The organism is Methanobacterium formicicum, from assembly GCF_029848115.1.
Lineage (GTDB): Archaea > Methanobacteriota > Methanobacteria > Methanobacteriales > Methanobacteriaceae > Methanobacterium > Methanobacterium formicicum.
Genome location: NZ_JARVXG010000051.1, coordinates 10,001 through 65,000, shown reverse-complemented (window position 1 = coordinate 65,000; position 55,000 = coordinate 10,001). Strand labels below are relative to the sequence as shown.

Annotated in this window: 66 protein-coding genes and 1 tRNA gene (2 of these 67 cut by a window edge); 58 read left to right on the top strand and 9 right to left on the bottom strand. The window is 37.7% G+C overall.

Features of this window, described 5'->3' with window-relative positions; all coding sequences use genetic code 11:
- The 3 genes from QC759_RS07620 to QC759_RS07610 all read left to right on the top strand — a co-directional run.
- Positions 1–42: the end of a site-specific integrase gene (locus QC759_RS07620; RefSeq protein WP_048072094.1), read on the top strand. It extends 1,128 nt beyond the left edge of the window; only the last 42 of its 1,170 coding nucleotides appear in the window; the start codon falls outside the window, past its left edge; the stop codon is at positions 40–42.
- Positions 43–132: 90 nt separating this feature from the next.
- Positions 133–1,179: a ParB/RepB/Spo0J family partition protein gene (locus QC759_RS07615; protein WP_048072093.1), complete on the top strand. Its 1,047-nt coding sequence runs from the start codon at positions 133–135 to the stop codon at positions 1,177–1,179.
- A 3-nt stretch (positions 1,180–1,182) separates the two neighbouring features.
- Positions 1,183–1,965, top strand: coding sequence for a hypothetical protein (locus QC759_RS07610; RefSeq protein ID WP_048072092.1), 783 nt, complete (start codon positions 1,183–1,185; stop codon positions 1,963–1,965).
- Positions 1,966–2,058: 93 nt separating this feature from the next.
- On the opposite strand, the gene QC759_RS07605 is transcribed toward QC759_RS07610, so the two are convergent.
- Positions 2,059–2,292, bottom strand: coding sequence for a hypothetical protein (locus QC759_RS07605; protein ID WP_048072091.1), 234 nt, complete (start codon positions 2,290–2,292; stop codon positions 2,059–2,061).
- Positions 2,293–2,660: 368 nt separating this feature from the next.
- On the opposite strand from QC759_RS07605, the gene QC759_RS07600 reads away from it, so the two are divergent.
- Positions 2,661–2,858: a hypothetical protein gene (locus QC759_RS07600; RefSeq protein ID WP_144405516.1), complete on the top strand. Its 198-nt coding sequence runs from the start codon at positions 2,661–2,663 to the stop codon at positions 2,856–2,858.
- A gap of 28 nt (positions 2,859–2,886) precedes the next feature.
- Here QC759_RS07600 and QC759_RS07595 read toward each other — a convergent pair whose 3' ends face one another.
- Positions 2,887–3,060, bottom strand: coding sequence for an AbrB/MazE/SpoVT family DNA-binding domain-containing protein (locus QC759_RS07595; protein WP_279845453.1), 174 nt, complete (start codon positions 3,058–3,060; stop codon positions 2,887–2,889).
- Between the two features lie 257 nt (positions 3,061–3,317).
- On the opposite strand from QC759_RS07595, the gene QC759_RS07590 reads away from it, so the two are divergent.
- The 31 genes from QC759_RS07590 (at position 3,318) to QC759_RS07440 (ending at position 22,400) form a co-directional block, all read left to right on the top strand.
- Positions 3,318–3,494 carry a hypothetical protein gene (locus QC759_RS07590; RefSeq protein WP_243687898.1) on the top strand — a complete coding sequence of 59 codons (177 nt, stop codon included), beginning with the start codon at positions 3,318–3,320 and terminating at the stop codon, positions 3,492–3,494.
- Positions 3,495–3,496: 2 nt separating this feature from the next.
- Positions 3,497–3,850 (top strand): hypothetical protein, encoded by a 354-nt coding sequence (locus QC759_RS07585; RefSeq protein ID WP_048072090.1) that lies wholly within the window; start codon positions 3,497–3,499, stop codon positions 3,848–3,850.
- Entirely contained in the window at positions 3,847–4,275 is a 429-nt protein-coding gene (locus QC759_RS07580; protein WP_048072089.1) for a hypothetical protein, read from the top strand. The genes QC759_RS07585 and QC759_RS07580 overlap by 4 nt, the downstream gene beginning before the upstream one ends.
- A gap of 1 nt (position 4,276) precedes the next feature.
- Positions 4,277–4,651 carry a hypothetical protein gene (locus QC759_RS07575; protein ID WP_048072088.1) on the top strand — a complete coding sequence of 125 codons (375 nt, stop codon included), beginning with the start codon at positions 4,277–4,279 and terminating at the stop codon, positions 4,649–4,651.
- A gap of 2 nt (positions 4,652–4,653) precedes the next feature.
- Positions 4,654–4,944 carry a hypothetical protein gene (locus tag QC759_RS07570; RefSeq protein WP_048072087.1) on the top strand — a complete coding sequence of 97 codons (291 nt, stop codon included), beginning with the start codon at positions 4,654–4,656 and terminating at the stop codon, positions 4,942–4,944.
- A 4-nt stretch (positions 4,945–4,948) separates the two neighbouring features.
- A complete protein-coding gene (locus tag QC759_RS07565; RefSeq protein WP_277896965.1) occupies positions 4,949–5,107 on the top strand; it encodes a hypothetical protein in 159 nt (52 codons plus the stop codon).
- 221 nt (positions 5,108–5,328) lie between these two features.
- Positions 5,329–6,096: a hypothetical protein gene (locus QC759_RS07560; protein ID WP_048072086.1), complete on the top strand. Its 768-nt coding sequence runs from the start codon at positions 5,329–5,331 to the stop codon at positions 6,094–6,096.
- 5 nt (positions 6,097–6,101) lie between these two features.
- On the top strand, positions 6,102–6,902 hold the full coding sequence (locus QC759_RS07555) for a hypothetical protein (RefSeq protein WP_048072085.1): 801 nt from the start codon (positions 6,102–6,104) through the stop codon (positions 6,900–6,902).
- A gap of 3 nt (positions 6,903–6,905) precedes the next feature.
- Entirely contained in the window at positions 6,906–7,346 is a 441-nt protein-coding gene (locus QC759_RS07550; protein WP_048072084.1) for a hypothetical protein, read from the top strand.
- A 387-nt stretch (positions 7,347–7,733) separates the two neighbouring features.
- Positions 7,734–9,179: a PAS domain-containing sensor histidine kinase gene (locus tag QC759_RS07545; protein WP_052659948.1), complete on the top strand. Its 1,446-nt coding sequence runs from the start codon at positions 7,734–7,736 to the stop codon at positions 9,177–9,179.
- A 134-nt stretch (positions 9,180–9,313) separates the two neighbouring features.
- Positions 9,314–9,766: a hypothetical protein gene (locus tag QC759_RS07540; RefSeq protein ID WP_048072082.1), complete on the top strand. Its 453-nt coding sequence runs from the start codon at positions 9,314–9,316 to the stop codon at positions 9,764–9,766.
- A gap of 92 nt (positions 9,767–9,858) precedes the next feature.
- Positions 9,859–10,302: a TFIIB-type zinc ribbon-containing protein gene (locus tag QC759_RS07535; protein ID WP_048072081.1), complete on the top strand. Its 444-nt coding sequence runs from the start codon at positions 9,859–9,861 to the stop codon at positions 10,300–10,302.
- A 489-nt stretch (positions 10,303–10,791) separates the two neighbouring features.
- Positions 10,792–11,022 carry a hypothetical protein gene (locus QC759_RS07530; protein ID WP_048072080.1) on the top strand — a complete coding sequence of 77 codons (231 nt, stop codon included), beginning with the start codon at positions 10,792–10,794 and terminating at the stop codon, positions 11,020–11,022.
- A gap of 24 nt (positions 11,023–11,046) precedes the next feature.
- The gene (locus QC759_RS07525) at positions 11,047–11,325 is read left to right on the top strand and encodes a hypothetical protein (protein WP_048072079.1); all 279 of its coding nucleotides are present in this window, start codon (positions 11,047–11,049) and stop codon (positions 11,323–11,325) included.
- A gap of 216 nt (positions 11,326–11,541) precedes the next feature.
- Positions 11,542–12,042: a DUF1700 domain-containing protein gene (locus QC759_RS07520; protein WP_048072078.1), complete on the top strand. Its 501-nt coding sequence runs from the start codon at positions 11,542–11,544 to the stop codon at positions 12,040–12,042.
- The gene (locus QC759_RS07515) at positions 11,984–13,198 is read left to right on the top strand and encodes a PBSX family phage terminase large subunit (RefSeq protein ID WP_048072077.1); all 1,215 of its coding nucleotides are present in this window, start codon (positions 11,984–11,986) and stop codon (positions 13,196–13,198) included. The genes QC759_RS07520 and QC759_RS07515 overlap by 59 nt, the downstream gene beginning before the upstream one ends.
- Before the next feature lie 17 nt (positions 13,199–13,215).
- Positions 13,216–14,454, top strand: coding sequence for a hypothetical protein (locus QC759_RS07510; protein WP_048072076.1), 1,239 nt, complete (start codon positions 13,216–13,218; stop codon positions 14,452–14,454).
- Positions 14,438–15,226 (top strand): hypothetical protein, encoded by a 789-nt coding sequence (locus tag QC759_RS07505; protein ID WP_144405514.1) that lies wholly within the window; start codon positions 14,438–14,440, stop codon positions 15,224–15,226. The genes QC759_RS07510 and QC759_RS07505 overlap by 17 nt, the downstream gene beginning before the upstream one ends.
- Positions 15,227–15,242: 16 nt before the next feature.
- Positions 15,243–15,554, top strand: coding sequence for a hypothetical protein (locus QC759_RS07500; protein WP_048072074.1), 312 nt, complete (start codon positions 15,243–15,245; stop codon positions 15,552–15,554).
- A gap of 29 nt (positions 15,555–15,583) precedes the next feature.
- Positions 15,584–15,656 (top strand) — tRNA-Asn (locus QC759_RS07495).
- 156 nt (positions 15,657–15,812) lie between these two features.
- On the top strand, positions 15,813–16,538 hold the full coding sequence (locus QC759_RS07490) for a hypothetical protein (protein ID WP_144405513.1): 726 nt from the start codon (positions 15,813–15,815) through the stop codon (positions 16,536–16,538).
- A gap of 18 nt (positions 16,539–16,556) precedes the next feature.
- A complete protein-coding gene (locus tag QC759_RS07485) occupies positions 16,557–17,078 on the top strand; it encodes a hypothetical protein (RefSeq protein ID WP_048072072.1) in 522 nt (173 codons plus the stop codon).
- 21 nt (positions 17,079–17,099) lie between these two features.
- Positions 17,100–18,035 carry a hypothetical protein gene (locus tag QC759_RS07480; RefSeq protein WP_048072071.1) on the top strand — a complete coding sequence of 312 codons (936 nt, stop codon included), beginning with the start codon at positions 17,100–17,102 and terminating at the stop codon, positions 18,033–18,035.
- A gap of 13 nt (positions 18,036–18,048) precedes the next feature.
- Positions 18,049–18,876 carry a hypothetical protein gene (locus tag QC759_RS07475; protein WP_048072070.1) on the top strand — a complete coding sequence of 276 codons (828 nt, stop codon included), beginning with the start codon at positions 18,049–18,051 and terminating at the stop codon, positions 18,874–18,876.
- Positions 18,877–18,897: 21 nt separating this feature from the next.
- Complete coding sequence (locus QC759_RS07470; protein WP_048072069.1) at positions 18,898–19,338, top strand: hypothetical protein; 441 nt, start codon at positions 18,898–18,900, stop codon at positions 19,336–19,338.
- Positions 19,339–19,355: 17 nt separating this feature from the next.
- Positions 19,356–19,580 (top strand): hypothetical protein, encoded by a 225-nt coding sequence (locus tag QC759_RS07465; RefSeq protein WP_048072068.1) that lies wholly within the window; start codon positions 19,356–19,358, stop codon positions 19,578–19,580.
- A complete protein-coding gene (locus tag QC759_RS07460) occupies positions 19,581–20,672 on the top strand; it encodes a hypothetical protein (RefSeq protein ID WP_048072067.1) in 1,092 nt (363 codons plus the stop codon).
- Between the two features lie 22 nt (positions 20,673–20,694).
- The gene (locus QC759_RS07455) at positions 20,695–21,294 is read left to right on the top strand and encodes a hypothetical protein (RefSeq protein WP_048072066.1); all 600 of its coding nucleotides are present in this window, start codon (positions 20,695–20,697) and stop codon (positions 21,292–21,294) included.
- A 28-nt stretch (positions 21,295–21,322) separates the two neighbouring features.
- Positions 21,323–21,553 carry a hypothetical protein gene (locus QC759_RS07450; protein WP_048072065.1) on the top strand — a complete coding sequence of 77 codons (231 nt, stop codon included), beginning with the start codon at positions 21,323–21,325 and terminating at the stop codon, positions 21,551–21,553.
- Positions 21,554–21,557: 4 nt separating this feature from the next.
- The gene (locus QC759_RS07445; protein ID WP_048072064.1) at positions 21,558–21,944 is read left to right on the top strand and encodes a hypothetical protein; all 387 of its coding nucleotides are present in this window, start codon (positions 21,558–21,560) and stop codon (positions 21,942–21,944) included.
- A gap of 24 nt (positions 21,945–21,968) precedes the next feature.
- On the top strand, positions 21,969–22,400 hold the full coding sequence (locus QC759_RS07440; protein ID WP_048072063.1) for a hypothetical protein: 432 nt from the start codon (positions 21,969–21,971) through the stop codon (positions 22,398–22,400).
- A gap of 19 nt (positions 22,401–22,419) precedes the next feature.
- On the opposite strand, the gene QC759_RS07435 is transcribed toward QC759_RS07440, so the two are convergent.
- Complete coding sequence (locus QC759_RS07435) at positions 22,420–22,659, bottom strand: DUF2188 domain-containing protein (protein WP_048072062.1); 240 nt, start codon at positions 22,657–22,659, stop codon at positions 22,420–22,422.
- A gap of 87 nt (positions 22,660–22,746) precedes the next feature.
- Here QC759_RS07435 and QC759_RS07430 point away from each other — a divergent pair, with 87 nt between their 5' ends.
- Genes QC759_RS07430 through QC759_RS07420 form a run of 3 tightly spaced genes read left to right on the top strand, consistent with a single transcriptional unit; the run spans position 22,747 to position 24,027 of the window.
- Entirely contained in the window at positions 22,747–23,298 is a 552-nt protein-coding gene (locus QC759_RS07430; RefSeq protein ID WP_048072061.1) for a hypothetical protein, read from the top strand.
- A 36-nt stretch (positions 23,299–23,334) separates the two neighbouring features.
- Positions 23,335–23,649 carry a hypothetical protein gene (locus tag QC759_RS07425; RefSeq protein WP_144405512.1) on the top strand — a complete coding sequence of 105 codons (315 nt, stop codon included), beginning with the start codon at positions 23,335–23,337 and terminating at the stop codon, positions 23,647–23,649.
- A 6-nt stretch (positions 23,650–23,655) separates the two neighbouring features.
- Positions 23,656–24,027 carry a DUF2283 domain-containing protein gene (locus QC759_RS07420; RefSeq protein ID WP_052659947.1) on the top strand — a complete coding sequence of 124 codons (372 nt, stop codon included), beginning with the start codon at positions 23,656–23,658 and terminating at the stop codon, positions 24,025–24,027.
- A 149-nt stretch (positions 24,028–24,176) separates the two neighbouring features.
- Here the strand turns inward: QC759_RS07420 and QC759_RS07415 are convergent, their stop codons facing one another.
- The 3 genes from QC759_RS07415 to QC759_RS07405 form a co-directional block, all read right to left on the bottom strand.
- On the bottom strand, positions 24,177–24,464 hold the full coding sequence (locus QC759_RS07415) for a DUF8108 domain-containing protein (protein WP_048072059.1): 288 nt from the start codon (positions 24,462–24,464) through the stop codon (positions 24,177–24,179).
- 64 nt (positions 24,465–24,528) lie between these two features.
- Positions 24,529–25,191 carry a zinc ribbon domain-containing protein gene (locus QC759_RS07410; protein ID WP_048072058.1) on the bottom strand — a complete coding sequence of 221 codons (663 nt, stop codon included), beginning with the start codon at positions 25,189–25,191 and terminating at the stop codon, positions 24,529–24,531.
- The gene (locus tag QC759_RS07405) at positions 25,192–25,380 is read right to left on the bottom strand and encodes a ribbon-helix-helix domain-containing protein (RefSeq protein WP_048072057.1); all 189 of its coding nucleotides are present in this window, start codon (positions 25,378–25,380) and stop codon (positions 25,192–25,194) included.
- 128 nt (positions 25,381–25,508) lie between these two features.
- On the opposite strand from QC759_RS07405, the gene QC759_RS07400 reads away from it, so the two are divergent.
- From QC759_RS07400 to QC759_RS07375, 6 genes are all read left to right on the top strand, one after another.
- Positions 25,509–29,534: a hypothetical protein gene (locus QC759_RS07400; RefSeq protein ID WP_048072056.1), complete on the top strand. Its 4,026-nt coding sequence runs from the start codon at positions 25,509–25,511 to the stop codon at positions 29,532–29,534.
- Positions 29,535–29,552: 18 nt separating this feature from the next.
- Entirely contained in the window at positions 29,553–31,439 is a 1,887-nt protein-coding gene (locus QC759_RS07395) for a hypothetical protein (protein ID WP_048072055.1), read from the top strand.
- A 16-nt stretch (positions 31,440–31,455) separates the two neighbouring features.
- A complete protein-coding gene (locus QC759_RS07390) occupies positions 31,456–33,741 on the top strand; it encodes a hypothetical protein (RefSeq protein WP_048072054.1) in 2,286 nt (761 codons plus the stop codon).
- Between the two features lie 6 nt (positions 33,742–33,747).
- Positions 33,748–36,021: a DUF2341 domain-containing protein gene (locus QC759_RS07385; protein WP_048072053.1), complete on the top strand. Its 2,274-nt coding sequence runs from the start codon at positions 33,748–33,750 to the stop codon at positions 36,019–36,021.
- Positions 36,018–36,767, top strand: a complete 750-nt coding sequence (locus tag QC759_RS07380; protein WP_048072052.1) for an H-type lectin domain-containing protein — start codon at positions 36,018–36,020, stop codon at positions 36,765–36,767. Before QC759_RS07385 ends, QC759_RS07380 begins: the two co-directional genes overlap by 4 nt.
- A gap of 67 nt (positions 36,768–36,834) precedes the next feature.
- On the top strand, positions 36,835–37,737 hold the full coding sequence (locus QC759_RS07375) for a transglutaminase domain-containing protein (RefSeq protein ID WP_052659946.1): 903 nt from the start codon (positions 36,835–36,837) through the stop codon (positions 37,735–37,737).
- A gap of 69 nt (positions 37,738–37,806) precedes the next feature.
- Here QC759_RS07375 and QC759_RS07370 read toward each other — a convergent pair whose 3' ends face one another.
- Positions 37,807–38,088, bottom strand: a complete 282-nt coding sequence (locus QC759_RS07370; RefSeq protein ID WP_144405511.1) for a hypothetical protein — start codon at positions 38,086–38,088, stop codon at positions 37,807–37,809.
- Between the two features lie 1,416 nt (positions 38,089–39,504).
- Here QC759_RS07370 and QC759_RS07365 point away from each other — a divergent pair.
- Genes QC759_RS07365 through QC759_RS07355 form a run of 3 tightly spaced genes read left to right on the top strand, consistent with a single transcriptional unit; the run spans position 39,505 to position 44,712 of the window.
- The gene (locus tag QC759_RS07365) at positions 39,505–40,863 is read left to right on the top strand and encodes a hypothetical protein (RefSeq protein ID WP_048072050.1); all 1,359 of its coding nucleotides are present in this window, start codon (positions 39,505–39,507) and stop codon (positions 40,861–40,863) included.
- Positions 40,864–40,874: 11 nt separating this feature from the next.
- The gene (locus QC759_RS07360) at positions 40,875–42,425 is read left to right on the top strand and encodes an ArnT family glycosyltransferase (protein WP_048072049.1); all 1,551 of its coding nucleotides are present in this window, start codon (positions 40,875–40,877) and stop codon (positions 42,423–42,425) included.
- 37 nt (positions 42,426–42,462) lie between these two features.
- A complete protein-coding gene (locus QC759_RS07355; RefSeq protein WP_048072048.1) occupies positions 42,463–44,712 on the top strand; it encodes an STT3 domain-containing protein in 2,250 nt (749 codons plus the stop codon).
- A gap of 58 nt (positions 44,713–44,770) precedes the next feature.
- On the opposite strand, the gene QC759_RS07350 is transcribed toward QC759_RS07355, so the two are convergent.
- Positions 44,771–44,953: a class III signal peptide-containing protein gene (locus QC759_RS07350; protein WP_048072047.1), complete on the bottom strand. Its 183-nt coding sequence runs from the start codon at positions 44,951–44,953 to the stop codon at positions 44,771–44,773.
- 297 nt (positions 44,954–45,250) lie between these two features.
- Positions 45,251–45,433 carry a class III signal peptide-containing protein gene (locus tag QC759_RS07345; protein ID WP_048073791.1) on the bottom strand — a complete coding sequence of 61 codons (183 nt, stop codon included), beginning with the start codon at positions 45,431–45,433 and terminating at the stop codon, positions 45,251–45,253.
- A 211-nt stretch (positions 45,434–45,644) separates the two neighbouring features.
- On the opposite strand from QC759_RS07345, the gene QC759_RS07340 reads away from it, so the two are divergent.
- The 11 genes from QC759_RS07340 to QC759_RS07290 form a co-directional block, all read left to right on the top strand.
- Positions 45,645–46,208, top strand: coding sequence for a hypothetical protein (locus tag QC759_RS07340; RefSeq protein WP_048072046.1), 564 nt, complete (start codon positions 45,645–45,647; stop codon positions 46,206–46,208).
- Between the two features lie 266 nt (positions 46,209–46,474).
- On the top strand, positions 46,475–47,620 hold the full coding sequence (locus QC759_RS07335) for a UDP-N-acetylglucosamine--N-acetylmuramyl-(pentapeptide) pyrophosphoryl-undecaprenol N-acetylglucosamine transferase (protein ID WP_048072045.1): 1,146 nt from the start codon (positions 46,475–46,477) through the stop codon (positions 47,618–47,620).
- 199 nt (positions 47,621–47,819) lie between these two features.
- A complete protein-coding gene (locus QC759_RS07330) occupies positions 47,820–49,058 on the top strand; it encodes a hypothetical protein (protein ID WP_048072044.1) in 1,239 nt (412 codons plus the stop codon).
- Complete coding sequence (locus tag QC759_RS07325; protein WP_048072043.1) at positions 49,055–49,747, top strand: metal-dependent hydrolase; 693 nt, start codon at positions 49,055–49,057, stop codon at positions 49,745–49,747. Before QC759_RS07330 ends, QC759_RS07325 begins: the two co-directional genes overlap by 4 nt.
- 4 nt (positions 49,748–49,751) lie before the next feature.
- The gene (locus tag QC759_RS07320) at positions 49,752–50,396 is read left to right on the top strand and encodes an Era-like GTP-binding protein (RefSeq protein WP_048072042.1); all 645 of its coding nucleotides are present in this window, start codon (positions 49,752–49,754) and stop codon (positions 50,394–50,396) included.
- An 11-nt stretch (positions 50,397–50,407) separates the two neighbouring features.
- Entirely contained in the window at positions 50,408–50,791 is a 384-nt protein-coding gene (locus QC759_RS07315; protein WP_048072041.1) for an OapB/ArvB family protein, read from the top strand.
- Entirely contained in the window at positions 50,775–51,074 is a 300-nt protein-coding gene (locus tag QC759_RS07310) for a Zn-ribbon domain-containing protein (protein WP_048072040.1), read from the top strand. Before QC759_RS07315 ends, QC759_RS07310 begins: the two co-directional genes overlap by 17 nt.
- A 90-nt stretch (positions 51,075–51,164) precedes the next feature.
- Positions 51,165–52,394: an SIR2 family protein gene (locus tag QC759_RS07305; protein ID WP_048072039.1), complete on the top strand. Its 1,230-nt coding sequence runs from the start codon at positions 51,165–51,167 to the stop codon at positions 52,392–52,394.
- 9 nt (positions 52,395–52,403) lie between these two features.
- Positions 52,404–54,191 (top strand): ATP-binding protein, encoded by a 1,788-nt coding sequence (locus QC759_RS07300; RefSeq protein ID WP_048072038.1) that lies wholly within the window; start codon positions 52,404–52,406, stop codon positions 54,189–54,191.
- Positions 54,188–54,406, top strand: coding sequence for a KTSC domain-containing protein (locus tag QC759_RS07295; protein ID WP_048072037.1), 219 nt, complete (start codon positions 54,188–54,190; stop codon positions 54,404–54,406). Before QC759_RS07300 ends, QC759_RS07295 begins: the two co-directional genes overlap by 4 nt.
- Before the next feature lie 56 nt (positions 54,407–54,462).
- Positions 54,463–55,000, top strand: partial view of a hypothetical protein gene (locus QC759_RS07290; RefSeq protein ID WP_144405510.1) — the 5' end (the start) only. Its footprint extends 1,226 nt past the window's final position; only the first 538 of its 1,764 coding nucleotides appear in the window; its start codon is at positions 54,463–54,465; the stop codon falls past the right edge of the window.

Genomic DNA, 55,000 nt, shown 5'->3' with positions numbered 1-55,000 from the left:
TTACAGTTAAAAGGTATGGAATCAGATCTTAATGATGAATGAAAATTGTTTAGTAAGATTGGATAAATGAAAAAGTAAAGATATTAATTATAATATTAGATAATTAAAGCATTTTATTGGGTGGTATTACTAGTGAAAATTAAAATTAAAGATATTACAATCCCTTGGTATGCTCCAAGAGAAAAGGTAGATGATGATTATATAAATGATTTGATGAGAAGTCTTGAAGAATATGGGCAATGGAATCCTATAATGGTTAGGTTAAATGAAAATAAAGAATATGAACTTATATCAGGTTTACAAAGGGTTTCTGCGGCAAAAAAATTGGGTTGGAAAGAAATAGAAGCCAATATTGTTGATTCAACCTTAGAAAAAGCTGCATTACTTGCTATAGAAACAAATCTTGTTAGGAAAGAGTTACAAGAAATTGAGGAAGGACATGCCATTAAAGAAATGATGGATAGACTTGGATTAAATCAAACACAAATCGCTAAAAAATTAGGTAGAAGTAAAAAATGGGTCAGTAATCGGTTATCGTTAGCTTTAGATGTTGTTGGCCCTGTTAGAAAAATGATTGCGAACAATTCCCTTTCACCAACTCAAGCAGTAATTATAAGCCGTTTACCACCTAATAAACAGTCTAAATTCGCTGAAATTATAATTGAAAGGGAGCGAACACTTAACAAAAAATTAAACCAAGAAGAAGTGCGTGCAGAACTTCGTAAATTTGGAAATGATACAATTTTTACAGTTAGTTATGAAGGAAAAAAAATAGAACCATTTATTGAAGAATTAAAGAAAAATAAAATAGATGTTCTGTTGGATGTAAGGGAAAGTACTAAAAGCATGCAAAAACCCGAATTTTCTGAAGAATTTCTCCGAAAGAATCTTAAGAATGCTGAAATTAAGTATTTAACTAGGAAAGACTTGGGAGCGCCTTATGTAATAAGAGAAAGTTACATTAAAGGAGGACTAAGCCAAAAATGTTTTGAACAATGGTATAAATGGAATGTTACAGAAAAAGAAGGGAATAAGATACCTGATTTAGTTGAAATGATCAAAACTCAGGGAAAAACCGCTTTAATGTGTTATGAAAAAGATATAAATAGTTGTCATCGAAATATTTTAGCAGGGTTAATAATGGAAACAGGATCATTTGAAAAAAGGAGAGATTTATAAGATTTGGGGAGTGGAGGGGGTTTTATAGGAACTAAATCCGAAGTTATAGATGATTTAATTATTTTAGGCCGTGCTTGTCCTGAAAAAATACGTGACGGGAGAATAACTGTTTGTACAGCAGGATATTCAGAGACATCGGGTTTTATTAGAGTATATCCCACTCACTTATACATGCCTTGGCATCAATGGGATATTGTCAGCGTTCCAGTAGAACAGAACCCCTATGATAATAGGACAGAAAGCTGGAAGATTAAAGGTTCAAAACATGAATGGGATAGTCTTCATAAAAAAATTGATATTGTAGGAAACTTCAAAGAAAAACATCGGCTTGATTTTCTCCATAATTTAGTTGATGGTTGTGTAAAAGGTATTAATGATGATAAACGAAGTTTAGGAATTATAAAACCTACAATTAATAATGTTTTTTTTGCTGAACAGAAAAATTACGATTCCACAACTCAAATTGATTTGTCCGGTTTAGAACAAACTAAAGTTAAAGATCAATATCCTAACCAGCCTCGTATCAAATATAATTGTAGCGATTGTAAAGCTACGAATAATCATGACCAACAAGTTTTAGAGTGGGGTTTTTACGAATGGATGCGCAAAAATCCCGGAAACATAGAACAAGTTTGGGACAACGCACGTATTTCTGATAGTGAGTATGAGAAATTTTTTTTCATAGGTAATCATTTTAGATACAGATCCAGTTTTTTCATCATTAGTGTTTTAAGAGTTAAAAAGAAAGGAATTCAAAAAAGTTTAATACCTTTTAAGAAGATTTGAGGCTTAAAAGTTTTATTAAAAATAGCTTGATTCTTCAAAAAGTAGAATAATAAGGTATCTAATTTAAAAAAAATAAATTTTAAGATTATTTAATTATCTTCCATATCTCCTTGCAAAGACTCCTTTTGTAGTTGCAACACCCGTTTTATTATCAGATTTTCCATTTTCACAATCTTTATCTTCTTTTTTACCATAACATTCTGGACATAAATTTTTTGCTGGTTTTTGCGGCATTGTTTCACTTATATCTTCTAGTTCCGGATACTTAGAACAGTTTTTACACCAATGCCAAAATTTATCGTCTGCTTTTTTAACATACAAAACCACTTAATCACTCCCCTCTTAAATATTGTTTGTTCAGATTTATTGTTATTAATATTATAAAAAAGTTAGAGAAATTAACATGTATATATAAGAATTACTTCTCAAGTGCTCTACTGCTCTACCCTTAATATGAGATCCACTAAACTCAATCACTAAGAAAAAAACCTATAGTAAGTATTGTAAAATGTGAGAATTCACAGGGGCTATTGGTCGCCAAACGTTCACCCCCAGGAACCTCACACTGCAGACTTACACCATAGCAAACTGTAAGGAGTGGTATGGATGCTGCAAATTAAAAGTGTATTAGGAAAAGTAAATATATTTTCTGTTTTGAAAAGGCGACCCCAACATAACTGTGTTGGGGTGGCACTGTGAAAACCGAGTTAGACAGGTTACGGGAAAAATTCGATGAGAATTATTCTACCTGGAGTCCTGATCTTCCTTATTCTGAGAGGGAGCGTTTAACTCGGGAGAATCGTCGGATTTTTAATCGTATTTTAGAATTAAATCAACAAGGTAGCCATGGCCAGGTAGGAGATAGTTACAGTTTCGGGAGGTTCAAAAGATGATGAATCTCCTTAAATTCGAAAATAAAAATTATTCTGAGGCTTCCTTTTCAACACATAAGGTTGGAGTCCCATCGCCAACAATCCCAGTCCACTTGATAACATCGCCTTCTTTTATCTCAAACAGATCTGCAATTGCCTGGGGTATTGTCACGTTCACAGATCCACCTTTCCTTCCAACTTTTGATGTTCTTATCATCTTCATGTCTCCAATATTGGCTTTTTTATGTATATTAATGTGTACTTTTAAGGTATATAATTATTACTATTTAAAAGTATATTATAAAGTATATTCCAGTATAGAAAAGTATATAAAATAGAGTATATAAGAGTATACTTAAGTATACTTTTTAGAGTATACTTTTAACTGAAGAAGTTATCTTCAATCTTTGTTCGTGAGGATGTTTTTCTTTTTTTGCATCCTCCAAAACCCCCCATACAGGGATATTTGGAGGAAAAACTATGTTAAAAACTAAAATAATCGAAGGTGATCGTAACACCTTTGTAAGAGAACTGGAAAGGGCCGAATCAGAGGGTTGGGCTCCAAATATGCGTAGTAAAAACACAACTATGATTTTAAGAGGACAGGGCCACTATGCACACCATAGTATCATCTGTCAGCGGTGGGTGGTGGATTAGACATGGTAAACCCCCGAGTCAAAGAAGTCCTGATGAACCTTAAAACCATGGACACTTGCACGGATCTGACTCTAACCTGCAATGATAACAAGTTCCAGCTCTTTTACAAAGGCAAACAACTGGGGGATGATTTAACCCAGGCCGATCTACGGGCAATCTCCAAGAACGCTCTAGATTTGAATATTGTGCAGCATGTTGACGTGAGCAATCTGCTTTACAATGAAAGAATCCAGAACGTTGCAGGATTCATCAAAATAGAAGATGATGTGGCCCGGGCATTTCTCCACGTCATCCATAGGATGAAGTTCCAGAAACCAGCCGCAATATCCACATCCCGGGCGGAGGTGGCCACATGAGTTATATTTTTAATAAAAACCACAATCGCACCCATGAACCCGGGTGCAGGGCTGTAGGGATGATGAACCGTGACAAAAACGAATTGGAAGTGGAAGAACCTCGTGGCCATGGCTGCAAATGGTGTGGAACACCAGCAGGCTACATCCAGTACCCTTCCAGGGAAAGAGACACTGGCCTGGATCCATATATCGGTGAGAAAATCTGCCATGACACCCACATCAGAGAACTTTTGAAAAAAAATGGTTGCAGCTGCGGATCCCACCAAGGCGATATCAGAATGTATCCACACAATGATGGGATCCAGGTCCCGGGTGAAGATGGCACATGGTGGATCTATTTCCACTGTTACAAATGTGGCCATGACACCAGCCTATCCAAAGTTCCTGAAAAAATAATCCGTGAAGTAGCCCAGGGGGTGGCCTAGTATGCGTGATTATTTCGCCGGCAAAGATGGTATGAAAATGATCCTGGACCAGTTGAAGCAAAACCCTAGGATGGAAATTTCATCCATAACCACAAAAACCTGGCCTCTTTGTGGTTGTTTCGATGATACAAACATTGAACGGCTCCAATGGCACGGGGCCGAACTTAGAAACGGTGATGTGGTTTACTGCCATGAGCCGGAAGGGCTAATTTTCAAGGTCCGGATACGGGTTGAAAGGATAGACCCTGGAAGTGAAGAGGGCATGGCCGCAACCATAGAAGCAAACATTGAGAATCACCTACGTTTCATGAAAAAACAACGAGAAGGGCAGGCGTGTACTAATTGCGATGTGCCATTTGCAGAGGAGGGATTGTAAAAATGAATAGCAATTTGATTCTAGCAGAACACAACAAAGCCCTCCAAGTTTTTCCTATTTCTGAAACTGCAGCTGAAGTCCTTGATACGGAATATCGTGTGAACATCAAGGAATACCGAGGTGAAGTATTGCTGGAAGCCAAAATAGGCCCTGGCCGGGACCTCTTGTCTTTCACAGAGCTTGGCAAATTCATGATTGAGGAAGAGGTTAAATTCACCTATGAGGCCGAATCTTATCTGTTAGAACTGCACGACTTTCAGAAGCTTTGTAAAATCTTGGAACAGGTGGTATAACACAATGAAACGGAGTTTATATCCTAAAAGGGTGCCTGTTTGGAAGAATTTTTTATCCAAGTACAGGTATCAGGCCCTAGCCCTTTTAATCATTGTCATATTATTGATGGTGATTGGTGGAGTTCATAATCCAAGTGAGCTGGAAGGAGTGTATGTTCAGTAGACTTGCAAAGAATGTAGTAGTTAATTTGTGTGCACGTTGTCATTTTGAAAAAATGTATCTAAGCAAAAAATTAAAAACGGAGGAGAGAGAGTGTTTTCAGGAATAAACGATTTTACCGGCAAAAGTTTAATCAGTTTTTTTACTCCTTACTGTACTCTACTCTACTCTACTACTACTTACTTACATTCTAACTACTACTTAACTACTACTTTGTTTGCAAATTGCAAAGAATCTACTACTTTTCTTGCAGGGGTGATGGTCTGAAACCTCGCCAAAAACCTGTAAAAGTCCATGAAAGGGACACTGTAACAAACCGCCAGAAAAAGCTCCAATACATAGTAGACGACCCCAACAATGTCACTGGCGAATTTGAAAAATTTGTACGCACTAAATACGGTTTCACCAAAGGCATAATCGGTAAAGAATTAATAGAAGCCCTAGAAAATCATCTAGCTTTACATAACTTCGGACCATTCAAGAACAAATCATTAGACTTTACAGATTTTCTAGGACCTGCACACAAACATCTGAAATCAAATCATCAAACCCTACTTAGTCACCTGGAAGATCTGTTCCAAGAAGGTGAAGTGATCAAATTCAAACAGATCCAAGATGTTATCAGGAGGGAATTTGGCAGAACCGACAGAAGAACACATAAGAGTTATGTTGATGCCTTACGTTCAAGGGAACTATTAATTCAACCTGATGGGGTCCGAGATTATGAGTACTATTTCTTCAAGGAACAACCCCAAGCCCGGGAGAACCGTCCAACCCATGTGGTTGATGTTCAAACCAGGTTAGTGTTTCCAGGGAACAAAGTTTTTGAACTTTTACCCGGACCAGGTACGACTTTTACGGTGCAGCGTTTACGGAAGATGACCACCTTAAAAGATGCAGATTTCCAAACCGGACTGAAACAATTGACCCAATTTGGAATTATTAGTGATGTTGGAATAGGGAAATTCAGAGTTAATGAAATAGAGGTGTAAAAAAAATGGCTTTAACAACTGCACAACGGGGAAAAATTAGAGAAATAAAAGAAAAATACAAAAAAGAAGGATTAAAAGAAATTAAAGGCCGTGACGGTGTTTGGAGGCCAACAGTAATTGGGGAATCATTCAAGGGCGAATATCTAGAATGCGTTCCAGACGCTGACAACTACCACCGCAATAAATACATTTTTTCAGATGACAATGAGTTGAAAGATTCCAATGGCCGACTAGTTGGCTTGGATGGCCGTATAGCTCTTTTTGGAGGTGTGACCCTGGATGACTCTATGGCCTGGATCCCAATTGGGGCCCAGGTGGGGGTGATCTATTGTGGGGAACGACCTAACCCAGGATATAAACGTGCTACAAAGCTGTTCACCGTGATGAGTGACAAGGAACTTGATGTTCCTATGAATATTTCCACATCCACTAAAAAGAAACCAGCAGCAGATTTGGCCATTGATGATGAAGCTGCCAGAGAATTAATCGAAGACTGCAAAACCTTTCTGGACAGTGAAGGGAAGAAAAACCCATCCATACTGGACATTGCAAATTACGCTGAGAAAATCATCCAGGAAGACGATAAACCTGACCACCAATTACTGGACCAGGTTCACACTATACTGGCCCGGGATCTAATCGCTGAATGTGCTCTTTCTCTGACAAGTGACGATAATCTTAACCCTTCAGAGGAAGAAGTTGCAGAGTGTGCTAAGAAAATCCTGGAAAACAAAAACCGGCCCCTTTTAACTAAAGTTCAAGTGTTACTTGCTGAGATTGTGAAATCTAAAAAGAAAGAGGTGTAAAAAATGGGAAAAAGACCACGTTGGAGTCCTGAAGAAAAAAAATTCTTCAACGAATGTGTTGACAAAGGAATGACAGATGCCCAAATTAGCAGTGAATTCCATATTAAAACCAAATTTGAAAAGGCTAAAGGGTTTCACATGCGCACTCCTGATGCTATGGGCCGCCGCCGCAGATTCTTAGCAATGGAACGCTCACCCGTGGAAGGTAAACCTTTGAATCATAGAAGGTCCTGGTCACCAGAGGACGATGACCTTCTCAGAACCTACAAAGACAGGGGAATCAGTAAGGAAGAAATGGCTGAAATTTTCAACCGAACAGAACGGGCCATAGATACTAGGATTCGGTACTTAGAAAACAAAGACACCACTCCTTCTCATTGGTTGCATCAGCTGAAAGGATTCTTTAATCATATTTTCCGGAGATTTGGCCATAATAGGGGTTGATTATTGTTTTTCAACCGATCGAATATGCCACGGATCCAGACCTGGCAGGCATCTATGTTATATTTGATGATGGTGTCCTTTTACAGCTAGCTGTAAAGGGCACACATCAATTTTATGAAGTCAGTTATTATTTAGGTGAGTGGTTCTGCCAACCATGCCCCGGTTTCCATTATAGAGGTACCTGTAGCCATGTGGATCGGGCCAAAAGGTTTTACGAGAAAATGATGTGTTCTGATGGGTATTATAATAAATGACTTGGAATATGTGCGTTTACTACCAAAAAATTCATAATCCAATTGATTATCAGTACAAAAAAGAAGAATTTAAAGGAATTATCTTAGAGATGTGCTAATTTGGGGTAATGCGGGATTCTAATGGAGATCCTTAATGGTTTATCATGCTCTATTTTGGCAAAAAACTTATATACAGTGGAACCAGATCGAATATAAACATTTTTATGGGTTAGTTCGTGGAGTGTGGTTACGTATGGTTATTACTAACAAAGAATATGAGTTTGCTTTTAATAACTGTCCTGATGCCATATTATTAACATTATCAGATGGGACAGTTTTATCAGCGAATCCGTCAGCTTGTGAACTTTTTGGTTACACTGAGGATGAATGGTGTGATTTGAAGAGATCAGATCTTGTGGATGCAACTGATTCTCGGACATCTGTTTATCTTGAAGCAAGAAAAAAAGAGGGAAATGTAGAGGGTGAATTGATTTTCATCAAGAAAAATGGTGAAAAGTTCACAGGGCATATAAAAAGTGCTCTTAAACAACCAGAAAAAAGCTTAGGAAAAGCTTGTGTTATTATTAAAGATATAACTGAATTAAAACGTGCGGAAGAATCTTTAAAGAAAAATAAAGAAAAATATTACGACCTATTTTATAATGCACGTGTGGGAATATTTCGTTGTAGAATAAATAAAATGGAATTACTTGATGTTAACAAGAAAATAACTGAACTGTCAGGTTATACCAAAGAAGAACTATTGAATGATGTCTCAATTGTCAAATTTCCTTATCCTGAAGAAATTGAGAATATTATGAGGAAATTAGAAGAAGAAGGTTTCATTGAGAATCATGAAGTCCATATCTTGGATAAAATGGGGAATATTAGAACAGCTTTGGTTTCATTCAAACTATATCCCGAAGAAGATTTTTTTGAGGGAACTGTAGTTGATATTACTAAAAGGAAAGAACTAGAACTAAAATTGCAAAAATCATTAGAAGAAAAAGAAATTTTACTAAAAGAGACACATCACCGAGTTAAAAACAACTTAGCTATTGTTTCAAGTATGATTAATCTGCAGTCCTCTTATTTTGACGACCCTGAAGCATTAAATGCTTTTAAAAATATCCAAGATCGTGCCAATTCCATGTCCATGATTCATGAGAGGTTATACAAGTCTAAGGATTTAAAAAACATAAATTTTGGAGAATATTTAACCAGATTATGTAACAATCTCTACAAAACTTACACACATTCAACCAATATATCTTTAAAACTCAATATTGAAAATTTATCAGTGAAAAATGATGTTGCAGTCCCCTTAGGACTAATTGTCAATGAATTATTCACAAATTCCCTAAAATACGCATTTCCAGATGAAAATGGAAATTTACAGGTAGATTTTAGAGGAAATAATGAAATGTATATGTTAAGTATAAAAGATGATGGTATTGGTTTACCTGAAGACTTTGGAATAGAAAAAACAAATTCACTAGGCTTAACACTGGTAAAAATTTTAACAGAACAGATAAATGGTACTTTGGAAATTGAGTCTGAAAATGGAACAAAATGGTTGATAAAAATTCCAATTTCCTAATTTATAGCTTGATCTACAATAATTTTAAAATATCATCATCTGTGAATAGTTTATTCGTCAAATAGAAGATTATAAATATTTTAAATTACAATTATTAATTATTAAAGCTCTGATATTTATAATAGGGATGAATTATGATGATGACATCGGATCAAGTTAAAAGGGAATCTAGAAATATTAAATATTTGCTAGGTAAGTATAAAACCAAGCAACCTGGAGAGGTTAACCCTCGAACTATTGATCTAAAAAAGGAATGGAGAGAAAATCAGAAAATACGAGTAGCACTTAAACAGATGGAAGATTTGAATGTTACTGGTGAGCTCCAGAATCAGGCTATCTGGATCATCACCCATGGACCACGTACTAAGGATCTTTGTGCACGATGCAAGTATGAAACTGTTACCCTGGCTATCATCTTTTATTTGAAATTCAGCAATACTAAGAAAAGGCCATTATCACATTACAAGTTAGCCCGGGACCTGGGTTTGACAGAAGAAATTTATGCTAACATTGTTACTAAATTAGGTAGGTTTTTCCAGGAGAAAATGGCCCTCACTGGTAGAATCAAACGATATGATAATTCTTAATTATAACTCTTATTTTTAATTTTAAACCTTTCTTCTTCCTTCGGTCATGTTTGCCATGTTATTATAGTGATAACGGCAAACTATTGGAGGGGTTGTATAAACTGGTAAAATTTGCAGAGGATCCTGAATGGTTGCAGCTGGTCCGTGATGGCTACTGTCCTGAATGTTTAGATCAGTTTAACCCTAAGTCACGAAAACTTTTCAAAAAAGGAATTAAAAGAGAATGCAGCCAGGGCCACCTTATTCTTTATGGAAATCCATTGTATCTTGCTTATTATCGTGTTGAAAAGAAAAAAGAAAAAAAGAAAGTCACAGGTTGCCCTAAGTGTGGGGGTCAGGCTGTTACTTATGATAAGAAACATGATGAGATTTTCTGTGATGATTGTGGCCTGGTGTTATCGGGGCCTCCACAGTGGATCCCTCCAGCTAGATGGGTGAATTATCCCATGGGTAACCGGTACGATTACGCTGATATTGATGCCACTTATACACCCTACGAAACAGACCGCTGTGATTATGGAGATTACATTGAATAACTTTTTTTATGTTCATCATTTATTTGATGAAAAAAGTGCTTTCCTAGGCGATTTGGTACACACCTCTAAGGGGGGATTGGTGGGGCCTTGGCATAGTGAATGAGAAAAAAACGAATAAATAAAAGTTAAAAAAAAACAAGGACTTTTAAAATAAACAATAATACCCCCCCCTCTTATAGGTATTTAATCTAATTTTTCTCTTTCACGTCAAAAAAGGCCCTATTATCCCCCCACTTTTCCAAACATATTGGGTGGTTTTTTTATGAATAAAGACTTTTTAGGCTTCATAATCATCCTTTTAGGGATACTTTTCTTTTTCTTATTCATGGCATACAATCTCACAGTTTACTAGATTGTTCAGTTACCATGGCCTACAACTGCAATGCAGCTGCACCCGCGACAGCTAATAACACTGAACATTGCACTAATCTTAGACACTGATTTTCATTATTTAATGAACAAAAAAGAACTAAAAAAGGAGATGGAATAATGGCAGAAGAGGAAACTAAACCAGAAGAAACCAAAACTGAAGGATTAGAAAACAACAAGAGAAATGCAGTATTACAGGAAATTTCTCTTTGGGTTTTGATATTCATTGTGTACCTTGGAGATGCAATATCGAGAGACCAGTCAATAACTCCACTTGGATTAGTTCTGATACTTGCAGCTGTAGCACGACTTTACATTAAAGTTAAATTCCCTCAATTTCAGTTAAACTAAAAAACCTATAGGGGGCTTCTGTAGATGGGAGAGGAAGGCAGGAAGGACCAACTAAAAATATATGATAACATCACTGGAAAACCATGCCCTGGCCATAAATGCCAATATGAGGGTAGATGGAAAAATTATTTTGATTTTAAAGAAAAAGTCATAGATTTCATGGGACGCAAAGAAGAAATCAATGGAAACCTGAAAACAGAAGACCAAAAACTCGATGACAGATTAAAAAGTATAGAAAATAAAGTGTGGGCTATTCTTCTATTGTTAGCAGGTGTGATTTTAAAAGTTGTATTCGGAGCATAATCACATTGTTCGTAAACACCGAATTGTTCCGAAACAATTATCCTTTATCCACAAACAATTAAAACAAAATTACGATTAATTAAATTAGACATCTTCTTGGTAATTGTCCAAATACTGTAAAGATTTTTTTATTTAACATACAGTTTCAGCCCTTCATCTCACCTATTCTTGAACATTTTTGAATAGTTTCTGAACATTTCCGAAATAGTGGTTTCCATGGCCAGACCTAACAAAGTCAAGACATCCAAGTACCGGGAAAAGATTGACAACTGGATCATTGAAGGTAAAGGTGACACTGAAATCATTGAGTTACTCAAACAGCAGGATCCACCTGAGAAGATAGGTCGGACCACTCTGTACAATTACAGGAAAAATGATTTCAATATAAACAAGGAAGCTACCAGGGAATATCATGAAAAGAAGAGTAAAGAGCGGTTGAATGGTGCTGTTGCTCAGACGGTTAGCGATCTGGAATTTCTTGACAATATCATCACGGTGGCTAATGATACGGGTTTGGAAGTGGATCCTGAGAAGAATATTTCCGAGTTGGATATTAAAAAACTTGGAATTCAGGCGGTTCGTGCTAAGCAGGAAGTGTTTAAGGCTGGTTCTGAAGATGAGAAGGAATTCATCATTACTATTGTAGGGGTGGATTCTGATGAAGAAGATAACGTGGAGGTTGAGCCGGAAGCAGAAGAAGAACATCAACCGGACTGATCGTAAGTTATTGATTGAGGGTAGTGCTGGTTCTGGTAAAACTATTTATGCTGTTCATAAGGTTTTAAAATATGGTCTTGAGCATAAGAATGCTCGTATTGGTGTTTTTCGTGATACTCTTCCTGCATTGAAGGCTACTAGTTGGCTTGAACTCCGGGAAGCATTGGAAAATTATGGTATTCCTTTTTATGAGAATAAAAATGAGGGTATCATACGGTTACCTACTGGATCCACGATTCTTTTTAAACCCTTGGATGATCTTAAGAAGATTCGAAGTCTTAACCTTGATTTTGTTTGGGTGGAACAGGCTGAGGAAATATCTTTTGCCGTGTTTGCAGAACTTGAAAAACGTATCCGTGGAATAGTCAGTAAGAAAAGTTTTGGACAGTTCTTGTTAACGGTCACTCCTGAAGGTACAGATCATTGGATTTATAATTATTTTCACCGCCAAAAAAGAGGCACTATTCTTCATTTTCATTATACTGAGAACCCATTTCTTCCAGAAGAGTACGTTAAAGAGTATGAGGAGTTAAAAGAGATAGATATTGAGCTTTATTATAAGTACACTCTGGGTAAGTGGGGTAAGTTATCGAATATTGTTTTTGAAAATTGGGATGAACAGTCCCCGGTCAGTGGTGTTGAGAAATGGACTGCTGGTGTTGATTTCGGTTATAATAATCCTTCCTGTTTCTTATTAATTGGCTGGTATGATGGTGAACCTTATATTGTCCGTGAAGTTTACAAAAGGCGTTTAACTAATCCCGAGTTTATTGATGAGATTATTGCAGTTTTAAATGATGAGGGACTGACACCTGGAAAATTAGATAAAGTTTATTGTGATGCTGCTGAACCTGATCGGATTCAAGAATTTTGCCAGCGAGGTTTTGATGCTGTTCCGGGAGTTAAAGATGTTGCTGCACGACTGGAAACTAATCGCAGTGTACAAATCCACATAAGCCCTGGTTGTGTTGAAACTAAAAGAGAAATTAAAAATTACAAGTATCAGAAGGATAAGGATGGGAATATTTTAGATAAACCTGTTGATTTTAAGAACCATGCCATGGATGCAATGGGCTATGATGTTTACGGTGTTCTTGGACCTTTAAGCAAATACAAAAAACAGGAAATTGAAGAGGAAGACGCTTACGTCTACTAAAAAAGTGGTGGGATTATATGGGATTATTAGACAGAATCAACTACAAAAATTTCCTTTTACGGAATGCGGAACCCAACGCAATAGAAGAAACCGGAATAGACACTGATGACACTACCACCACTGATACAGATGCAATAGACCTTATCGACACGGTACCTTTCAAAGTCAAAAGAACAATAAAAAACTGCCGTTTTGCAGCAAACGACCCTATTGTGAAGGGTATCATCAATGATAACATCACTAAAACAATATCTAACTTTGTAATAGAAGGAGATAACCAGGACGCAGTGAACCATATCATTGAACGTTGCAAAAGCACAGACTGGGATATTAACCAGGTCATGAGGGATTTACTCTGGGCGGGTCAGGTGGATGGTGAGGTATTCACGAATAAGATTATTATTGAAAATAGAATCCACCTCCGAATCCTGGCCTTTGATGCTGAAAACTATCGAATCAAAAAGATATACGATGAATACGGTAAAGTAACCGGATTCAAACAACTAACACAAAGAAACAAAGAAACAAATAAAGGATGGCTGGCTAAAAAGTTCGAGGAACTGGAAGAAAAATTAGAAGAATGGACTGTACCATTCCAGCCAGGAGAGATCATTAATGCCAAATACATGGAGTTAAAAGGTAAGGGCAGATCTATTGTGATGGACATCTTGGACCCGGTATACTACCGGAGGGTACTATCAGATCTGATGCCTAAAACTGTTTTCAAAAATTCCAATATTTTAATTGTGACTATGGGGAACAAGGATGCCCCAGGTAAACGTTTAACTAAAAAGTCCCGGGAGGCGGTTGTGGAGGCCACTACTGATTACCATAAAAAAGGAGTAGTGGTTCTCCCTTTCGGGCTTGAAGCTGAAATGATTGGTACAAGTCAGCTTCCAGATATTCCAAAATATAAACAGGATTTTAAGAATGAAATTTTCGATGGACTTTCAACACCACATGCACTATTTGATACAGAAGGAAGTAACCGGGCCACAGCGGAAGTATTAATGGATAGTGAAACCAGTGGAAGAGTTGTATTCCTTGAATACAACAGGGAATGGTTGAAAAAATATATTGAAAATGAATTATTCACACCTGAACTAGAACTAGCAGGTAAAAAAGGAAATGTCTGGATTAACTTCCATCCCAAGGACAAAGATAAGAAATCAGGATACCTAGAAACTGACGAAAATAAAGGTAAAGAACCATCAGAAGAGGAAACAGACGAAGGGGTGAATGATGATGGTGACTGAAGTACCCCTGAATGAGGAGCTCCTTGGATGGGATAATGAAACATTCCAACCAGATGATCCAGATGTTGAAGATATGGACATGGACGAACAGTTAATGTTTATCGCTTTATTTGTTATTTTTGCTAAACTTTACACAGATTTTGAGCATAAAACAGTTGATTATGTCCTTGAAAAATTCCCTGATGCAGTCACCAAAGCAGGGAAGAAACTAGCAGAAACCAGTAAAACCGAACTGACTAAAATAGTCGAAGAACACCGTGTTTCCATACTGAAAGAATTCAACATACACGAAAAAGTAATCCCCAAGGTCAAACTTGACTTGGACCTTAAACCAACCTTAAATACTCTTAGTTTAAGTGCTAAAGCAACTATCAATCAGTTAAAAGATGACGTGGCCACCAAGGCCGCATCATTCAAGGCAGGTATGGGTGAACCCAAAGATTTCAATCTTAAAGCTAATTTTAACAGGGCCATAAGGCGTACTAAGAATTTTGTTAAATTTAATGCACAGTTTGCTAAGCAAAAAGTCAAGAGAGCAGCTCAGAAGATGAGATATGGCAGAAATATGTTATATTATTGGGTTGTTGCTGGACGACGTACTTGTGAGAAATGCTATGCCAAGGCCCGGCTACCACCAAGACCCATGGACAAATGGGAATATGACCACCCAAATGGCCATTGTGAACTGGTTCCTGAGAAAGATAACGCTACTAAGGAATACCAATCCTATTTAGAAGAATCTCAAAAATACGCTGACATTAGTCTTATTTGATAAATGAGGTGAAATAATGCAGGAAGAAATAGATGAAGAATTTGTAGAAACAATCGAAAATGCGAAAAAGGCCTTGGCTAAAGCAGGAATAAAAGATATACTGCTGGTAGTATCCTATGAAGATGGCAGTGATATAGCCCTATTCGCTGGAGATGTAAAAAAGTTACATCAATCGGTAGATTTTGAAGTGAACTTCAATGATTTTGTCGAGAAAGGATATATAGATCCAGATCATCTTGATTGGGCTAACTTAGAGAAAAAACAGAATTACACTCCATGTCCAACCAAGAATAGGGCCACAGCTGAAGTTCAGTTGGAGCAATCTTAATTTTTTAAAATTATATTTTCTATTTTTTTGTCCTTGTAGTTCAGTAGGTAGAACGCTAGACTGTTAATCTAGATGCCGTAGGTTCAAGTCCTACCAGGGACGCTTATTTTTAACTTATTTTTTCGGAGGCATGGTACTATTCTAATACCCATATTTGAACCAGGCCTAGGTGATTATAGAGACCATGGCCTGGACAAACCCGTTAAATTCACAGAGGAATTTTTAAAAGAAATAGCAGCCACTACTGGCAGCTTAGACGTGACTGACGAGCATACTACAAAAGTCATAGGCATGGTAGATACCTTCGTCTACAGAGATGGCAGCCTACAAGTCAAGCCACCAGAGGGCCTTGACCTGAAAGGTAAAGGAATCAGCCCAGTCTTTGATGATCTTAACTTGGTGGAATATGATGAATACTACCTACCAATAACTGGTTACCTCAAGGAAGTAGGTTTAACAGCCACCCCCAGGAGTCATATTCTTTATAATAGTATTAAAAAACCCGAGGAGGACGATAATTTGGGTGATAAAAGTGAAGTTTTGGAAAAAGCTTTAGAAAAACAGCAGGAACAGCAGGAAGAGATTGGAATTCTCAAATCAAAGCTTAAAAGTGCTAATAAAACTGTTGAGGAAAAACAAAAACTTGAAAAGGACTTAAAAGATTTAGAAAAAGAAAAAAAGGACAATGAAAAGAAAATTAAAGATTTAGAAGATAAAGCTAAGAAATATGATAAATTAGAAGGAAAAAAGAAGGAAAAATTGATAAAAGAACTGGCGGGTGATGATGAAGAGTTGAAAAAAGAACTTGAAGACATGTCCCTGGAGAAGCTGGAATTTTTCAAGGAGCATAAAATCATCACTCAAAAACCCAAGGGAGTGGCCGCTGGTGGAGCTCCAGGGCATGATGATGATGGAACCAAGAAAAGGGAAAAAGATGAACCTGGAAATTTCTGGGATATTCGTAAAAAGAAAAAACGATGGTAAACTATTTGGAGGAATTTCATGACTAAAATTGGAACATTTTTCGAAGAAAGCGAAGTAAAAACCTACGAAGTAGAAGAAGGACCCATGACCTACCGTAAAGGGATAAACCCAAATAATGGTCTTCCTAACGAACAGGTTACTTTTGAAAAACAGGTTGATGAAGAAAACTTCCTGGTCCAAGGAACTGGAGAAAGAAGTATGAAACTTGCAGAAGCAGGAGGAATAGCTACTCACTTCAATCCTTATGACCCCGAAGTTAACGGTTCATTACCTAAAGCGAATGCTGCAGTAGGAGCATATCCTAAAAGATATGTTGGGGCTGCTAAACTGACATCTAGAGAATTACAGTTGCCATTAGCCCCTGATAATGTGGAAATTAAGGCAGGAGATAAACTTGAGATTAAAGACCCTAAAACTGGCCTTGACAAATCTGCTGCAACTACCAATGTGGTTACCAGCTTTGATAACATACCTGCCAACACTGGCGGATATGTAACTGTGGACTGTGATGGTCCTATCAGAGTTAAGGCCGCAGGATAAAAAAAGGAGGATTGGTATAAAATGGCAACATTAAAAGAAATGTACGCTGACTTTGAAAACGGTACTTACCTAGCAGAATTAAAAACTTCCATGGTTGAAGGATACCGGTTCGCTGGAATATTTCCCCTCATGAAAGTTGATAACGAACAGGTAACTATCGTTGAAAGCACACCGATTGATAAATTCATAACTCAAACTGGTAAATCTAAAAAAGTAGCTAAAGGTGCAAGTGCACGTAAAATCAGGGGTGAAGTCATCACTCCTGAAGGATTTAAACTTGTGCACAATGAAATTGAATATTCTATCCTGAATAAGGACATGGAACATCCTAATTTCAACCTCATGGATGAAATCAGTGCCATGGGTTACGTCTTAGCTACTGACGTGGATCAAGCAGTTTACAGTACTGCCAAAAACAACGCTAAAGTTGTAACTGATTCTAAGATCGTGAAGGGATGGGGTAATAATGCTACTGAGTTTAAATCATTACTCCGTGATGTGATGAGGTTCCAAGCCAGTATCAGGCCAAAACCTTACGAAATTGACTTGATAGCTTACGGTGCTGAAGCTGATGTGGAACTTAAAGCAAGGGCTGCTCAATCAGTGTCTAACTACAAACTGCCTCAGAATGGTTTTGAAATCAAAAGTGCCCTGGACGTGGCTAATGCCAAAAACTTCTGGGGTGGCCGGGCATTTGAAGATGGAGAGGCATTCGGTTTTGATAGTAAAATGCCTGCCTTGGATGTTATCATGATGAAATATCATAACCCCAAAATTAAGTCCATGCCAAATGTTCCCGGTCTTGAAGACTTACTTCCACCTGTCAGTATGCTGATGTTTGATAATGCCGACAAAGAACACAGACCCATGACTACCATCAAAGTAGCCTGTACTGCTGGAGCATACCCCAGGGCTAAGGGAGAAAGGATGATCCGGTTCCCTGACTTTGTATCATAAGGGGGTTTAATCTTTGGCAGACCCTGCAACCCGGATGGAGGATTATTATAAAATCCTCCACCACCTCAGGGAATTCAAGGTTGACAGACAATACCCTTACTCTTTTGAATCATCAGACAACGTAAAACCATCCAGTAAATGTCAATTAGTGGCCGGATCTGTTCATATAAACCTGTTAAGATTTACTGGCATGGCGGATGATGTGATTGTCATCCCTACATTACAGCGTGATTATTTTTCGATAGATTCAGTTGAAATCAAACTAACTCCCGGTAGTGAGTTGGATCCTTCAAAGAGTAGTCTAGGTTTTCATGATACCATGGGTGCTGAAGTCACTCTTTTAACTCTTCAGGGATCGGGTGATATTATCAGTGCTGGGCAGTCTGGAGCAGTTACTTTTAAAGTCAATGATCAAGGGATGGATCCCAAAAGTCAGTTATTGTCTGGTATTAAGTCGCTAAGTATCCACTTAGATACAACTTTAGATTCACTTGACATCATCGACATCATATTTAGGAATAACAGTCCTGTTTGCACACTTGAAAGTCTGGATCTTGGTTTAATTGATGGTGAGAATTATGTTAGAGATGGCCTCCAGACAGATACCTTACCAGAATCACTACTCAAGTACAAATACATTGCAGCTGCAGCCATGACTTGGCTCACCCGGTGGGAGCATGAAGGCCAGGTAATGGGTGATGGAACACAGAAAAGTAAAAACTATGCGGACCGTCTCTTGGGAATAGTAGACAGGGCCATAGACACGTATAAAAACACTCCCGCCGATGATAACATCGATGATGGTATTAACGAGGATTTGATTGGATTCAGCCTAATCTAAATATTTGTGGGGGCTATTTTTTTGAGTAAATTACAGGAAATCCTGGAAGACCTAACCGGATTCATCATTAAATCCGGGAAGTACACCCGGATCTTTTATGATGATTCTACCATGGATCCGAACACACCCTTACCTGCCCTGAGCTACAAGGTCGGGGAAATGAAACAAGAAAAACCATCCGGCTGTGATGAATACGTTAAAGAACTAGAAATACGCCGACACACCGCTACACTAGATAAAAATAAGCTTCTAATGGAACTATGGGATTTCGAAGAAGAAATAATAACCCTAATCAGACGTGGGGGTGTTAATGGTGAGCTTTCAACACGGCATAGTATAGAACTGGAGTATCATAAAACTTATCCAATTGGTGCTTTGGTTTATAAGCGCCATGAGGATAATAAAGAGGTTTTTTTCAGTAATCTGCTCAGGGTAGCATTCAAACTTAGATATACTTTATAGAAGGAGGGATTTTGTTTATGAAGTTTCAATATACAGGGCCAGATGGACATAAGACCCTGGAACTAGTAGCTTTTGAAATAATGGAAAAAGACGAAGAACTAAAGAAAAATCAGATAATTGAAGTACCTGATGATAATAAAAGGCTGGTTTCATGTCTGGATGCATCAGGATATTTTAAACGGGTGGAAAAAGAAGAATCTAAACCCGTAAAAAAACCTAAACAGAAGAGGAGGACTGACTAAATGGGAGTTATAGCACCTAACCTAGCATATCACTACTGGTCCTTGGGGATCAAACCCGCCGGTAAAACAGCCCCTGAACAACCACTAATAATGATCCCTGGAACCGAGTTCGAACCTGAAAAAGAAATCGAACACGAAGAAGATAAGGGCCACACAGGTGGATCCAGTCTAACCATGGGAATGTACCGTAAAAAAGCAGCCAGTAGCCCAGGTTACGAAGATAAAGCACGATACCAGCAAGGATGGGAAGATTACTGGTATTTACTCTTTGGACATGTGACAGGCCCAGACCCCGCAATAGCCGGAGCCACTAAGGCCAAAAAGTACGTCTTTGCAGTTGATGTTGTAAACCCATCCGATCCACCACTCTGTACATTGTATAATGGTTATGCTAAGACTGCAAATGATGCATACGTCTATGATAATTGTATGCTCAATGAACTAGAGGTTAAATTCAAAAACGATGAACCCATGAGCATAGCCCCTAAGTTTGTCAGTGACTATCCCCAATTCAAACAACCCAACCCTGCCAGAGTAGTACCTACTAAAAAGGTCAAAATAGAAGCAGGCCAGACTGTTCTGTACTATGCACCTGTAGGTGTAACATTAACCGAAGCTAACAAAGCACAATATGCCTTCCCATGTGTAATAGAAGGCAATGTAAAAGTAAATAACAACGCTGAAAGTGAACCATGCGGCGGGGATGATTTCGGTACTGAAACTAAAAACATGGGAATAAGAGAATCTGAGGGAGGATTCACCATACCCTGGACAGAACAGACCAAATGGATCCAGACCGAATATGAATCTGGAACCACTGATGGGACTAAAGTATCATCAGAACCACTCAGGAAACAGATCCTCATAGAATCCATCGGACCCCAAATCGAAACTGTTACATCAACTGACATATTCCATAAAACAGCCATCCTAATACCAGATGTGACTATTACTAAATGTGACAGCCCACAGTCTGGTGATGAGCGTAAATCAATCGAAACTGAGTTCAAAATCAATGATGAAAGCCTAGCTAGTTTCATGACTGTTGAAATAATTTCTGAACTAGCAAACTTACATATAGGAACTATATAAAAAAAAGGGGTGTGTTTTTTAGATGTTTACTCGTGCTAAAATAGAATTTTGTGGAAAAGAACGGAAATTCAAAAGATGCAGTAACAAAACATTAGTCACTTTCCAAAAAGACATAGAAAAACTCCAGGAAGAAATGAAACCAGTCTTCCAGGACAACATAGACCTGGAAGAACAATTAGAAGATATCCAGGCACAGATTGACAGGGCCAATAAAAGGATACAGTTAATTGAATCAGCAGAAAACCCCACTGATGCAGAAATCCGAAAAGCCATCAAACTTCTTGACGATATTGACACCCTTTCCAAGGAAAAACGTACCCTGGAGAAACAGTTACGTGAAGATGGAGATGAACGTAAAGATCAGATGAGGCAACTGGAAGAAAAACTGGAAAATACGTATGCAGAACTCGCATGCTTACTCATAGACCCACTCACACCGGAAGAATTCAAAGAAGAATACGACAGCATAGACCTCATTAAAGTACAGAACCTGGGAATGTTCTATAATATGTGCCAATCCGGCTTCACTCAGACACAGATAGATAAGAAAGTCCGTGAAGTTATAAAAGCCAATATGGACCGAACCGAAAACTTTCGACAAAAACAACTCCAAAAAATCTGAACCATTAAGTTTGATCCTGGAAGAGGTGATGCTGGATAACTATTTCTTAATAGTGAGGCGGATACCAGGCATCAGCCTCTCACCAGACGCATACTGGAACCTCGACACCTACACCACTTCACACCTTCTAAAACGTGAGAAAGAAATCATGGACAAAGAGGAAGAAGAATACAACAAACAAAAAGGCAAAACCAAACCCAGAGAGAAAAATTCAGAGGAAATGGAAGAACTAATGGATGAAATACAAGTAGAGGGATAAAGACATGTTCCGGGTGGATGATTCCCAGTTCCAATCATGGGCCAAAAAAGTGGAACTGAAACTAAAAACAGGATTCTTCGATGCACTAATCGACGCAGGCCTACTAATCAAAACCAAAACCACACCCTACGTACCCCTTGACAAAGGATACCTAGAAGAATCCTACGAACAAATCATCTACACCCTAACCAATCTTTTTAAAATGGAATTCGGATACTCAGTCCGAAACAACCCATGGAGCAGAGGATACGACTACAGCTGGATCCAACACGAAAAACAATTCCAACACCCTAAACGTGGAACCTGGAAATACCTAGAAAAAGGAATAACATCCGCAGAAACAGAAGTATACAACATCATAGAAGAAGAATTTTACAGAATAATAGAATAAAAAAAATGAGGGGGGATTAGGGTTATGGAAATTAATAAAAAATTAAAACTGTACCAAGAAGCAGTTAATAAAATAGAAAAAATAGAAGATGACATCTACAGAAGAAATGTAACATGTACAACTTATGACAGCATAAATGAATTAATAGAGTGCTTGACTGATATAATTCCAGATGAAAAGATAATAGTATTAATACGCATTAACAAAAGCCTTAAAAAAGATTTAGATATAAATCAAGACTTTAGAAATTTTAAAAAAGATGTTCTGAACTTAATCAGAGAGTATTTAAAAGAAAAACTCAACACAATTAATGAATTAATAAATTTAATAGAAGTGGACTATCCCTGTGCAGCAGAATTACAATCTTATAGTTCATTTAAATTAGATTTGAGAAGTGTGTCAAGGGAAATCAAAGAATTCATGGAATATTTAGAAACCATACCAAGAATAAGGTGAAAAAAGAGAAAAAATATGATTATTTCTTGTCCTTTGGTGGATATGGATCATTACCATAACTTTCACGCCGTTGAATACGTCCATTCTTCTTGTGAGTTATAACTTCTGTCTTCTCCCGCTGACCCTGATCTTTAGCAGCTTTACCAGCTTCAGCTTTAGTGTCAAAATGTTTTGAAGCTCGTTTAGCATTGTCCTTTTTAGTATTCCACCCACCTTTTTTATCCGCTACAACATGTATGGCTTTCTTCTTACCTGGCATAAATTATCACCTCCTTTATCCTTTTTGTAATATTATAGTTCAACCTTCCTTAAATTTTAGAGCACAACAAACTAAGGTGATTGTTATATGACATGCATCGCAGGAGTTATAACACCACATAAGAAAATTGTAATGGCCGCAGACAGCGGTAACAATGATGGATTTGGAGCATACACAATACTCAAAAACCAGAAAAAAATCTTCCAAACACCAAACGGAATGATAATAGGAGTAGCAGGAAGCAGCAGAATAGGACAAATACTAAACCATGACTTTGACCCTCCCACCGACAAACACAAAGATCCTTTCCTGTACCTACTTAAAGAATTTATTCCTGCATTAAAAGAAAAACTCCAAGAAGAAAACTTAGTAGACGATCATAAAATGAAATACGACTCATCCTTACTAATCGGTTACAAAGGCCGATTATTCAGGGTGGGTGAAGATTATGACATTATAGAATCTAATGACAATTACGATGCCATTGGTAGTGGACGATACGATGCCAGAGGAGCACTATACGCACTAAAACAGACTAAAACCCTGAGTTGTGAAAAAATGGTAAAAACAGCCGTATCAGCAGCTATAAATGCAGATGTGAATATTAAACCACCAATAATAATTGAATATACTAAATAAAATTATTTATATCCTATAAAAATTTAACTTGAATCTATGACCTCACCTATTGCGCATGCATTGACAAGATTATCAGAATGTAATCAAAACCAAATTGAAATAGGCCCTCATGCAAAAGATAGGATGGAAGATAGAAACATCAATGAAAATTTAATATATGACTATTTAGTGAAAAAAGATGTTTCTGGAATTCTTCAACAGAGAAAAAACAGATTTAAATTATTTTACAAACAGGATGATTCCAGAATTAATCACGATCTGATCATTATCATTGACTTTGAAAATTCAAAAGAAAAAGATATAAAAGTTGTAACTACATATGAACAGTCAGTGAAAGTTAGAGAACGGTAGAGAAAAATGAGTGACGTGGATTTTGAAATGATAAGTAACTATGATGCTCAGGCAGATGCATTGTTTTTAAAGGTTAAAAAGCCTTATTCTTATAAGGAATCTGTAGAATTAGCAGATAATGTTATACTTGATTTCAGTGAAGATAACATTCCAGTAGCTCTGGAAATATTGGATGCCTCCAAATACTTCCATGTCAAACCATTCTCTTTAAGGAATTTCAACTTTGAAATGACAATCGATGTAAAAGAAGATACAATACATCTTGAAGCCGTTTTCATGTTCCTAATACATCAAAAGAAAGAAAACCGACCAGTTGACTTACTAACTCTTAATGATATGAAAATTCCATCCATGCAGACCAATTATGCAGTGGTCTGATCACTTATTTTATAAGTTACTGAAAAATATTTACCTCCAAATTATACTTTACCTTCCACATTCACCTGCCAAAGGTCCTGCAGTTGAAATATTGTAAATAAAAAAAAGAAAAAATAGTATTGATAATAAAAATCATCCATCTACATGTTTTAACCCACACTGGGTATTGTTTCATTATCTTCAATTAGCTTTACAAGGACTTTATCAGATTTACTATAATAATTATAAACTAACCAAAGTAGGTTTGCTAGGAGGAAAGTCCAACAAAAGAATATAAGTATTAAAATGTGAGAAAGAAGACTTCCATATTGTGCCTTAAGTAATTGTGCTGTTTTTTCACCCCTACTTTGAACTTTATATCCCATAGTTATGTATTCATCAATTGCTTCTTCAAATTCCCTTTCACTTCTTGTTTTTCGTATTCTAGTATCTACCATGTGTATTTCTCCATGAATTTAAAATATAGCATTATCTATTTAAAAGATCATTAAATAGTTTTCTTTAAATTTTTTGTCTTTGTCCACATTCGCTGCAAAAATTAGCCCCCGCTTCTATAGGAGAACCACAATTAGAACAGGAGTTAGGATCCATTTCAGAAGGTTTAGATTCAACATGTTTAGATGGGGCATTTAATGGAATAGGAGCATCATTCCAGCCATCATCCAAACCAGGGATGTGAGAATCAATATACTTTTTAACCATGTTCAGAACATTTTTACTAACAGTACGATCAAATCTAACCTTTAATCGAGGATTTTCAAACAAATCTAAAATCAGATATTTCCATACTCCCATTCCAGGAGTAACTTTAACTTCTGCAATATTTTCCCATGGAACCCGCAGATCTTCGTCATCATGCCTTTGGAATAAAATGCCATTTTGTACTATACGCATAGTTGCAGGGATACTTACGTTCTTACTTTTAGATCCCGATGTCATTGCCAAACCAACTAGTCCAAATGCCGCCGTGGCTGCCCCTTTAGTTAACATCCCATGACTTTTGATCTCTGTTTCAGTCAACTCAATAGTACAACCTACTCCTGGTGCAAATTCAATATCTTTCCATAATTGTGATTCTGTTTTAAAGAAATCATTAAACCTGTTTCCATCTTTTATCCTTTTTTCTTCAAGTTTTTTTGCTTTACTTTTTCGCAACCCTAACACTTATACTCCCTCCTCTTCAAGTTTTTTAAGTTTTAACATGCGTATTAGGTCATATTCGTGAGCTATGTAATATTCTATTGCCGTGATGATTGTTTTAGAGACAGATTTCCCTCTATGTTTTGCTAATAATTCAATATCCTCTTTAAATTCAGAGGGTATTCTCACGCTTGTTGGTATATTTTTCCCCATTTTTATCATCTTCTATTTGATTCTTATAATTATTATTTTGTAGTCATTCTATTTAAATTTTGTATATAAAAACCCTATTTTGTAGTTTTATTAAGTATTATGTAGTCACTTTAATGGAGTTTTTTATCATGGCTTTCGGTGGACGAGAAATTAAATCATTCCTAACTCTGGATATTACCAATTTTACTCAGGGGTTAAGCGGTGCTAAATCAAAAGCAGCATCCTTACAATCTGAATTAAATGGCCTCCAGAAAGGAGCAAGTGGATCCAATTCTGAGGTTTCAAAGCTAAAGCAGAATAGTGATGGTCTGAATCAGACCATGAACAACCTCAGCCAAACCACCAGCAAAACCGGCAAAGAACTAGAAAACACAGCAAAATCAACCAGTAACGCCGGGAACAATGCAACTGCAGCACAATCCAAAATGAGTGGCCTTAACAGTGCAATGAACCTACTAAAGGCTACAGCAGGAATGCTAGCCATCACATTAGGTATGGACCTAGCCATGCAAATAATGAATGTTGCCAACAGCGCAGTCAATGCCCAAGGACAAATCGCAGGAATGGCCAGAGGCATGGGCTGGGACTCCTCACAACTAACCGCGTACACCAACGAGATGGCCAGACTCCAAACAATCTACCGCAAAACAGATATGAACCAGGTCGGCATGGAAGTTGCCAAAATGGCCCGTATCTACAAACTAAACGCAAGTGAAGCTAAGGATCTAATAGAAACCAGTGCGGTATTTTCTAGTGCAATGGCCATGGAAGGAAGATCGGCCCGGGACTCTGCCCTAGCCCTCAAAGATTTAATAGACCAGGGCCAAGGATGGGAACGCCGACTAAGTGAGATTGGAGTTACAGCTGATGCACTTAAAGCCACTGGGCTGTGGAGTGGTGATAAAGAAGATAAAAAAGGAATCATAGCGGCACTCAATCAGGTCCTGGAACAGCGTAGTTTAACCCAGATGGCAAAAGAAATCAATAGTCTTGATGATGCTGTCCAAGTCTTAACTATTGCTGGTGGCCAGCTCCTCGGAGCTTTCCTGATACCTGCTGCTCCATTGATTTATGCTATCACTATGGCATTAGCTGACCTGGCTTATGGTGCTAAAAATGTAATTGGATGGTTATCTAGTAGTTGGGCTGCGTTACCTGGATGGGTTCAGTTAGGAATTATAATAGGCATAGCAAGCATTGCCTTAACAACATTTGGATTAATTTTAGTTGGATCATTAATTCCTGCTTTAACTGTAAAAATAGCTAAAATTGTTACAGCGACCGCATCACTATTTGGTTATGATATTGCTCAAAAAATGGCTACTGCAAGCAGCGCTGGATTTGGCCGTACTATTTTATTTTCGTTGCAATCACTAGTCGCATTTATCGCTGGAGAATCATTAGCAACAGTGTCTACTTGGAGTTTAACTACTGCTCTGTGGATGATGACTAAAGCATTGGTTACTAACCCTATTGTTTTGGCTACGGCTGCATTAATTGTCTTGGCTGTTGCGATTTACAAGGTTGGAGAATACTTCAAATGGTGGAAAGACATTCCCACAATGATTGAGGCCATTAAATCAGGTGTCATGAGGTTGTGGGCTGCATTCACAAATAATCCTCATGTCGTGGCTACTATTAATGGGATTAAAGAAGCTTGGGAAGGTTTAGTTAGTTTTATAGTTCCATTGTGGAATAATTTATTTCCTTCAGACAATGGAAGCTTTGACATAATAAGGTCGATCATTGATTTATTTGGATTATTAGGTGATGCTTTACAGCCAGTAGGAGCAATTTTCTTTTGGTTGGGTAGCACTGTAGTGAACGTCTTATCCTGGATCGGCAATGCAGTTGTCCGGCTTTGGGATTTCTTCCAGAACAATCCTCTGGGCCAGGTTCTGGCTTTATTGACATATTTTGTGAATCCCCTGCTGTTCATAGTTTTGAACTTCAATAAACTGGTTTGGGTGGTAACTCAGGCAGGCAATGCAATTAAAGCCTTTTTCGGAGCATTCTTTGATAGTGAAGGGCGTTTTGTTGGTTTGATTCAAGGTTTCCAGAATGCTTTTGGAATGCTTTGGAACTGGTTACTGAGTATTGATTGGGGAGCTGTTGCTACTGGATTTGTTACCGCTATCTACAACAGTGTTAAAGGATTGGGCCAATACATCTGGAATGCCTTATTTGGTGGTCTTGAAAATGTAAGTTTAGAAGGGATTCTGTACGGAATTCTTAGCCAAATTATCATTTTCTTCGCTAATTATAATCCAGTAACTATGATGATCAGGTTGCTCTTGGGTGACACGGTGGCAAACCAATTTGTGATAGGCATAAGGAGCATCCTCTTCCCTGCCTTAAATGCTCTGATGAACTTTATAGGAATATTAAGAGGAGTTGCAGGGTACCTTTGGGGTGTTTTATCACCTATTGGATCGGCTCTGTCTTGGATTGGTGGATTGATTTTGAATGGGGCCTGGCAGGTACTAATTGGGTACTGGAATACTCTGGTTAGTGTTGGTCAATTTTTATACAGTATTTTCACTTCCTTAACTGGTGCTTGGGATGCTCTGGTAGGTGCTTTCTTCAAGGATGGTGAATGGCAGGGTATTATTCCTGGTCTTCAGAATCTTGGAGGTATGATCTGGAATGCTATTGTAAATATTGACTGGATAGGTTTAGGGGTGTTCTTTTGGAACAGTCTCATGGGAATCTTCAGTGCTGGTGGAGATATCATTGGTCAATTCATGTCATGGCTCGTTAATGTTGATTGGATTGGTCTTTTCATGGCTATTGGGGAGTGGTTAATCCAATTCAACCCGATAGGTGTGTTAATAGGTTACATCTTTGGAGGTGATGGTGGTGGTGGCTTACTGGAAGCTATTACTCTTTGGGCTTCTGGTATTGACTGGTATGGTATCCTCATGGCCATGTTCCAGTTCATAGCTCAATATAACCCTTTGACCATGATTGTAACCCTTCTCTTTGGTGATGCAGCTGGTCAGACCTTCAGCACCATGCTCATGAACATTTTCATATTCGCAGCCCAGGGCCTGATGATTGGAATCCAGGTAATCATGGGTGTGATTAACATCCTGGCCAGTTTCATAGGATCCACCTGGTCCACTATTCAATCCACAACCCAATGGATTTGGAATAATGTGTTCATGACCATCTGGAATATCATGAACCAGATCTGGGGAGCGGTATCTCCCTATGTGGGTATGATACTGTCTGCCTGGAATCAGATGAAAAATGGTATGCTATCAGCTGCAGTTGCTATCAGGGATGGAGTATGGGGTCCTATATCAACATTATATGATAAATTGAAAGAGTTTTGGAGTTTCATAACTGGAGGTGGTTCTAGAGGTTCCGGAGGAGGGGGTGGTGGTTTTGGAGGTACAACCTGGCCCGGTGCTGCTGGAGGGCCAGACATAAGTGTGTTGAATTACAGTGGAGGACTTTCAAATGATGGTCTCTTTGCTGGTATCGCACCTATGGTTTTCAGGTCAACCCAGAATAGAATGTATGGTGCAGGTCCTGCCCCTGAAAATGATGATACTTGCTATTATGATGGTAACTGTTATGCTGGTGGATGGGATTTCAGTGACAACTGGATTGACAGGATCCTCTCAACCGTTTATGGTTGGAAGATGAACATTGGAGGAGTTAGTCTTTCACTTTCAACACTCAAAAATGGAGGAAGCTTATCAGCTTTCGCAGCCCTTGCCAGTTCAATCATTGGAAGAACAGCATATCAATTCTACTATGGGGATCAGAAAAGTAATGCTCAGGCTTTAAGAGATCGTCGATTCAATTGTTTTGATGGCGCTCAGATTATCATAGCCCTGGCCCAGGCAATGGGATTATCAGCATACATGGCCCATGGAACCTGGGGATCCACAGGCATACCACACGTATGGGCCATGGTAAACGGAATACCATTCGATACCACAGCCTTCCAAAACCGTGGAACCTGGTCACCTCCACCAGGTAGTGGTGCTGGTGGCTTTGGAATTGCAAACCCTGTTAAAAGAGTACTGCATTTCGTGTTTAACATCACCGGCCCTATCTATGACAAAGATGGTCTGATCAAGGAAATTAAAAACGTGGTGCATGAGGAGTTAAACGGAGTAGTTGACGAATTATTCGACTAAAAAAAGGGTGTAATATGCATGAATACTTGTATAATCGGACCTGTAGTTTTCGATAGAGGATTCTACTATGAAAAAAACAATGATTACGGAGTCATGGATGGTAAGGAAAAGTTCACTATTGCCGGCCCCATCTGGAAAATTAACCAACTCCGTGGCCTGATAACACGAGGAGGTACTGAAGAATCTGGAGGCATAACTATCAGGAGCACTAAACAGAAAGATTGGGGTCCTGTGTGGATAAATGCAACAGCTAGCCGTCCTGAAGAGTATGATAATGTTCGATTAAACCATAAAGGCTGGTACCTCATCCGCAATGTGGATATTGATAATATCAACCAGTTTGAAGCTAAAGCAACATTAACAGTTGAATTAATTAACAATGCCCTGGATGTATTCCTTGAAATGGATTATACTACAAGCCCCTACGCTGGAACACCATTAAAGCATGGTTATGATTTAACCGAAGAATTAGTATTGTTAGAAGATGATTTTCCAGGTACAACCCTTGATACATCCAAATGGTCTGCCACTATGTGGAACATGACAGGTGGAAGTCACACAGTATCTGGAGGCAAACTAGGGATGAGTGGAGTGATTACTTCTATAATTCCAGGAATGCCGGCGTGGGGTGCCAGAAGTATCCAATCCAAACAGTCATTTGATGCTCCATTCTATGTTGAATTTGATTTAGAAGTTCCAGATACTAGTTCAACAGACAGATTTGATGCACATAATTATCACTTTGTTTTAAGAACTGGACAATGGTTAGACTGGGAAGGCTGGCCCGATACATTTTTAATTATCCAGGATTGTGGGAGTAACAGTAGAGACATTCGATTTGCTAAACCATGGACAGATCCAGTAATTAAAAACAATGTGTCTTCATCCTATAAACTTCACAAATGGAAGATTTTAGTAGAGGAAAATGGATTAATCACTGCCTGGCTATGGAATTCAACTAATTCTGAATGGGATTTCTATTGGAAAGGTCCATGTAGTCTTAGCACTATGAAAAGACTCACTATCGGATTCACACACCACAGCCACGAGTCTACAAATCATACCGTATACACTGACAAAGTGAAAGTTTACAAAACACAGGCCCAGGTTCTTGAAAGTGTTGCTAAAATTCCTGTAACTGGAAGAAATGCTTCAACAGGTCTGGGGGGTCGTGGTTCTTCATATTTGCATAAAAATGGAGAATCAGACAATTCATTCCAAAACAGTGCGAGTGACCCCATGGCAATTTTCAATGGTTCACCAAGGTTATATTCAAATAATAATCCTCAAAACGAATGGAATGAAATACATAACATAGAAGAAAGTTTGAAAGTAGACAAATGCAAGTTTTACAATGATTTAATTCAAATAATTCCCACATCCACAGGTATTGAAATACACAGAATAAACGGTGCTTCTTTTGAAAAATTCTTTAACGTGGACATTGGACCTATTTCATTCATTAAATTATTGAACAAAACTCCTGAAGAACTAATACTGGCCATTAATAGGACTAAATGGATTTTACGACGTAGTGAACCATTTGTGTACATCAAACATGAATATAATGATTTAACATATCCTAAATTCTCATGTTGTTACCATGATGGAGCTTCATTAGAAATAACAGCAGATGATCAATCCATTTCAATGTCAAACACTCATTACGTTTTGTTCTGGAATAAAGGTAGTGGAACCTGTGCAAACCCTAACCCTGCACAGAATTTGCGTACAATGATTTTACAAAAATATCCAACCACAATAAAATCAAACAAAATACCTGCAACCAGTTTAACAGGCATCGGATTTTATGACAACACATTACCTTCCTCTAACCAGAATCATTATTCCAAATTGGCCCTGGAGTGGTTGAACCCAGTAAATCAAAGGATACGAATCATCTAAAGGATGTGTGAATGGAATGAAAGAAGTAAACTTCATACCTTTACTTAATGGTGTGGATCCCGTCACCATCCATGAAGATCCATACTTTCGGGCAGAAATTGAAGCCAAAGATGTGACCGCTATTTACTACCTCCCGGGAAGTAACTGTATCCGCACACCTGCAGATATGACTCAAAGTGGTTATGATGGATTTCCTATCTTTGGGTTTCCATCATACTCTTCTTATCAATCAGGGAGTATTTCAAAAGAGGTATATCTTGAAAAAACTGGCGATTACAGGATTTTTGTCAGAGTGGTTAAAGCCATCAAACAGGCGGGACAACTACCTCCACAATTGCGTTTAGAACTTGATGATAAATTGGTGGATGTTAAAAGTGTTGAAACACCTGCTTATCATTTCGCATGGATGGATTTTGGCCGCCATAGGCTCAATGCAGGTACGCATAATTTAGAAGCTTCTTTTTATGAACGTGATGTTTGGTTTGAATCATTCATAGTCATGCGTGTTAATATTCTATCAACTGAGGGTTCTAATATTTCCACTTCTCTAGAAGTTCAATCTGTAGAATACACTAAAAATACAATTGCTGAGATGAACACGGCTAAACTAAATGTTACATTCAAAGAAGACTTTTTATGCCCTGAAAACTTGTATTCACGGATGATTTTCGACTTCATGGACGCTGTAACTTTTTATGTGGGTGAAGATCGAAAGCATGCTAAACCAGACTTTGGAGGCTATGTATTAGGATTCACATTAAATGATGATTTGCTAAAAATGGATTTTGTGGGTAGAGAAGCAGATTTCTATCGTGCACCTACTTTTAAGAATTTCGCGATAGGTTATGGTACATCTGGCCAGGACCTGGCCGTGAATGCTTACAGATATAATTTCAGTAATTTGATGCAATTCATGGAGTACATATCCACAGGTATTGAATTCCCATTATTTTACAAATACAAGGGTTCCTATGCATTCTTAAAAGACATGAGCAATATTAATGACTTTAATAGTATTGGTGTTTCTGGATTTGATAAAAAACAGGATAAATCCGTAGGTATGCCCCCACCCGGGCTTATGTTGTATTATGAGGACATAAGTCTGAGTAATTGTTCAGAAAACAGCAGTAAAGATTGTGAAGCACTGATTTGGGGTAATTCATCCCAACCATTGAAAGTATCAGAAAACCCTTATCTTGTATTCGATTACATGGCCAAAGGGAATTCTACTGTGTATCCTTTCAAATTCAACATTGTTATCTCAATGTATCGAGGGAATGAAACTCCAGATGATGCATTGGATTACACAATAACTGTTAATTCATCTCGTGTTGAAGGCAAAGTTATTGGACATGTTGAATTAAATTTATCTGGAATTCCAGAGGAATTTAAATTTAATTTAAAGGATGCTTTTGATAATTCTGCCACGTCTGATGAATATTATATCACTCAAATAAGGTTTGTAGACACTATAACCATTTCAACACATCCCGGACCAATTAAACAAAGGGTAATGTGGTTTGATAACATTGGATTGATTGGATCGGATGTAATGTTACAAACCACCCTTGAATCTGATGCACAGTATCCTATTGAAGTCATTAGAGATGTTTGTGAATTGGTTGGTTATACTGGATACATTGAGCCGGGTGCTGAACGAAAAGATGATGTTTTTATCTTTGAAGAGATTTCAGGATCTGCTGGAGTTGTGACAGCAAAACAGGGATTAAATATTCTGGACGTGACTGGAATCACCTATAAACCCACGATTGGAACTGGAAATAACAGTATTTGCAACCGTGCATTCAGAAAGTACTATCCTCCTGATGATGCTGAAAAACGAGCTGCTGGCACAGGATACGTTAATATAGATAGTATGCTTCGTTATGGGACATGGGTCAATTATAAAGACATGACGAATACCACAACCCAGGCCGAAGCTGAAAAAGACGCTAAAGATACAGTTGATTCCAGGTCTTACTCATATATTGGTTTTACATTGGATATGCTGGGCACAGTTCAATTAAACCCTGCTAATTACCTTATAACAGATGTTCCACATGTTCTTCTTTCAGGGAATCATGAAATCAAATCAATGACCAATAAGCTAAATCTAGAAAAAGGAGAATTCAGGGCAGATATAGACCTTAACATACCGTCTAAAAGGTTTAAATCAATTGTACTAAGAATGAAACAGGAATTACTTGGATTAAATAGGCTGAGATCAGAGGCCATGTATTCCAGGGAGGGCCTGGGAAACTTGGGTTTCAGTGGTGCAGGTGCTTTTGTCCAAAGGAGGTAACATCTTATGGCTTATATCAAAAAACGCAAAACGGGTGTTAATGCAATTGAAGCAGATAAACCTTTTGATAAGTTCTATGCTATCCCTGACGGCAAAGCTGTTTTTGAAAAACCAGAAGGTTCATCAGTGATCGGTACTTTCCAAAACAGTTATTTCCCTATTGAATCTACTAATTTTAGGTGGATTTCAGCCCGGTGTAAATTAAAAACAAAAGCGGATGAAAGTACTAATGAATATTATGTTGTAACTGGATTATATGGTGTCCGGCCGGATGGAAAGGAAGAACTTATTGGAGAACACGTCAGCAATAGTATATCTACCACTGAAACTGTGGAAGATATTGTATTCGATGTAGCATCTTCCAGTTCTCATCCAGATTTAACATACATTGACTCAACCGGGGCCACTGCAGGGAAGATATATCTTAAATTACCTTCTCGATGGAAAAACTTCAAGGAAATAAAAATAGGAGTTCCATGGAAAGAAGGCTGGAGTTACTGCAGGCCAATGTGGTTTGCAGGGAGTAATGTTGGAGTTAAAACTGCAGTGTGGCCGGCTTTACAAGTAACAGTTCATTACAGGACCGGGATGAAAACAGATTTCTCAGATGTTCGATTTATTCATCCTGATGGGCAAACATTCCTCTGCTATGATCGATTAAATTATCGTGCTGGTGAATGGGCTACATTTAATATATTAATAGATGCTATCCCTGGTGGAAGCACAAACAGAACCCCAATTCTTCTGTTCTATGGGAATAGTGCTGCAACTGATAAGAGTTCTCCATCAACAGTATATAAAGGTTGGTTTTGGGATTTTGAAGATGGAGTTATATCTGATTTTGCAGTACTGGGTGGAACACTGAGTGTGAATACCACTTCGCCAATTTCAGGTGGAAAAAGTATACAGCACACAGGGAATGGTGCAGATAACAAATCTAACTTCTTCATATGCTCTCATAATTATGGTGACCCTGCTTATGGGGTTGAATACAATTTTGATTTTAAAATAGTAAGTTATGGTACACAGGGAAACCCATACTTCTATTTATGTTCACCACAATACTATGATTCTGAGAACTTTTTCTGGATAGATTTTTGTTACGATGGTGGAGATACTTATGTTAGACTTTGTTACAATGCAGGTGTGACTAGATTAGAAATCTCTCGGACAAAATTCTGTGCTGGTAAAGTGCCAACTGGGGTTAAATATAATGTTAATGTGTTGTTTAGTTATGATGGGGTTAAAAACAGGATAATAGTTAGTATTGACAACAAAGAATACATTACTTATTATGGTGGGCATTTTGCTGGGTATACTAATAATTATTTTGGATTTGGGTCTAATTTAACTGGTACGGGGTTATGGGACAATATAAAAATAAGATACATCTTCCCTCACCAACCCACACCAGTATACTACAATCCTCATTTCTTTGATAACTTTGATGATAATTCAATTTCAAGTGATTGGGTATTATCTCGTAGTGGGACTAATGCAAATGTTGTAGAAACCGGTGGGGAATTAAGAGTAACAAACACTGCAACAGGGAATCGTGCAGCCATTAGAACTGCTAAACGGTTAAAACCCCCTTATTTGGTTCGAGTATATGCTAAACGGACTGAAAATATAGAGTTTTTAACTCATTGGGATGGGTCATGGAGTGATGCATTAAATCCTAATAATGGAATTTGGTGGATTTATGCACAGTGGGTGTCACCACGTAAGTGGGTAGTGCACCAAATGCGTGATACAGGAATATCTGCATCATATTCTGCAGACAAAGAGTTAGACACGGCTTATCACAGGTATGATTTTTATGTATATGAAAATTACACTAGGGTAACCGTGGATGGAGTGACATTACTTACAATTCCCACCCCAAATACTGAGGGTTATTTTGCTGTAACGGGTAGAGAAACTCCAGTAGGGGTTGTTGCAAGTTATAATGATTTTTACATCTTCGACGCAGTGAATACTACTTATTCTAATTCATTGATAGCTCCAGATGGTACTCCTGGACAAGAGGACATGGAACTTATTTTTTCCAAACCTGGTTCATCAGCCCCAGACATTCCATTAAGGGCATATGTTGATGAATTAGGAACAGGGGGAATGAATACTAATGTGGTCCTGGGTAAAAGTCAGGGTAAATACCGCATTGGTTATGACAGTATTGACAAATATATCGGCTTTAAATTCAAACCCCTTGCTCAAGGAGATAAAAATTGCAATATAGAATTTCAAGACTTCATTTATGAATATGAGGTGTTAAAATGAGCAATACAGGTATTCCAGTAAATGCTAGCCTTATATTAGATGCAGTACTTTATAAAGGGGACAATTCTAAGGTCATAGATGACCCTAATTATCTTGATGGAAGTGCAGTATATTCAAACTATCCGGGAATGGTATTGTTAGATACTAAAAGTTTAGGTACCGGTGTATTGGCTGGAGATATGGTTTTAACTATAATGTGGGACTCTTCAGGTACTGAAACCTTTGATATTCTTGTACAAATCACTAAAGACGGAGGTTATGATTACGAAATAATGTTCATGCATGAAGATACTGTGAATGACTTCGGTACAACTATAATAAATAAATTTGACCCTAAAAGTAATTATAGAATTATAATTAAATCAATCAGCCAGTCTGAGGTTGCATTAGATTATATTAAACTCACCCCTGTTTTCCCGGGCAGCATGGTTAGCGCAACAAGGAGAGTAATTAATAATTCAGAAGTTATTGAAGTTATTGATAGAGGTAAATCTACTATTACAGGGAATGGGAGTAGGGCTACCAGTAAAGCTATAAATTTTAATAAATTATTTGCAGAACCCCCTGATGTATATATTGGGTCTCCTTCTTCCTATCTTTCCACATCTGCAGAGAATAAAACTCCCCAGGGATGTACTTGTTGGTTTAACCATGTGGACGGGGCTGGATGGAGTGAAACTCATACTTTCACTTGGCTAGCAATAGGTTCGGTAAAAGTTCCATACGCTCCTGCTCTGCCATTGTAACTCTATTTTTTTTTGAATTTATAAAAAAAAAACTACATCTTAGCGAACGCTATGGAGGTATAATATTATGGTGAAAACAATAAGCGAAACTTTAGACGCTTCAAAAAGAGTAACAAACTATATACAAAGTAAGAGAAGCACTCCCCTGACTGTGAATGTTGGTGGAGAAACTGTAAGCAGACCTAGTTTCAACAGGATGATGGCTGCTGCGATAATTGAAATAAACAATAACACCAATCAGAATATCAGAACAGATAGTGTTGATGACCCTTCCAATCCTATGGGTGGACTACCTGAAAACAAATTATTAAAAGCTGATTACATTGATGCAGCACAGCGAACTAAGGACTTCATCGAAGCAAATAAAAAGATGCCAAACTACATAAACACGCCCTTGGGCCAAATGAGCCCTTATAACTTCATGGACATGTACAGTAGAGCATTGAATTTCTATGCAGATGAAAAATACTTACCTGCCTTCATCTACACCAACAGCCTTGGAGGAGGGACCAGTCCTTCACAGCCCACCCAACCTAGTGTGCCTGATGACCTGAAACCCTACCTAGATAAAACGGCTAACTGTCAAGTTAATGATCCAGTTATTCAAAATCTGGCTAAACAGTTCACCACAGCTGAACAGGCGTTTAATTACGTTCGTGATGTTTATGGCTATGATTATTACTACAATACCCGGCGTGGAGCATTGGGAACGTATCGTGATAAAATAGGTAACTGTGTGGACTTATCCCATTTGTTAATTGCTATTCTCAGGGCCATGGGAATACCGGCCATGTATCGCCATGTACTTGCACAGTTCAAAAGTGGTCAGATTGGCCATGTTTATGTCAGGGCCTATGTAAATGGTGAGTATGTTGCCTTGGATGCATCGAACAATAACAATGGCTACAACAATATAGTGAGCTGGAAGCTGGTCCAGGTGTACAATAATTACCGTGAACTACCATTCTAAGGAGAAAAAAAGATAATTTTTAACCCCTCACACACTCAGTGTGGGGGATTTTTTTTTTTTTTTATTTGTTTAACCTGGTGCAATGATCGGATGATCTGGGTCGTGTCGATAAACTACACTTGAAGGCAGTTTTTCGGGTTCTTGATATATCATTTGCTTGGATTGTTCTGTTGGTTGAGATTGTTCTGTTGATTTTTGTGTATTTGATGTTGCTTCTTGAGAATGTGGTGTTGCTTCAGATGTTGAACCGCTTTCTGATGTAGTATTTTTAATATCTTGACTTTCATCTGTTGAATTTGCAAGTGTAATTTGGTTAGTTTCATTTAAAGTAGTGTTATTTGCATCGGTCATGGTTGTTGCCCCCACTATTGATATTAATGCCACTATTGGGATTAGTATGGCCAATATTTTACCCGTTTTATTCAATTTCTTGCCTCCCCTTCTTAAAACGTGATAATTGTATATATCTTCATAACTATTAGATATACTCTCCTAATTTATAGATTAGAAAAGAGTATGATAATTTAGGCAGTACAATAACTAGACTTACATGTATTTTAATAACAATGATAAACTTATATTTCATCATTAGTATATGAGTTAAAGGGGTGATCTTTTGGTCTATAAATATGTTGAATGCCCTAATTGCGGATATACGGGGGTTATTAAATGCATTCAAGCATTGGGGTATTCTGGAGAACAATGTATTTGTCCAGACTGTGAATATCACATAAGTGATTTGAAAAAACCTTGAATGTATATTAAAATTAGTTATTAAGGGTCAGAAGGGAGCCGAAGCTCCCCTCACTTCATTGGCGATCTATATTGGCTTACCGAGATATGTCGGCATGTGACCACCTCCAAAGGGGCCGCCAGGTTTATCTAAATGTGCTCGGCGGATATGTACCCTTACTTAGTATCAAGCAAGGCACGACCATCTCTGACTATGGCATACTCCGTGCCCTCCTTAACCAATTAAAATATATAGGGTGATAAGATTTAAATCTTTATTTTAACAGTTACAGATCAAGATCCTGAGATCGAAACATATATAATAATCTTTTCATTATAATAATAATCAATGTGCTTGGCGGATAAAACCATCTCTGACAAACGGTTTTATTCTCTTTTCTTTTTATTTAAATAATTTTGAATGATTATCTTAACTATTAGCTTTTTAACATGTCTTTTTTTAAATAAATATTATTTATTCTAACATAAGCCCCCTCCTACCTCTTCCCTAAAAGTCATTAAAAACTTTCCATTATATATAGGATCCCTATCCCCCTGGGTTGTGTTGGAAAGCATTTGGAAAGTAATCACCAAAAATTATATTTTAAAAAAATAGGAATAATTATTGGTATTTGTTTATTTATCAAAATTAGAAATTTTTATTTGATTTTATTCCGAAACGGTCTGATTGAGACGGGTAAGTCAACATTATAGATTTCAATCTCAAAAATGATCTGATTCTTCAATTTCGATAATTATTATTGATTTGTTACAATTTAATTTGTAAGGATCCCCACCACTGCACCAAGGGACAGGTTGGGTGGGAGAATGTATCCTATGACTCCCGGTGAGGATCCACACAATTAATATGATAATATTAATATTTAAATGTTTAATATTTAACATCGTTTAACTCACACTAAAAAGAAAAACTTAATCTATTTTACTCCCTTTTTACCATTCATATAAAATATCATTAAATAACATAAATCATAAAAAGGTTAATCATAGTAAAAAAAATGTTATGGTGATTTATTGCAGGTTAAGGATAAAATTCAACTACTAATACCATTCACCCCCCTAATAGCAGTGTTTATCGTCCTGATCCTCCGCCCCTACTTCCTTTTCCCAGTGGGTGGTGACACCGATTTTCACTTGGCCCGGGCACAGGAAATAATTCAAAACCCATTCTGGGGATTGTTCTGGGACAACATCACCTACTATCCTATGGGTAGGCCAGTGTGGCATCAACCATTATTCAATGCAGTTTACGCTGGTTTATGGTATTTGGCAGGTGTTCGCTTTGCCCACTCATTTTTATGCATATCTCAGGTCTTATTAACCGTGGGAGTTGCATCATGGTTTGCTAACCGTGAATACGGTATTTTTGCAGGATATTTTGCTGGACTTTTTTCCCTGGCCATGCCTGCACCATCCACATTAACCGCAGCCATCCCTGCTGCTTACATTCCTATACTGGCGGTTTTAACTATTTATTACATTCCTCAAGATAAAAAAAAGGCATTTCTAGCATCATTGGTGGGTTTATGGACTCATATGGTTGCTTTGTTCTGTTTTATACCTTTATACTTGGTTGATAACTATCGTGATAAAACAAACCTTAAAATAATAGCTCTTTTATTACCTTCATGGCTTTTCTGGGCTGTATACTGGGTTTACTTTAAGGATAGGCTGGTCACTGGGGGCATATTCTACACCTTAACTCACCTTAAACTGGTACCTCCTCACCCCGGTTCATACGCATTTTTAATCTTTTTGGCCGTATTTGTCCTGGGTATTATTGGCCTTTACCTTCTTTATAATTCCAATTACCGGCAGTTTAAACTATTCACCACGTACATTGTGATTGTGATATTTTTCAGCTTCTTTGGATTTAACGGAGATTTTTTAAGAGGATTTCAATTTGCAGCCCTTCCCATGGCCATTTTAGCAGGCTTCGCTGTTGAAAGGGGATATAAAAACCTTTCTAGTAACCGTAATCGACTTTTATCATCTTTATTCCTCCTGCTCATGGTTTTCATTTCCATGATGGGGGTGGTGATATTTTTCAGCTATTTACCAAACCAGCATGGTAAAGGATGGGATGCCCTTGAAACACCGTTTGAAGGAGAATATGCTCCTTTAAAGGATTACATTGAAAATAGCACATCTGCTAATCAAGTGGTTTGGACTGAGAGGGAACTGTCAGAAAAGGTGGCCTGGATGACTGGCCGAAGCGTTTCCAATGGACTTTATTCCGATAATACTTATGGGGGTACTAGAGGATTCGTAGATAAGCATCAAAACATTAATATCTACAAATCGGATGGTTATGTGACCGTCAGGGATTTAAATAACAATACTATTGCTCAAATTAAACTGGGAACGTATTAAACAGGGTAGCTATGAATATAAAAGCATTTATATCTGAACACCGGGATTTAAGTATTGTTCTAGTGGTATATTCGGGTCTGGCATTCATTTTCCTTACCTTTTTTCACTATAACCTGATGGGTGATGAAATTTCCTATATTTCCATTGCCCACCATTACTCCACTGGAAATTGGAATGAGGCTATAAATGCTTACTGGAGTCCCCTTTACTCCTGGTTGATAGCACCGTTCCTTTTAGGAGGTTTTGATCCCTTTCAATCAGCTATCATACCCCGCGTTCTCTCATTGATTGTTGGATCTGTAACTATCATTGGTCTAAACCGGCTGGCTAAAACCTTTAACTTGGATGGAATGGTCAGAAGTGCCCTACTGGTGTCGTGCATTCCAATGGTTTTATTTTTTGCAATAAGATATGCTACTCCTGATTTGTTGGTTAGCTGTATTCTGGTATTTTATTTCGCAGTGATATTCAATTACCGATACCCTGATGATGTGTCAAATGGATTTTGGTCTGGATTTTTAGGAGCACTAGGATACTTGGCAAAGAGTTTTGTTTTTCCATTTTTTTTGGTTCATTTTATCTTATCTAACTTTATATGTTATTTTGAAGGAAAAAAGAGAAAAAAGATTTTAAAAAACCTTTTTTTAGGACTGGTAGTTTTTTTCATAGTCAGTGGTTTATGGATAGGGATGATCAGTTCAAAACAGGGGGAAGTGACCATAGGCACGGCTAAGGATCATAATCATGCCATAGTTGGTCTGACCTATCCTGAACATCCGATCTACAGTTCAGGACTCCTTGAACCACCTAATAAAGATGCCGTTAGCATATGGGAAGATCCTGCTTCAATTCAATTAGATGACTGGAATCCATTGGAGTCAGTTGAATACTTTGTTTTACAACTGGAAATCGTTAAAAATAATGTACTTCGCACAATTGCCTTCCTGGAAAGATTTTCTCCTTTAGCAATGTTAATACTAATTTTAAGCATATATTTCGTGGTAAAAAGTGAATCAAGAAGGGTTAAATTTGACCTGGTTAAACTCCTGATGACCATTTTAATTTATATTGGAGGATATGTTCTTATATTTGTAGAACCTCGTTATTTATGGCCGATTTCATATTTACTACTGATAAATGGATTTTACTTGGTGAATTATTTATATGAACGGGGAAGTTTAAATTTGAGTTTAAGAAATATTTTCCTGATCATGGTAATGCTCTCATTTATGATAACGCCCATTATGGAAATAGGTGGATTTGTGGGTAGCGGAGACCAACTTCTATCTGTAGGTGTTACCTTAAGAAATGAGTATAATTTACAGGGAAACATAGCTTCCAATGACCGATGGGCAGATACTATGAGTTTATCCTATTATTTGGGGTCCCGATATTTTGGAGTAACTAAAAAAAGTAATCAAACCAGTTTAGAACAGAAACTTGAGTTAAATAACATTGATTACTACTTTGTCTGGGGAGGGGGAGATGAGTTAACCTTTAACCATTTCCAGGAGATAACTGGTAATAAAATAAAGAACTTAAGAATATATTCCAAAATATAGAACTTTTAATATAGAACTAAGGTAAAAGTTGTTTAAAATGGAAAAAAAATATATTAAACTGATCACTGCAATTTTGGTGATATTCGCCATTGGATTTTTCTTTAGAATTGGATCTGCCCATGTAACCGGCACTCCCATCGATGAAAAATCATTTTCACTGGATGAAAACAACTTACCCTACATGTATGAACTTGATTCATATTACAATTACCGTTTAACAAGTAACTTCCTGGATCATGGATATTTAGGCGACACTATAATCGATGGCCGGGAGTGGGATACCCATTCCTATTCTCCTGGTGTTCCCCTGGACTACCCTCCCTTGATTGTTTACCTCACGGCCCTGGTTTACAAGTTCATTAATTTATTCAGCAGTGTCCCCTTGCTGGTGGTTTGTTTCTGGCTATCTGCATTTGTGGCTCCACTGGCAGGGGTGGTGGCCTATTTTTTCACCCGCAGATTAACCAATGAATCTGGTGCCGTTGTTGCCGGTGTTTTAACAGTTTTAGCACCTTTTTATTTCCTTCGTACCGTGGCTGGCTGGTTTGATACCGATATCTTCATTATTTTATTCCCCCTACTGGTGGTATGGCTCTTCTGGGAATCTTCCATCAATAAAAATCCCCGAAATAGCATAATTCTCTCGATATTAGCCGGATTTTCCATGTTCCTTTTTTCCACTGCCTGGAATGGTTGGCAATATTATTTCTATTTAATGGCTGTTTTCAGTGTTTTATGGATTTTGGGGTCTTACTTCCAGAAAAAACCCATGAAACAATTCATAACAACATTTTTAACATTTATCGCAGTCACCCTTATCCTGTTAACATTATTCACCGGATTTTTAAGTCTCCTTAAACTCTTGTACGGGCCACTGGAATTTTTGAAATTAACAGGAGTCCAAAGTCCGTGGGCCCCCTGGCCTGACATCTACCTTTCTGTAAGTGAATTATCCCATCCCACCTTTGACGGAGTTGTTTCCGGTGTGGGGATTGCATTATTCGGGGGAATTTTTGGACTGGTATGGATGCTACGGGTTTTGTTAACTGAAGACCTCAAGAAAAAGTATTTGAACTCTGTGGACTGGTTCATCTATCTTTTCCTGGTTTTATGGGCATTAACTGGATTTTTAGCCCTTATGAAAGGGTCCAGGTTTATCATGATCATGATACCTCCCTTAACCATTAGCACCGGGATAATGGTAGGTCTATGTGTGAATTACCTGGGTTTAATCCGGCAAAATAAGTCTTCTAATATAGTTCTTGCTCTTTTCAGGGATAAACAATACTTAACTTCCTTTTTAACTTTGCTGGTAATCTTACTGGTGTTATTCCCTGCGGTGGCCAATGTAATGGACTCACTGGAAATGCCTCCCGGAGCTGATGATAATCTGTGGGATTCTCTGGAGTGGATTAATCACAATACCTCTAACGACACTGTGGTATTTTCCAACTGGCCAGCAGGACACATCATAACTTCCATTGCCAATCGATCGGTGGCCCTTGACGGTAGAATGGCTTACATTGAAACAGTTCAATACCGTAATCTGGATAGTGCCTATACTTACGGAGTTAAATCCCCTACCACTGCCCGGGAATACTGGATAGACCGGGCCTTCTACACCAGCGATGGAAATTTATCCGCAGGTATCTTCAGAATGATAGCCACCAGTGGAGATTTGGGCTATTTAACCCTTGATGAATACACTCATAATACAAACCGGACTGCAGAAATCTTAAACAATATTCTGGGTGTTGATAAATCAGTTGCCCGGGATCTACTGGTTAACCAGTATAACCTTAGTCTGTCCCAGGCAGAAACAATTATTTCCTACACTCATCCGAATAGTCCCCGACCTTATGTAGTATGGACTTACACCCAAATGGTGAACAAAGGTTTCTGGGTATTCAATTTTGGTAGCTGGGACTTTGATAAAAATGGTGGTGGAAATTTCACCTACGTTTTTGCAGATATCCATCATGAAGAGGGGAACCTCGTGTTAAGTGACACTAGGTTCCAATTTGATAACACCCACAAAACTGTGACTTATAAGGGCGAGTTACCCTACTGTTTCATCCAATCTGATGGTACTGTGGAAAATAAGACTTACATTAACCCCAACAGTAATCTCTGTGTGGTAATACTATTTGATGAATCAGAAGTGGTAGTAATGGATAAGCGATTTGAAAACTCCACCTTTACCAAGTTGGTGCTGGAGAGTGTGAACACCCCCACCTTCAGTTCACTATATAAAAATAACAGTAGTACAGTTTGGCAGGCAGTCTAACAAAATGAAGATTAATACATAATTATATGACTAAAAAATAGTATTAGGCAAGAGGACCTTACATTCGGTTTATGGTGTTGTCTCTTGCAGTGTCAACCACACTGGTAATGTTTCCGGCAATGGATCCGGAGATATCCAGGATGTATCCTCCGGCAATAATTACTATTATCAGTATAGCACCTATAAGGAGGATCATTTCAGCGCTTATTTGTCCTCCATTATCAAGAATTTTAGGGTCCATGATCTCACACTTAACTTAGATGTTTAATCTAATTTTCTCATTTATAATTAATTAGTAATGTATTATATTCCTCATATTATATAACATTACACGTGTATCTTTTAGTGCAAGTTATTCCAAAAATCAGTGGGCCTTAAACATTAGATGTATTTAATTAGGTAATAAACGCTTACAAAAACTTTTTCTGTTGGCAGTGAGTAAGAGTGACAACATATTTATTTATAATTAAAATTGTAATTTTAGAGAAAAAATCATCAGAAATTCTAAAAATAAGAAAAGAAAAAAAAATAGAAAAATCTATTTTGGTTTGTTCATGCTGTTTCTTACGGTGTTAACATCGGAAGATGCTTGTAGTCCGGAGTTAGAAGTGAAGTATGCTCTGTAGATCAGTAGTGCAGCGATTGCAATAACGATAACTCCACCAAACAGTAATATATATTCAGCTGCTCCTTGTCCACCTTCGTCTTTTAAAAAGCTCATATTTTTACCTCCAATAAGGGTTTTCTTATTTATATACATCTTTTCTGTTGATAGTTGTATATAAATATTTTCTTTGTTCGTAGAGAACAATATTCATCTTCGATCTATATTACTATATAGATTGATGATGATATTAAATATTCACATATAATTATCTTTTATATAGTTCTTTGTGCATATTATCACACAATAAAAAAGAGGGTTTGTGAACATGCCCAAAAATTACAATTTGAGAAATTTAATCCTGGACATATTAGAGGGGGATGAACTATCCAAAAAGCAGATCTTAGAGATTATTAGATCAAAATCTGGGATAGGAACATCGGATAAAACATTCAATGAATCATTAATGGCCCTCCTGCGCGAAGGGCAGATCTACATCGCTGATTATGATTTCACCATATACGATGGAGTGAAGCGGATACAGTCCATAAGACCAGAAGGTATTGTCTTTGGTGTATCACGCACTGATTTCGTGGAAATTGAAACCATCCTCAAACAGATGGAAAGCAATGACCATGAAGAGGTTTACCGGGCTTCCAAAAGCCTTAAAAGAATTTTCCGCCGGAAAATCGATGAGGTTCAAAAGGATGGAGATACTAAGTTTAGGATCGGTTCTGATACCCTATTCAACCACACCATCTTCTACATGAACTCCCTGGGTGAAGAACCAAAAAGATCACTTAGGAATAAATTAGCCTGGAGTTTAAGCAACAATAAAGACTCTCTGGAACTTTTTAAGAACATCGTTTCCTTTATACAATCCCAGGATTAATTAAATCCACTCAATTTTAATAGATTAAACTCTTTTTCTACCAGTGAATTCATAACCTGTGGATTCATTAAAATTACTCCTGGCAATGTAAGTTATCCTCCTTCCGATAATTTTATTCCGGTGGTGATTTATTTTCCAGTCGAACAATTCACTAGGAAAACATTCCAAATAAAATAGGCAAATATTAAAAAGACCATTAATTAACTATTTCTTAAGGTTTGAATTTTTTATAAAATCCCCATGAAAAACTTTTCAAGGATATTAAAATGAGAGTACTCCTAATACCGTGTGGCATTGGAATGGGACACACTTCCCGTTCAGTGGCTTTAGCCCAGAAATTGGAAAAAATGGGTGATGAAGTTCTCTTTGCCAGTTATGGTTCAGGTTACCAGATGCTCAGTGAGTACAGTGACTACCAAGTCATGGAACTTCCTCCCATCAAGTTCTACGGGAGTTCGGGTGAACTGGACTTTAAACACACCGCCCGTAAATCCATTGATGTGCCTTACGTTTTTTTAAAGAGTATTTATCATGAATCCCGCATAATCAAGGATTTCAACCCGGATGTGGTGGTCTGTGATTCCCATTATTCAGTTCCCATTACCTGCAAGGTGCTGGGAATTCCCTGTGTCCTGGTGAGCAATGACCTGGCACCAGAACTCAAGGAGGATCAGCATAAAGACCGCACCCTGGAGTACCTGGAAAATGGCCTGCAACGTTTCATAAAGGATGTATCCCGTCTGTGCAGTTCCATAATCGTCCCGGATGTGATAAATTCCTATGAAATTCCTTCCGCAATACGTGAACGGGTGCACTTCACCGGCCCCATCCTTAAAATGAATCCCAAAACCATGGGGAGTAAAGAGGACCTCCGCCAGAGATTTGGATTTAAAAAGAATGATAAAATAGTAATGGCCACGGTGGGGGGATCCGAATTTGGGAACAAACTGTTAAACCTGTTGTACCAGGCCGCACCCCAACTGGACTGTGACCAGATGATACTGGTAACTGGACCCACCATTGACCTGAATATCCAATCCTCACCAGGCATAATATTCAAAAGATTCCTGGGGGATATAATGGAGTGGATGAAGTTATCGGACTTCCTGGTATCTCTGGCTGGACACACCACCTCCATGGAAATAGCTTCCCTGGGGATTCCCAGCCTAATGGTTCCCATTGAAAATCACCCCGAACAACAGAGGAATGCACGGAACATGAGGAAATACGGGTTGGCCCGGGTGCAGAAGATGGGAACATTGAGTATTGATAGCCTAACGGATAATATCAATTATCTCCTGGAGAATCAGGATTTAAAAAATAGTGCTCGCAGAACCAGGGATATATTCTCCCGGTACAATGGAACTGACACTGCGGTGGACATCATACAGAATTGTGTGGCCCGGTCCTAGATGTAACCTCCAACTGGGATGATAAATCTCGGTAATATTATGGGAATTTTCGGAAAATATTAATAATTGGAAAGTCCCAATTTAAATTAGGTGATTTATTTTTTTAAGACCCAAACTGAAAGATTGATAATGATTGGTGTGTGATAAAACTAATAACTTATAAATAATCCCTAACATAATAAGTTTAGGAGGTATTAGGATGATCAATTTAATTGTCAGCGTTTTTGGGCTTCTCTTGGTTTGCGGTGGTTTTTATTTAATGTATCTTGGTTTTACTGTTCCACCAAACCCCATAGCTTTCTTTCTGGGGTTAATTGCATCTGTATTTGGACTTATTTTAGTGATATTCTTCGGTAGTAAGATAGATTTCTCCAAAGGAGCAATGCCAAGGCCAAAAAAGGTTAAAAAAGCCAAACCCCCAAGCAAGACGCCAACAAAACCGAAAAAAATGCCTGTTAAAGATAAAAAACCTTCAAAAGCAGCCCCATCTTCAGGACCAAGGGCTATTAAACCTAAACCCCGTGCTAAAGATGAACCTAGATTTGGACCCGCACCGGAATCTTCCATCCCCTTGAAAAAGGAACCAGAAACCAGGGGAAAAGCTATTAAACCTAAAAAAAAGATGGAAGAGCCAGAAAAAACCCAAAAACCAACTACCTTGCCTCCAGATCTGGCTACCCAACCCAAAACAGCCCCTAAGAAAATAGCTCCAGTTAAGAAGAAAACAGCTGAAAAGGATGGCACAGTTACACCTCCTAAACCTACCCCGGCAAAAGATGAGGAAAAACCCCGACATGCACCTAAATCTGTACTGGAAACTGCTGACAAGGACCGGCTCAAGGAACTGCAATCCCGCACCGGAAGGGATGACCAGTTTGTTAAAAACCGGCTGGACAAGCTTAAGGAAAACTACATACAGAATGCTAAGGATATTGAAAGCATCATCGATGAACGGCTTGACTCCTTTAAGGGAACCATCGACAAATTAAAGACAGATTCAACAGAACCATCCATAATTTGGTCTTTCGAGGCCCAGGATGTTCAGGAAGCCATGAAAGATACCATAGTTACTGCCCAAAACAAACTCCTCATGATGTACCCCTGGGTGCGTAACATCGATGTGAGTGTCCTTAAGAAATTCATGGACACCGAAAGCCGTATGATCATCCAGGAAGCAAGCCTGGATGATGATGCATCAGTAGAGCTCATAAAACTCCTCCAGGAAAAGGATGTTCAGATAAGGACCATGCCCCACGTGCACACTGTAGCGGTGGTGGCTGATGAGGCCAACGGTCTCATCATATCCACGGATCCCATCTACGAAAGCTACGAAGTGGGAGTCATCTACAAGGACAAAAAATCCATTAACGAGATTGAAAGAATGTTTGAAGATGCCTGGAGCATCTCCCAGGACATCGATCTGGAGCTGAAAGAATGAAAATACAGTGGCTGGGCCACTCTGCATTCTACATTTCCACGGATAACCACAAACTGGTAATTGATCCCTTCATGCGTGATAATCCCTCCTGCCCCCTGGATCCTGAGGACCTGGAAGTCGATGTGATATGCGTCACCCACGGCCATAACGATCACTTTGGAGATACCATTGAACTGGCCCAAAAAAACAAGGCCCTGGTGGTGTGCAACCATGAACACTCCCTTTACCTCACCCAACTGGGACTGGAGACCACGGGTATGAACATGGGAGGAACCATTGAAGCTGCAGGCATAAAGATCACCATGGTAAACTCCATCCACTCGGCAGACATGGACTTTTTGGATAATACCCGGCCCGGTGGAAGTTCCTGTGGCTACATACTGCAACTGGAAAACGGCCGGAAGATCTACCACGCTGGAGACACTGGCATTTTTGGGGACATGAAAACAGTTATAAAAGATATTTACCAGCCAGAAATTGCCCTTATACCCATAGGTGACCGTTACACCATGGGAATACGGGAGGCTTCCATTGCTGCCCAGTGGCTGGAACCGGAAGTCATAATACCCATGCACTACAACACATTTCCACCCATAGAACAGGATGCCACGCAATTCAAGGAGTTAGTAGAAAAATCCACCGAAACCAAAGTAGCAGTACTTAAACCCGGTGAAACATACCAAGAGTGATTTAATGGTTGATATCATGCGCATATTCAGGAAAAAATTCTTCACAGACATCTTCAACAAACTAATTGGAAAGGAAAAAAAACTCAAAATTGGATTTTACGGACATCCCAATTCCGGTAAAACTACACTGGCCAACAGAATGACCAAAGACTGGCTGGGAAAACCTTTGGGTCTGGTTTCAGAAATACCACACGAAACACGGAGGGTGTACCGACAGGAAAGAGTATCCCTCAATTACGATGGTGTGGAACTGGATTTTGACATTATTGACACCCCGGGAATCGCCACGAAAATTGATTACAAAAACTTCTTACAGTACGGACTATCAGAATTGGAAGCAAAAGAAAGGGCTAAAGAAGCAACTAAGGGTATAATAGAGGCCATAAAATGGTTGGATGATGTTACTGGTGTGCTGTTGGTGGTGGATTCCACCAAGGACCCCCTGACCCAGGCCAACATAACCATAATCGGTAACCTGGAGGCCCGTAAGATACCCTTTGTAATTGTGGCCAACAAGGTGGACCTACCCGAGTCCAAACCAGAAAGAATAACCTCGGTGTTCCCCCAGCACAAGGTGGTTTCCATCTCCGCCCTGCACGGTGAAAACACCGATAAACTGTACCAGGCCATGGTGGAGAAGTTCAACTAAAGGTGATATAAATGGATGAAGCTGATACCAACACTCTCAAAATGGATTTCATCTCATCAGATGCTCTCAGAAACCAGAGCAGCATCGAAAAAATCTCCATGATCGTGGAAAAAGTTAAAAAAGGTGAACTTCTCGTAATTGAGGGCGGCCTGGAACCCGAAGAAGAGGCAGAGCTCATTGAAACCACCATGCGCGAGATCGATGTGGAAAACTTTGTGGGCATTGATATCTACACCCTGGAAAAGGATGAAAGCTCATTTTTCGGGCTGTCCAAGAAGAAAACAGTGGGTATCACCATTATTGGCCCGGCCAATGTAATGAAGACAGTGAAACGGAAATCCAATTTCCTGTCCATGGTGGCAAGCCTCGGTGGTGGCGATGCATCGCTGTATTAAATGTGGCCATGAATACGAGGACTCAGAAGACCTTATCCTTAAAGGCTGCCCAAATTGTGGCAGTAAATTCTTTGAATTCCACCAGAAAGGAAAAGTTAAAGAAATAAAGGAAATTAAAGGAAATTCTATTGAGACCATAATGGTTAAGGAACACGGGGTCTATGAAGTAAACCTGCAATCCTTGATTTCGGATGAATCAGTCATAGTCTCTGACGAAGAAGGTAAATACGTTATTGATATTAACTACCTTCTAAAAAAGAAGATTAGAGAGAAATATAAATAATTTTTTTTTAAGTTATTTTTTTATTACATACCTTTATTAATATCATAGTATTAAATTACAATGATAAAGTTATATTGATGGTGTGTAACAATGGCTGAGTTAACCCATGATCCTTCTGAATATATTCGTCAACTACAACAGTTGTTAATTTCTGATAAGAAACGAATTGGTTTTTTATTTGGAGCCGGAACTTCTTTAGCTAGAAAGAAAGATGATCATCCTTATATTCCTGCTATTGGTGAATTAACTGAAATTATTGAAGCTGAATTAACTCAATATGAAGATGCTATTAATCAAATAAAGGATGAGATTGGAGAGGCGAATTATAATATTGAGACTCTTTTAACAAATCTTGAAAAGAAAAAAGACGTTATTTTTGGTGATACAGAAATTAATGGCTTAAATTTGGATGATATTTCTGATTTAATCACACTTATAAAAACTGAAATTAGAAAAAATGTATCAATTCATGAAAAATTAATGGAAAATGAAATATATTTGGAAAATAGTATTCACAGTGATTTCACAGAGTGGATAAATCGTGCTGATAGGAAGTATGGAATTGAAATATTTACTCTTAATTATGATTACCTGTTTGAATTAGGGTTGGAATTAAAAAATGTTCCATATTATGATGGTTTCACTGGTAGTTTTATGCCTTTTTTTAATTCTGATTCGGTTGAAGATTTTGAATTTTTGCCTAGACAGACCAAATTATGGAAAATTCATGGATCATTAGGCTGGCATCATGATAAAAGATCAGGGAAGGTTTTACGTAAAGATTCAAGTGAAAATGACATTCTTATTTATCCTTCAACTCTTAAATATAGTGATTCCAAAAAACAGCCTTATATCTCATTTTTGGATAGGTTGAGTAATTTTTTAAGGCGTGATGATTCTATTTTGATTACATGTGGATATTCTTTTGGAGATGAACATATCAACGAAAGAATTGTCACGGCTTTAAATTCTAATTCATCTTCTCACGTTTTCTCTCTTTATTATGATATTATAAATCAAGATGGTAACAAAGATTTCATTTTAAAAAATAACTCAAACTTAGTTAAAATGGCCAAAAAAAACAGCAAATTATCAATTTACGGTATTAGAAACGCGGTAATTGGATGTCAATATGGTATTTGGGAATTAAAAACTGAAAGTGAACAAACGGATTTTTTAAACAAGTATTTTAAGCAGTGGGATGAGTTGGATTCTGATGAAAATGAAATAAAAATGAAAGAAGGAGAATTTTTACTTCCCGATTTTTCTAATTTTGTCTCTTTTTTGAGTTCTTTGATAATTGATAATAATTTAGAATAAGTGAAACTCATGATTAATAAATATACTGAAATTGGCGAAATAGTAAGTGTGAATGGGAATAATATTACAGTTCAACTTGCTGATAACTTAAAATCTAATATGCCAGTTATTGAAGGTGTAGTCTATCGTGTTGGTCAAATAGGTTCATTTTTGAAAATTCCATTAGGGTATGCTAATTTGTATGGTATTGTTACAAAAATAGGGGCTGCAGCAATGCCTGATAATTATAATGAACTTTTAGTGGATGGTTACGATAAATTAAGTAATAAACAATGGCTCAACATGGTCTTAGTTGGGGAACAAATTGGAAACAGATTTGATAGGGGTGTATCACAATCTCCTACCACTGGTGACAAAATCCATTTAGTTACAATAAAAGATTTGAGCATTGTATATGGTGGTTTTGATGAAAATAATTCAATTAATCTGGGAAATATAAGTATTTCTGAAAGCTTAAATGCGAAAATAGATTTAAATAAATTAGTTTCGAGACATTGTGCAATCCTTGGTTCAACAGGTAGTGGGAAATCAAATTTGACTGCGGTTTTATTGAATTCAATAGCAGAAAAAGGTTTTGAAAGTTCTAGAATTCTTGTAGTTGACCCTCATGGGGAATACAATTCTGCTTTAAGCGATAAAAGTAATGTTTACAAAATTAATGCTAATCCTTCAAAAAATGAAAAAGAATTGTATATCCCTTTTTGGGCCTTACCGTTTGAAGAATTAATGAGTATATTTCCAGGGAATTTAACTGATCCTAATAAAGATTATTTTAGATCTAAAATTGTAGAAGCTAAAGCTGCTTCAAATAAGATTAATGATTTGGGAGTTGAAAAAGAGATAATAACTGCAGATAGTCCAATACCTTTTAGTATTAATCAACTTTGGTTCAATCTGGATGATTTTGAAAGAAAAACTTTTAAAAAAGATCACTCTGAGTGTCTAAAAGAAAAAGGTGATCCGGAAAATTTGATATCCAGTAAATATCAATCAGCAACTCCCGACAATACTGAACCATTTTTCAATAATGCTAGAAAAGGTATATTGGGTTTTCTTGATAGCATAAGAATCAAATTGAAAGATAGCAGGTACAGTTTTTTATTCAAACCAGGAGAGTATAATCCAAATTTAGAAGGGAAAATTGAGAAAGATTTAAGTGAATTATTGATAGGGTGGATAGGTACTGGAGAACCAGTTACAATCCTTGATTTATCTGGAGTACCCAGCGAAATAATGAATTCAATCTCAGGTACTTTACTTAAAATAGTTTATGATGGGCTATTTTGGGGGCAAAATACTCCAATTGGTGGTAAAGAACAACCTTTGATGATTGTTCTTGAAGAAGCTCATAATTACTTAAAAGCAGGAGAAAATTCTATTTCATCCAAGACTGTTCAGACGATAGCTAAAGAAGGGCGCAAATATGGTGTTGGTTTAGTAATGGTCACTCAGCGACCTTCTGAATTAGATGAAACTGTTTTAAGTCAGTGTGGAACTATTATTGCTCTGCGAATGAATAATTCTAAAGATAGGGGCCATATAAAGTCCGCAATTCAGGATGAGTTGCAAACTATTATTGATCTTCTTCCAAGTTTAAGAACAGGTGAAGGGATCATATCTGGGGAAGCAGTAAAGATCCCATCAAGAGTAAAGTTTTATAAGGCCCATAATACTCCTAAAAGTTCAGATCCTTTACCTTCGGATTTATGGCTAAATAAAAAGGAGGATATTAATGACAATTATAAAAAACTACTTAATTTATGGAGAAATCAAAGATTTAACGAGGAGATAGAATGATACCTGAAATGATACCCGTAATTTCATCGCATGTTGCAGAAATAGGTTATGATGCTGAAAATCAGATCACTTATGTCAGATTTAATGATCAGAGTTTGTATATCTATAAAGAAGTACCAGAAACTGAATTTAATAACTTAGCTAATGCAGATTCAGTTGGATCTTACTTACACTGGAATTTTAAAAATGTTTACCCCTATGAAAGGATTGAATAGACCTACCATTGATTGGTTATCTGTATAAAAGATGAAATCTTACAATGGTAATTATAATGATAGAAGAAAACTTGTTTGAGCCAGATATTGAAATCAATGGTTCTAATAATGAAAAAATTGATGTTTCAGATTATATTGATGAAGGTATTTCTAAATCTAAAGTTTTTTTCTGGGAAAAATGGGCTTTGAGTCCGGATAATAACGACGATGATAGTTTTTTATTTTATGAAGTTAAAGAAGATTTACATATCCGTGAGGTTATAAGGAACCTTGAATCGCGGATTATGGATAAGAAAATATTATTTTCTGATATTCGCACAAAAAATCCGTCTATTAAACGATGGATTGAAGATATTCGTAAAAATTATCCTGACCCTGATGGTAATATAGTTGAAGATTTAATTAATACTTTTAGGGATTCTCTATTCTCTTCATCTAAAACTAGACATAAATATATTGTTGGTGTTCTTTTATTAAAGGATGTTGTTTTACTTGTTCACTGTGCAAAAGATCCTTCTTTAGCAAAGTTAAAAGACGATGTTTATTCTGTGGATTCTATATTACACCCAAAAAGCGTCTTGAGGGCTGCTATTA

Coding starts and splice junctions, on each gene's coding strand:
- QC759_RS07595 (WP_279845453.1), bottom strand. CDS start 3,060: ATGAAGATGATAAGAACATCAAAAGTTGGAAGGAAAGGTGGATCTGTG.
- QC759_RS07590 (WP_243687898.1), top strand. CDS start 3,318: ATGTTAAAAACTAAAATAATCGAAGGTGATCGTAACACCTTTGTAAGA.
- QC759_RS07585 (WP_048072090.1), top strand. CDS start 3,497: ATGGTAAACCCCCGAGTCAAAGAAGTCCTGATGAACCTTAAAACCATG.
- QC759_RS07580 (WP_048072089.1), top strand. CDS start 3,847: ATGAGTTATATTTTTAATAAAAACCACAATCGCACCCATGAACCCGGG.
- QC759_RS07575 (WP_048072088.1), top strand. CDS start 4,277: ATGCGTGATTATTTCGCCGGCAAAGATGGTATGAAAATGATCCTGGAC.
- QC759_RS07570 (WP_048072087.1), top strand. CDS start 4,654: ATGAATAGCAATTTGATTCTAGCAGAACACAACAAAGCCCTCCAAGTT.
- QC759_RS07565 (WP_277896965.1), top strand. CDS start 4,949: ATGAAACGGAGTTTATATCCTAAAAGGGTGCCTGTTTGGAAGAATTTT.
- QC759_RS07555 (WP_048072085.1), top strand. CDS start 6,102: ATGGCTTTAACAACTGCACAACGGGGAAAAATTAGAGAAATAAAAGAA.
- QC759_RS07550 (WP_048072084.1), top strand. CDS start 6,906: ATGGGAAAAAGACCACGTTGGAGTCCTGAAGAAAAAAAATTCTTCAAC.
- QC759_RS07545 (WP_052659948.1), top strand. CDS start 7,734: ATGGTTTATCATGCTCTATTTTGGCAAAAAACTTATATACAGTGGAAC.
- QC759_RS07540 (WP_048072082.1), top strand. CDS start 9,314: ATGATGATGACATCGGATCAAGTTAAAAGGGAATCTAGAAATATTAAA.
- QC759_RS07530 (WP_048072080.1), top strand. CDS start 10,792: ATGGCAGAAGAGGAAACTAAACCAGAAGAAACCAAAACTGAAGGATTA.
- QC759_RS07525 (WP_048072079.1), top strand. CDS start 11,047: ATGGGAGAGGAAGGCAGGAAGGACCAACTAAAAATATATGATAACATC.
- QC759_RS07520 (WP_048072078.1), top strand. CDS start 11,542: ATGGCCAGACCTAACAAAGTCAAGACATCCAAGTACCGGGAAAAGATT.
- QC759_RS07515 (WP_048072077.1), top strand. CDS start 11,984: ATGAAGAAGATAACGTGGAGGTTGAGCCGGAAGCAGAAGAAGAACATC.
- QC759_RS07510 (WP_048072076.1), top strand. CDS start 13,216: ATGGGATTATTAGACAGAATCAACTACAAAAATTTCCTTTTACGGAAT.
- QC759_RS07505 (WP_144405514.1), top strand. CDS start 14,438: ATGATGATGGTGACTGAAGTACCCCTGAATGAGGAGCTCCTTGGATGG.
- QC759_RS07500 (WP_048072074.1), top strand. CDS start 15,243: ATGCAGGAAGAAATAGATGAAGAATTTGTAGAAACAATCGAAAATGCG.
- QC759_RS07485 (WP_048072072.1), top strand. CDS start 16,557: ATGACTAAAATTGGAACATTTTTCGAAGAAAGCGAAGTAAAAACCTAC.
- QC759_RS07480 (WP_048072071.1), top strand. CDS start 17,100: ATGGCAACATTAAAAGAAATGTACGCTGACTTTGAAAACGGTACTTAC.
- QC759_RS07465 (WP_048072068.1), top strand. CDS start 19,356: ATGAAGTTTCAATATACAGGGCCAGATGGACATAAGACCCTGGAACTA.
- QC759_RS07460 (WP_048072067.1), top strand. CDS start 19,581: ATGGGAGTTATAGCACCTAACCTAGCATATCACTACTGGTCCTTGGGG.
- QC759_RS07455 (WP_048072066.1), top strand. CDS start 20,695: ATGTTTACTCGTGCTAAAATAGAATTTTGTGGAAAAGAACGGAAATTC.
- QC759_RS07450 (WP_048072065.1), top strand. CDS start 21,323: ATGCTGGATAACTATTTCTTAATAGTGAGGCGGATACCAGGCATCAGC.
- QC759_RS07445 (WP_048072064.1), top strand. CDS start 21,558: ATGTTCCGGGTGGATGATTCCCAGTTCCAATCATGGGCCAAAAAAGTG.
- QC759_RS07440 (WP_048072063.1), top strand. CDS start 21,969: ATGGAAATTAATAAAAAATTAAAACTGTACCAAGAAGCAGTTAATAAA.
- QC759_RS07435 (WP_048072062.1), bottom strand. CDS start 22,659: ATGCCAGGTAAGAAGAAAGCCATACATGTTGTAGCGGATAAAAAAGGT.
- QC759_RS07430 (WP_048072061.1), top strand. CDS start 22,747: ATGACATGCATCGCAGGAGTTATAACACCACATAAGAAAATTGTAATG.
- QC759_RS07425 (WP_144405512.1), top strand. CDS start 23,335: ATGACCTCACCTATTGCGCATGCATTGACAAGATTATCAGAATGTAAT.
- QC759_RS07420 (WP_052659947.1), top strand. CDS start 23,656: ATGAGTGACGTGGATTTTGAAATGATAAGTAACTATGATGCTCAGGCA.
- QC759_RS07415 (WP_048072059.1), bottom strand. CDS start 24,464: ATGGTAGATACTAGAATACGAAAAACAAGAAGTGAAAGGGAATTTGAA.
- QC759_RS07405 (WP_048072057.1), bottom strand. CDS start 25,380: ATGGGGAAAAATATACCAACAAGCGTGAGAATACCCTCTGAATTTAAA.
- QC759_RS07400 (WP_048072056.1), top strand. CDS start 25,509: ATGGCTTTCGGTGGACGAGAAATTAAATCATTCCTAACTCTGGATATT.
- QC759_RS07395 (WP_048072055.1), top strand. CDS start 29,553: ATGAATACTTGTATAATCGGACCTGTAGTTTTCGATAGAGGATTCTAC.
- QC759_RS07390 (WP_048072054.1), top strand. CDS start 31,456: ATGAAAGAAGTAAACTTCATACCTTTACTTAATGGTGTGGATCCCGTC.
- QC759_RS07385 (WP_048072053.1), top strand. CDS start 33,748: ATGGCTTATATCAAAAAACGCAAAACGGGTGTTAATGCAATTGAAGCA.
- QC759_RS07380 (WP_048072052.1), top strand. CDS start 36,018: ATGAGCAATACAGGTATTCCAGTAAATGCTAGCCTTATATTAGATGCA.
- QC759_RS07375 (WP_052659946.1), top strand. CDS start 36,835: ATGGTGAAAACAATAAGCGAAACTTTAGACGCTTCAAAAAGAGTAACA.
- QC759_RS07370 (WP_144405511.1), bottom strand. CDS start 38,088: ATGACCGATGCAAATAACACTACTTTAAATGAAACTAACCAAATTACA.
- QC759_RS07360 (WP_048072049.1), top strand. CDS start 40,875: ATGAATATAAAAGCATTTATATCTGAACACCGGGATTTAAGTATTGTT.
- QC759_RS07355 (WP_048072048.1), top strand. CDS start 42,463: ATGGAAAAAAAATATATTAAACTGATCACTGCAATTTTGGTGATATTC.
- QC759_RS07350 (WP_048072047.1), bottom strand. CDS start 44,953: ATGGACCCTAAAATTCTTGATAATGGAGGACAAATAAGCGCTGAAATG.
- QC759_RS07345 (WP_048073791.1), bottom strand. CDS start 45,433: ATGAGCTTTTTAAAAGACGAAGGTGGACAAGGAGCAGCTGAATATATA.
- QC759_RS07340 (WP_048072046.1), top strand. CDS start 45,645: ATGCCCAAAAATTACAATTTGAGAAATTTAATCCTGGACATATTAGAG.
- QC759_RS07335 (WP_048072045.1), top strand. CDS start 46,475: ATGAGAGTACTCCTAATACCGTGTGGCATTGGAATGGGACACACTTCC.
- QC759_RS07330 (WP_048072044.1), top strand. CDS start 47,820: ATGATCAATTTAATTGTCAGCGTTTTTGGGCTTCTCTTGGTTTGCGGT.
- QC759_RS07325 (WP_048072043.1), top strand. CDS start 49,055: ATGAAAATACAGTGGCTGGGCCACTCTGCATTCTACATTTCCACGGAT.
- QC759_RS07320 (WP_048072042.1), top strand. CDS start 49,752: ATGGTTGATATCATGCGCATATTCAGGAAAAAATTCTTCACAGACATC.
- QC759_RS07315 (WP_048072041.1), top strand. CDS start 50,408: ATGGATGAAGCTGATACCAACACTCTCAAAATGGATTTCATCTCATCA.
- QC759_RS07310 (WP_048072040.1), top strand. CDS start 50,775: ATGCATCGCTGTATTAAATGTGGCCATGAATACGAGGACTCAGAAGAC.
- QC759_RS07305 (WP_048072039.1), top strand. CDS start 51,165: ATGGCTGAGTTAACCCATGATCCTTCTGAATATATTCGTCAACTACAA.
- QC759_RS07300 (WP_048072038.1), top strand. CDS start 52,404: ATGATTAATAAATATACTGAAATTGGCGAAATAGTAAGTGTGAATGGG.
- QC759_RS07295 (WP_048072037.1), top strand. CDS start 54,188: ATGATACCTGAAATGATACCCGTAATTTCATCGCATGTTGCAGAAATA.